Raw genomic sequence first — 57671 nt, forward strand, 5'->3', positions numbered from 1 at the left:
GCGATATTGATAAAGACCTGCTCCTGAGAAAAGTCCTCCCCGTAGCGTGAAAGACCAACATCGTGGCTGATAAGGCGCGGAGTAAAAAACATCTTCAGCCAGGCATTCACACCGGATGGAATACCATGCATCCTGGCCCAGTCATTGCCTGAGCCCCAGGGCAGTACCGTCAGGGTAAACTCACTGAGCGGAATACCAGACATCCACAATCCCTGCAGCACTTCATTCACGCTGCCGTCACCGCCACCGGCAACAAAGCAGCGCTCTCCTTTGTTCGCCAGCTCTCTGGCCAGTTCAGTGGCGTGTTTGCTGTAGCGGGTAAAATGCGTCTCATACTGCAGGCCTTTCTCCTGAAGCTGATGCGCCATTTCACGCCACTTTTGCTCTGCCTTTCCCCCTCCGGCAAGGGGATTAATAATGAAACACCAGTGCATCGCTGATCACCCGGCTGATTAACTTACCCGTAAAATGCCCGAAATTTCATGGTGTTGAAAGAGATGTTCCATCAGGAAGTGAGCCTGCTCAACTTCCGGCGACCAAACCCGCCTCCCCCTGCATACGGATCTGTTCATCCAGCCATTGGGCAAATGCCTGGTAACGCGGACGTTTTTGCAGGCCTTTGGGGCAAATCAGGTCATACCCACGGGAAGCGCTGACCGGGGCAAACGGGGCTGTCAGGTCCCCGCTTTCCAGCGCCTGTGAAATCAGTGACAACCGGCCAACTGCAATGCCCATGCTGTTTTTTGCCGCCGTCATCGCCATTTCTGAATGATTGAAAATGTACACCCGCTCGCTGACGTCCAGCCCTTTAAGCTCAGGATTATCCTGCCCGGCCAGCCAGCGCTGCCATTCACTGTTGGGCGCGTCTGCCTCAAGAGACTCTGAGCAGTGAATGAAGGTCGCGCTTTCCAGCTGCTCACAGAGGCGGCCCCCACTCTCCTGAAGCTGCTTCCAGTAATCAGGGCTGCATACCGGCACCAACTGCTCATCAAACAGCCTTTTACTGTAAAAGTCACTGTGCAGGGCATCACTGTAATAGATAGCAAGGTCCACCGGTTCATGCTGAAAATCGAGCCGGCTGGCTTTCACACGAAGCTTTACATTGAGATGAGGATAGCGCTGCTGAAACGAAGGCAAACGGGGCAGCAGCCAGCACTGGGCGAACGTCGGAGCAACGCCAAGATAAAGCTCCCCCCGCAGCTCATTAAAACGAATGTCTTCCAGCTCGGTAAATATAAGATCAAATGAAGCAGTCAGCGCATGCTGCAAACGCTCGCCTTCTGCCGTCAGCTCCAGCCGCCGGGTCATGCGTACAAACAGGGCAAAACCGAGCTGCTCTTCCAGAGATTTGATCCTGTGACTGACCGCTCCCTGGGTAATACAAAGCTCATCGGCCGCTTTAGTAAAGCTGAGTAACCTGGCCGCCACCGAGAAGGTATACATGTTTGCCAGCATGGTCTGTTTACGTTCCATTTCGCCCTCATGCATTAATCTTTTTAATCCATAGGAGGATTTTATTGGTTTGTCAGCGACCAAACAAGGGAGTTAAATAAAACCATCTTATCCATACAAGGACCTCAGACAATGAGCACTGGAATTAAAATCACTGTTATCGGCGCTGGTTCAAGCTATACCCCGGAACTGATCGAAGGCCTTATTAACCGCCGCGATGAGCTGCCGATCCGCGAGCTGTGGCTGGTCGATATTGAAGACGGCAAAGAGAAGCTGGCGATCATAGCCGACCTGACCAAACGCATGCTGGCCAAAAAAGGCCTGGAGCATATCGGGGTGCATGCCACTCTGGACCGCATCCCTGCCCTGAAAGGCGCTGATTTTGTCTGTTCACAATTCCGTGCCGGTTGTCTTGAAGGCCGTATCCGTGATGAACGCATTTCGCTTAAGTACGGTATGATTGGTCAGGAGACCAATGGCCTGGGCGGCTTTGCCAACGCCTGCCGCACTATCCCGGTTACGCTTGAGATCTGCCGTGAGATGGAAGAGCACTGCCCGGATGCCTGGCTGCTGAACTTTACCAACCCGTCGGGCATGGTGACCGAAGCGGTACTGAAGCATACTTCAGTCAAAGCCGTCGGCCTGTGTAACGTACCGGTGATCATGCAAAAAGGCATCGCAGAAATGCTGGAAGTGCCGGAGCAGGATGTGATCATGCAGGTGGCCGGTCTTAACCACTTTATCTGGGCCCGCCAGATCCTGCACGATGGTCAGGACAAGCTTCAGCACGTTATCAGCCAAATCCTGAATGGCAACGACACCCTGGTGCCACGCAACATTCCGCCATTTGACTGGCCACCGGCGCTTTTGAAAAACATGGGGATGATCCCGTGTGCTTACCTGCGCTACTACTACACCAGCCAGGACATTATGGACCAGGAACTGGCTGAAGCCGACGGTGAAGGTACCCGTGGTGAAGTAGTGAAAGCGATGGAGCAGCGCCTGTTTGATATCTACCGCAATCCGGAGCTGAATGAAAAGCCAAAAGAGCTGGAGAAACGCGGCGGTCAGTACTATTCCGAAGCGGCCTGTGAGCTGATGAGCTCTATCTACAATGACAAGCGCACCATCATGCACGTCAACACCCGCAACAATGGCGCGATTTCCGGGCTGCCTGATGACTGCGCGGTGGAAGTGAGTTCGATGATCACCAGGTCCGGTCCGCTGCCGCTGAACGTAGCACCATTTGAGACCGATACCCTGCGTCTCATCCAGCTGATGAAGGAATTTGAAACCCTGACCGTAAAAGCAGCGGTTGAAGGTGACCGGAATGCGGCCCTGCGTGCGCTGATCCTTAACCCGCTGGTGAACACCGGCACCATCCTGGAGCAGGCGCTGGAGGAAACGATTCGGGAAAACCTCGACTATATGCCACAGTTCGCGTAAAACAGAGAGAGTCACCTCAGGGTGGCTCTTTTTGTTGCAGTAAGGAAGTCTCAATGAAACTGATTATGAATGCGGATGACTTCGGCCTCACGCCGGGTGTTAACCGCGCTATTGTCCAGTCAATGGAACAGGGTGTTGTCCGCTCCACCACCCTGATGATGAACCAGCCAGGAACCCGGGATGCCATAGCGCTTATCCACTCAGGAAAAGTGCCCAATGTCGGCCTTCACCTGACGCTGACTTCAGGCTACCCGCTCTCACCTGCTGAGAGGGTACCGGACTTAATCCAGAGCAATGGCCGCTTTCTGTCTCAAAAAGAGCTGTTTGAAAAAAAAAAGCTCGATACTGAGCAGGTCTATACCGAGCTGAGGGCTCAGTATCAGGCCGCTGTCGATCAGGGTATCCGCCTTACCCATCTTGACTGTCACCACTTTGCCGCTACCTATCCGGCCACCCGGGACGCGTTTATTCAACTGGCGAAGGAAACCTGCCTGCCCTGCCGCCGGGTCGATATGTTTGTGCAAGGTAACGCGGGGCTGACATCTCCGGATGTATTTAACCTGGAGTTCTTTGATCAGGGCGTCTCATTACCATCTCTGAAACAAATTCTGGAAAAGTTACAATGTCACGATACAGTAGAACTGATGTGTCACCCCGGCTTTGCAGATGAAGCTCTGTTACAGGAACTGAGCAGCTACACCGATAAGCGCGAACTGGAGCTGGAGATCCTGACTTCGGATGAGCTCAAAGGCTGGCTGGGTGAAAACGGTATTGAGCTGATTGGGTTTGATTACTTCCGGCCGTAAACAACAAAAGCCCGCAATGAGGCTTCTTACTGTTGATAGCAGTGTGTTTTCCCGTTGGCTTCTGTCGCGTTGCGTCAAGGCAGCACAATGTTTCAAGGACGCATAAATACAGTCCCTGTAGCTCGGACCTGCCATCCCTGGCAGGAACGCCTTGAAACATTGCACTACCTCGCCGCCTTTCACTCTAATAAGTAATAAATTTCCGGAAATTAAAAGCCCCGCGAACGGGGCATTGACTCATGGTTTAAGCAGGCAGGGCTTTCATCTCCCCTGCTACCAGCTCTGCCTCAGGGCCGAGGATGACCTGGATGTTATGCTCGTTGAGCTTCACTACCCCCATCGCACCCAGCTCTTTCAGCGCTGACTCGTTCACTTTGTTCATATTACGCACCGTGAGACGCAGGCGGGTAATACAGGCATCGATGTGCTCAAGGTTATCTTTGCCACCCAGGGCTTCTGTGTACTGCGCCGCTAGGCGGGTTTTATCGCCAGATGCAGTAACCACTTCATCATCGTCACTGGCGTCTTCACGCCCCGGGGTTTTCAGGTCCAGTTTGATGATAGCTACGCGGAACACCACATAGTAAACCACCGCAAAACACAGCCCCTGAACCACCAGCATATATGGCTTGTTCGCCAGCGGCAGATTCATCGACAGGAAGAAGTCCACCAGACCACCACTGAAGGTAAAGCCAGCAGTCCACTGGAATGCTGCCGCAATCGTCATCGACAGCGCGGTAAGCGCCGCATGGATGACAAACAGAACCGGCGCCACAAACATAAATGCAAATTCGATTGGCTCTGTTACGCCGGTCACGATCGCCGTACCACCCGCAGCGAGCATGATAGAACCCACTTTGGCTTTGTTTTCAGGACGGGCGCAGTGATAAATCGCCAGCGCCGCCGCAGGAAGACCGTAACCCATAACCGGGAAGAAGCCCGCCATGTAACGACCAGTCACACCCAGCTCACCTGTGTTCGACCAGAAGTTACCGATATCGTTGATGCCCGCCAGGTCAACCCAGAATACCTGGTTAAGCGCGTGGTGCAGCCCCAGAGGAATAAGCAGGCGGTTAAAGAAGCCATACAGACCCGCCCCCGTCGCGCCAAGGTCAATAAAACTCTTACCAAAGTTGACCAGCGCAACATACACCACCGGCCAAAGCGCGATCAAAATGTACGCCACCACCAGCATAACCGCCGAAGTAATAATCGGCACAAACCGTCGCCCACCAAAGAACGCAAATACCGCAGGAAACTGGATATTGTGGAAACGGTTATACAGCTCACCGGCGATGATACCTGTGATAATACCTGTAAAGGCATTCACTACCGCGCCGTAAGCTATCTTAGTCTCAAGGCTCATATCCGCGACCGGTGTGCCAGTCAGCTGTGATACTACCGCCGGATCAGAGACCAGAGTCTGAACAATAAACATACCTATCAGGCCTGCCAGGGCAGCCGCGCCGTTGTTGTCTTTCGCCATACCAAACGCCACACCAACGGCAAACAACCAGGCCTGGTTATCCATAATGGCTTTACCGGCATTAATCAGAAATGAGGCCAGCGCATTACCGCCACCGCCCCAGCTTGGATCAAGCGCATAGCCTATACCCAACATTAAGCCCCCTGCAGGAAGAACGGCGATGGGCACCATCAAAGCCTTACCGACTTTTTGTAAATATCCTAATATGTTCACGTAACACTCCTAAGCTTTATCAGTCTTCACTCAGGAGAATACAGTTGGCCGGGTTAACAGGAATATGTGGCTTTATTAAGAAAAGTTAATCCGGTATTTGCCCCCTGTTTTATAGAACTCCAGCGTAATGAAACACCATACTTTTTATTGGTTTTCCCTCACTTTATTCCTATATTTTTTAATTAACAGACATCAATAATCACTCCCCGGACCAGGCGCCATACGCGGCCTGTCTGACTCATTAGCGAGATGCCTATGTTCAACTTTAACAGCAAAAAAACAGAGGAATTAGAGGCGAAAATCGAAGAGCTGCAGGCAATGGTTGACTCCACCAACCGCTGTTTGCCAACTATCGAGTTCGATACCAAAGGCAATATACTGACCGCCAGCCAGGAATTTCTGGATATTGCCGGATACAGCGAACAGGAAGTCGTCGGGCAACATCACTCAGTTATGTGTTTCAGCAGCTACACCAACACACCTGAGTATCGCCAGTTCTGGCAACGACTGGCATCCGGAGAGAAAATGCGCGGTACCTTTGAACGGAAAAACAAACTCGGGGAACGCATCTGGCTGGAAGCGACTTACTTCCCGATCACACTACGTGGCAAAGTCATAAAAATCCGGAAAATCGCTGCCGATGTGACTGAACAAGTGGAAAAAAACGCCACACAAAGCAGCATACTTAAAGCGCTGGATCAGTCTCAGGCCATTATCGAGTTTGAACCTGACGGCACCATCCTGACCGCTAACCAAAACTTTCTTTCTGCCGTTGGTTACACGCTGGCGCAAATACAGGGCCAGCACCACAGTATGTTCTGTGACGAAGATTTTCTGCAGGCTAATCCCAACTTCTGGCAGGAACTCGCCCGGGGTGAGTACAAGGCTGGCCAGTTCAAACGCAAAAACAGCTATGGCGAAGATCTGTGGCTTGAAGCAACCTACAACCCGATCGTCGACCCCTCCGGTAAAGTGTTTAAAGTGATCAAGTTCGCCACCGATATCACTCAGACGGTCAAACAGAACCAGGCCGTGGCCCAGGCCGCTGAAATTGCCTACAGTACTTCGGTCGAAACGGCGCAGATTGCCAAGCAGGGAGCAGCGAGCCTGAATGAATCGGTTGAGGTATCAAACAATATCTCTAAACAGGTAGAAGAAACGTCTGAGCAAATTCATGAGCTGAACGTAAAATCCCAGAGTATCGAAGCCATCGTTTCAACCATCAAAGAGATCGCGGACCAGACCAACCTTCTGGCGCTGAATGCCGCCATCGAAGCGGCCCGGGCAGGTGAACAGGGGCGCGGATTCGCGGTAGTTGCGGATGAGGTAAGGCAGCTGGCATCAAGAACGGCGCAATCAACCAATGAAATCGCAACCGTAGTAACTGAAAACAAGACGCTGACCGATGCCGTTACCCTGAGTATGAAAGAAGTCGCGGAGATCACTTCGGTTGGGGTGGACAAGATCGCCGAAGTGTCGAAAGTGATGGATGAAATCGAAGCGGGAGCTGAAAACGTCTCTCAGACGGTAATGAATCTTTCCCACTAAAGGAGACGATAAAATGAGAGCCCGCATGGTGCGGGCTCTCTTCTATACTATGGACGGTTACCCACTTTTACAGTGCCGTTACCATTAAACCACAGCGCCTCTTTGCGGCGGCGGCCAAGCAGGATTGGGCCATCATCGAAAAACAGGAAGTTCTTCCAGTTGCGTTTAAACACCGACCATTTGGTCTCAATGACGTTGTACTTCTCGTAGCAGAAGTAGACGGTCACGTCGTCCTGCCAGTTCATGTGCTCCTGCACTTCGGCCGGCAGATCGTCTTCGTCTGATTCCCACTCCGGCATCCACTCTACTTCGTGCAGCCAGTTACTGGTCTGCATTGGCCAGTCTGATGAACTCAGACGGTCTGCATCCGGGCTTTGAGGGCTGATGTTCTCTTTCCAGAACTGAGCCGAACGGGCCTGGGTCATTGGCTTGATCTGTTCCAGATCAGCCTCTGCAACAGGCATGGACTGATGAGTAAAAATCCATTTTCTTGAATAGTCGTCCAGCGACATGTAAGACATTGCGTCTCCTTTATTCTTATACTTCGCGCCAGTCCGGATTAACCAGCGCGGTCAGATTGTGGTCCCGCCATTCACCGTTGATCAGCAGGTAGTCTTTGGCGAAGCCCTCTTTCACAAAGCCCATCGACTGCAATACCCGCTCGCTGCGGATATTGTCGGGAATGTAAGAAGCCATAATGCGATGCATGTTCTGCTCGGTAAACATGTAGTTCACCGCCAGGTTCAGGGCGCGCTTCATGATACCGCGTCCCTGAAAGTCTTTGTGCATCGAGTAGCCCACGTTACAGGCATGAAACGGGTGGCGGACCAGGTTACTGAATGAAATCGTGCCGACCATTTTATCGCAACTGGTGTCGATAATGATCAGGTAGTAACCCAGCGCCAGTTTCTGCAGCTCATGCAGCTTAATAAGCCGCTGTGCCCAATGGCCTACTTCATAAAATGAATGCTCACGCTTTGGCTCCCAGGGCGTCAGGTGCTCGCGGTTCTGAAGAAAATACTCACAGATACGATCCGCATCACCCGGATGCGAGCTGCGAACCTGCAGCTCACCCGCCTGTAAATCAACCGTGTACTGGCTCATGGATTAATCGCCTTTTCTTATCCCGTAATCTCGCAGTTTATTGGCGATCGATGTGTGGGATACATTGAGTCTTTTAGCCAGCTTACGGCTGGACGGGAAAGACTGGTAGAGATGACTTAAGATCTGCGCTTCGTACTCTTTCATGATCTCATCGAGTGAGCCATCCAGATTCAGCGCAGCCGGATTGGCAACGTTATCCAGCTCAGGCAGTTCAAAGTGTTCTGGTTTCAGCAGTTCACCGTTCAACTGGGTCATAGCCCGCAACACCATATTATCGAGCTGACGGATATTACCCGGCCACTGATACTGGGAAAGCTTCTCCAGCATGCCTTCATCGAGAACCGGCTTGCGCACACCGAGCTGCTGGGCGTATTTGGCCACAAACAGTTCAAGCAATGGCGCAACGTCGCTGCTGCGCTCACGCAGTGGTGGAATGTGCAGGTTAAGCACATTCAGGCGATAATAGAGGTCTTCGCGGAAACGGCCGCTCTCGGTCAGCTCAGCCAGCTTCTGCTTGGTGGCCGCGATCACACGGACGTCAACGTGCATTTCTTTCTCTTCCCCCACCCGGCGGAACGTGCCGTCCTGGAGGAAGCGCAGCAGTTTGATCTGCAGGTGCGGACTCATTTCCCCAATTTCATCGAGGAACACGGTGCCACCGTCAGCCTGTTCGAAGATACCAACGTGGCCTTTTTCATTGTTGAAGGTGCCCGGCGCATGACCAAACAACTCGGTCTCCGCCACATCATCGGGCATAGACGCACAACTCAGCACCAGAAACGGCGAACTGGCCCGCTCGCTGCGGTTATGACAGGCGCGTGCCAGCATCTCTTTACCGGTGCCGGTTTCGCCTTCGATCAGCAGTGGCTGACTCATCATCGCCAGTTTCTTGGCCTGACTGAGCAGGGATTTGTGTTTGGCCGAAGCGCCGACAAAGTGCTCGAAGCCCAGCGCATTCTGATCGGACAGATACTGCTGCACCGGAGCGTGGCTCTGGGTAGATTTCAGCGTGACCACCGCACTCGCCAGTACGGTTTCGTTGTTCTCACCGCTGATGTAAACCGGCATCACTTCAAGCGCATAGTCCAGTCCGTGCACCACCACGTTGTCGCGGTAGCGGGCTTTACTTTCATCGAGCCATTTAACAAAGCTCAGCTGAGGAATGAAGTGTGAAATGGGTTCACCGAGGATCGACTGACCGTTCGGCGACAGCAGATCACTCGCGGCGTGGTTGGCCACATCTATGGTGCCTTTAAGGCTGACCGACAGTACAGGGTCCGGCAGGTTTGCCAGCAGCGCCATCAGCTCTGTGCTGTGACGCTCACTTGGCATAAACTGAATTTTGCGCACGTCTGTAACGCCCGGGATAAGACGGATTTGCACCATCAGGTCCCGGAAGGTGTCGAACTCAATTTCAGGGCAGTTAAGGTAAATAATACCCCGGCGATCGATCTCAATACCGCGCAGGTCGATCTGTTTGGACGCCAGAATATCCAGCAGTTCGCGGGTCAGGCCCAGCCGGTCTTCGCATAAAACTTCTAAACGCACAGTGTGGTCCATTCAGGTGTCAGAAAAAGTTGACACTAAGTCTGAGACAAGCCGGGTTACCAGTCAAGAAATCCGGCTTTAAATCAATGCCGTGTGCACATTTATCCGTCGTTTTTCGGCAGTTTGAGCTGTTGTAAAATCGAGCGGCGTATCTCACCCAGCTTTATCTGATTGTCTTTCTGCCACGGAACCGGCCGCAGAAGTTGCAGTGCTTTAAGGCCAAGCCTCGCTGTCAGCAGGCCAACACCCAGCCCCTGGGCCGCGCGGGTAGAAAGCTTACCGGCCAGATCCATCGACAACAGATCCATGCCGGCGTCCGCCACCAGTTCACTCGCCCCGGCTGCCGCCATGTTGACGAACACCAGCTTAAGCAGACGGATACGGGACCAGTAACCCAGTTCTACTCCGTACAGGCGGGCAAGATCGTTGACCAGTTTCAGGTTGCGCCAGGCCACCAGCAGCATGTCGGCCACCGCCAGCGGACTGACTGCTACCAGCAGTGCCGACTCACCGGCCGATTTGGCGATCATCTGCTTGCTCTTCTTATCCAGGCTCTGAAGTACAAAGCTGTCGTACATATCCAGTACGTCGTGATCACTGTGGGTAGCGTCAATCGCGTTGACCCAGCGTTCATAGCCGGTGTGCTCTTCTGTTATTCCGCTCTGCTTCGCCAGATTCTGGCAAAACGGCCGCGCTTTACCGATCTGATCCGACTCCATCAGCGCCAGTGCCTGCTCCTGGGTCGAGAAGCGCCGCTTGAGCTTTTTCAGCCGCCAGAACTCACGTCCTAACGCTGCCACACCCATTCCGGCAAGACCACCAATAAAGCCGCCCCAACCCAGGCTGAGCCAGTCCCCGGCCTGAAAAGCGGTAATGATGTTATCCACTGCCTGCCAGCCAAGCAGGCCAAAGAAACTACCGCCGATGGCCGCGGCCCACAGGCCAGAGCGACCTTTGGGTTTCACTGACTGCTCTACCACGTTTTCAATCGGATTCTCTTCTTCGGCAACCGACGGGACAAAGGTCTGCTTTTCGCCAAACTGCATCTGACTGGTCAGCTCCGGAGAGTCCGCTTCGTCTTTCAGCGGCTGGTCAAAGACCTGTTTGGTTTTGAAATCACTCATGACAGCTTGTCTCCGATCAGAAATTGCAGCGCCTTATCCAGCCGGATATGACTGCACGGGGTATTGGTCTCGTGAGGCAATGGAATAAAGCTCTGGAAATCAAAACCATTACTTTGCCAGTATTGCGCCGATGGCAGGCGGGACGGTACCTCACCCGGGAACAGCGTCATCGGCTGTCCGGTTTCGGTGATGCCCTGAATGGCCGCCTGATTGCCGGAAGAAGACGCCACATAGCCCGCTTCGGTCGCTTTGATGGAGGCAATGCTCAGGCAGTTCATTTCTATGTTTTCATACGCGGCGTGCTGCCACGCCGGGTGGATCATCTGTTTAAGCAGAGAAACCAGATTGTGGTGCTGATCCGGCGTAACATGGTCGGCCTTGGTCGCGGCAAACAATACTTTGTCGATTTTGGCCGAGAACAGCCGGTTAAACAGGTTGCTGCGACCATATTTAAAACTCTTCAGCAACTGCTCTATCGCGCCCTGCATATCCGCAAAGGAATCCGCGCCCGCATTAAGTGGTGACAAACAGTCCACCAGCACGATCTGACGGTCAAACGTCGAGAAGTGTTCGCGGTAAAAACGCTTCACTACCTTGCTTTTGTACTCTTCAAAACGGGCGCTCAGCATAGCGTAGTGGCTGTGCTTACCCACCTCTTCCACCGTATCCGGCAACGGGAAAAACTGCAGCACCGGCGCGCCTTCGAGCTCACCAGGCAGGACAAAGCGCCCGGGCTGTACCCAGTGCAGTCCTGCGTCTTTACACTGGTGCAGATAATCAGTGTAAAGCGCAGAAATTCCGGCGAGCAGGCTTTCACAGGCTTCCGCTTTAGGATCAAACGTTTCCAGTGCTTCAAGCCACGGTCCGGCCAGTTCTTTTCGGCGACCTTTCATCGCCTCAAACTGACTCTGACTCCACTGATCAAAGTCCATATCCAGCAGCGGCAGATCCAGAAGCCACTCTCCAGGGTAATCGACAATATCCAGATAGAGGGTCGCGGTCTGAGTGAGGTATTTCATCAGGCCACCCTGAGGGCGGTATTTGATCGCCAGACGAATTTCACTCACGTCCCGGGTCGGCTCCGGCCACTGAGGTGGCTCAGACGCCAGTGCAGCCAGCGCTTCGTCATAACCAAAGCGTGGCACTAACAGGTTGGTCTGAGGCTCACGCTTGGCCCCGATAAGACGCCCCTCACCACAGGCCCGCAGCATAGGCAGGCTGTCATGAGTCGAGGTGTAGAGCAGCTGATTCACTAAAGAGGAGATAAACGCCGTCTTCCCCGCCCGGGAAAGCCCGGTCACCGCCAGCTTCAGATGACGGTCCATCCCCCGGTTAACAAAATCACTGACTTCCTGGGTTATTTTATGCATTTAGTTCTCCGAAAAGGGGTCTGGGCTCTGGGCTCTGGGCTCTGGGCTCTGGGCTCTGGGCTCTGGGCTCTGGGCTCTGGGCTCTGGGCTCTGGGCTCTGGGCTCTGGGCTCTGGGCTCTGGGCTCTGCAAGCACGGTTTCATGCTCAGGCCTTACTGTCACACGATAGCTTCAGCTGCCCACATCACGTATTGCGAACTCCCCCAAGGCCCAGAACCTAGTGCCTAGCGCCTTCTAACAACATCTGCTCCATAGTGTGCAAAATCAACCCTTAACACCAGATGAACAGGATCAAAAAAGGCGCAGCATAATACTGCGCCTGGTACTTTAAAGCCGGATTAATCATCCATCTCGGCGATTTTCACCTTCCAGGTGTCCGGGCCGATCTGGTGGGCGTTGGCACCGCGGGAATCTACCGCTACGGTCACTGGCATATCCTCGACTTCAAATTCGTAGATTGCTTCCATGCCCAGTTCTTCAAACGCCACTACGCGTGCTTTCTTGATCGCTTTCGCTACCAGGTAAGCTGCGCCGCCGACGGCCATCAGGTAGACCGACTTGTGCTTCTTGATTGATTCAATCGTCGCTGCGCCACGCTCAGCTTTACCAATCATGCCCATGATGCCGGTCTCTTCGAGCATCATGTCGGTAAACTTGTCCATACGGGTAGACGTTGTCGGACCTGCCGGGCCTACTACTTCATCGCCCACTGCATCTACCGGGCCAACGTAGTAGATAAACTTGCCTTTCAGGTCCACGCCTTCTGGCAGACCTTCGCCATTGTTGAGCATTTCCTGAATACGTTTATGCGCGGCATCACGGCCGGTCAGGATCTTGCCTGACAGCAGCAGGGTTTCACCGGTTTTCCAGCTCTGCGCTTCTTCCGGCGTTACAGTATCGAGATTCACGCGGCGGGTGCTATCGCCGGCTTCCCAGGTGATCTCCGGCCAGTCTTCCAGCTTCGGTGGTGTCAGCTCTGCCGGACCATTGCCGTCCAGGGTGAAGTGAACGTGACGGGTCGCCGCACAGTTCGGGATCATGCATACCGGCTTGGAAGCCGCGTGAGTTGGCGCGGTCTTGATCTTCACGTCCACCACTGTGGTCATGCCGCCAAGGCCCTGAGCACCAATGCCGAGGCGATTGACGCGATTATATACATCCAGGCGCAGCTCTTCTTCAGCGTTTTGCGGGCCGCGCTCCTGCAGCTCGTGAATGTCGATGTGCTCCATCAGGGCTTCTTTGGCCAGTACCGCAGCTTTTTCTGCGGTGCCGCCGATACCAATACCCAGCATACCCGGAGGACACCAGCCCGCGCCCATCAGGGGAACGGTTTTCTCTACCCAGTCTGCGATATCGTCAGACGGGTTGAGCATCACCATCTTGGTTTTGTTTTCAGAGCCGCCGCCTTTGGCCGCGATCTGCACTTCTACTTTATCGCCCGGCACCATTTCGACGTGCACGACCGCCGGTGTGTTGTCGCGGGTGTTTTTACGCGCACCGGCCGGGTCTTCAAGCACAGATGCACGCAGCGGATTATCCGGATTGGTGTATGCCTGTCTTACGCCTTCATCAATCATCTGCTGAACGGTCAGGTCACTTTCCCACTGAACCTGCATACCGATTTTCACAAAACAGGTCACGATGCCAGTGTCCTGACAAATCGGACGGTGGCCTTCTGCCGACATTCTGGAGTTGATCAGGATCTGCGCGATGGCATCTTTCGCCGCCTGGCTTTGCTCTTTCTCATACGCTTTGTTCAGTGCCTGCACAAAATCGAGGGGATGATAATAAGAGATGTACTGAAGGGCATCAGCAACACTGCTGATGAGGTCTTGCTTACGAATGACGGTCATACGTGCCTCTGTATTATTTCTGCTTCCATGTGTAAGGAAACTGTTTCACATTTCAGGATTCACAGCTTGTCAGGCTCTGCGGAACAGGCTGAATAACAACCATTTTCCGGCGTCGCCCTTTTTGTTTCAAATTATGATACTCTTGCTCGCCATCATGCGCTATGCACGCATTACCCTCTTCGTCACAAATTAAGCAAATGAACGACATCGCAGTGCAAAAAATTTCTCATATTCCAATCGATTACCAACCTGATCTGGCCAGTCGCCTGTTCTCCGCCATCGAGGCTGAGCCATGGTCTATGCTGCTTCGCTCAGCATCGCCGCAGCACCCGGATAACCGTTTTGACGTTCTGGTAGCCCATCCGCTGGCCACTCTGGTGACCGTTGGGGAGCAGACCTGCATTCACCATGAGGGCGAAACGCATACCACAAACCAGGATCCATTCGCCGTGCTCAATGAGTGGCAACAGCAACTGCTTCCCGGGCTGGAACAAATCGGCGAACTGCCTTTTATTGGTGGTGCGCTGGGCTATTTCAGCTACGACCTGGGACGTCGTGTGGAAACCCTGCCAGAAATAGCTAAGCGAGATATTGACGCGCCGGACATGGCCGTTGGCCTGTATGAGTGGGCACTGGTGGTGGATCACAAAGAACGCACTGCCTGCGTGGCAGGTGTTAACGCTAAGGAACACTATCAATGGCTTGTCAGCCAGAGAGCCCCTGAGCGTAAAGCGTTTTCCCTGACCGGTGAGTGGCAGTCCAACATGGACAAAACCAGTTACACCCGCCGTTTTAACCAGGTTCAGGAGTACCTCAAGTCCGGTGACTGTTACCAGATCAACCTGGCCCAGCGCTTCAGCGCCGGATACCGGGGCAGTGAATGGCTGGCTTATGAGAAACTGGAACAGGCAAACGGCGCACCGTTTTCTGCGTTTATCCGCACTGAAAACAACGTCATTCTGAGCGTCTCACCGGAGCGATTCCTGGAGCTTCGTGGGCGTGATGTCGAAACCAAGCCAATTAAAGGTACCCGTCCGAGAGATCTGTCCAACCCTGAGCGCGATGCGGCCCTGGCCCGCGACCTGACTAACACAGAGAAAGATCAGGCCGAAAACCTGATGATCGTCGATCTGCTGCGCAACGATATTGGCCGGGTCGCCACGCCAGGCAGCGTGCATGTGCCGCACCTGTTTGAAGTGGAAAGCTTTCCTGCGGTACACCACCTGGTAAGTACCATCCGGGCCAAACTGGATGCGCAGTACAACGCCACCGACCTGCTGCGGGCCTGTTTCCCAGGTGGTTCAATCACCGGCGCGCCAAAAGTACGGGCGATGGAAATCATCGAAGAGCTGGAACCTCACCGCCGCAGCGCCTATTGCGGCAGCATCGGCTATATCAGCCGCTGCGGTCAGATGGACTCCAGCATCACTATCCGCACCCTGATCACTGACAACCAGCGTATCTGTGCCTGGGCGGGCGGCGGTCTGGTAGCCGACAGCGAAGCCGGTGCTGAGTATCAGGAAACCCTGGATAAACTGAGCCGGATACTTCCGGTCCTGAACTCATAATTCATATTGTTGATATAAGATCACAAAAGGAGCGCAATGCTCCTTTTTTGTGCGTTCAATCCACCCTCCTGCCCTCATTAGTGAACAGCATGTTCTATAGTTAACTGACAACATTAAGAAAAGAGCACTTCCCGCCCGGAGAAGCAAATCGCCAGGCAGTCAGTTGAACAGAACAGGGTCCGTTATGAAAGACATGCTGGTGGTAGAAGACAACCCCTCCATCGCCCGGGTTATCGAACAAATTGGCACATCCGTTGGTTACAAAGTCACGGTCGCGCACTCACTGAAAGAAGTAAAACAGGTCCTGGCGAAAAAACGCGACTTTTTTATTGCCACCATCGACTACTGTCTGCCTGATGCTTACGAAGGCCAGGCGATTGGCTACATACTCAATCATGACATCCCGTCGATCGTGGTCACCGGACGGATCAACAACAAACTCCACTCAGAGCTGCTTAACCTGCCTATCGTCGACTATATCACCAAAGAGAACGCCCAAACCTACCACTATCTGCAGCGGGTACTGCTGGGCCAGTTGCACAACCACAAAATTGGCGTCGCGGTGGTGGATGACTCATTGTCGGTACGCAGCTATGTGGCCAACCTGCTGGAGCGGCGTAATTTCACTGTCCACCCTACCAGCGACGGAAAGAAAGCACTGCGGATGGTCAAAGATCACCCGGAAATCAAACTGGTGATCACTGACTACGATATGCCGGGTATGTCAGGGATTGAGCTCACTCAGTCCCTGCGGCGTTTTTTCTCAGACAGGGAGCTAATCGTTATTGGCTACTCGGCACTGGAACATCCATATCAGTCTGCCCGCTTTATCAAGAGTGGTGCCGATGACTACATGCACAAGCCGTTTTGCCCGGAAGAATTCTATTGCCGGATTTTCCGCAATATCGAGAACCTTCAGCTGATAGAGCTCCTGAGACGCGACTCCACCCACGATATGCTCACCCAGTTGCCGGTTCGAAAGGAGCTGATAAAAAGAATCGACAAACGTCTCGAACAGGGAGAGGCCGGCCAGAGTTACTGCGCCCTGGTCGTTTTTCATATCGACAATATGGAGTCAGTCAATCAGCAGCACGGATTTGAAGCCGCAGACAAGATGCTCATCCATTTCGCCCATCTGCTGGAAACAGAGTTTGGCCAGTATGACCCGGCCCGGCTCCACGCCAGCGAATTTGCCGTCCTGCTCAGCTGCGAAGGAACCGGGGAAGTACGTCGGCGTATAAGCCGTCTGCTCGAAGCAGCACACAAAAGCCCCGCCGATACCGGAAACAATGCTTTGCCGCTCCAGGTGAGTATGGGCTGGATAGAAGTCTGCGATCAGAAAAACGCTGAAGCATGCCTGAACGAAGCTCACCGGAAACTGCCCGCCCCGGTCAATGCCTGACTGTTATCCGGGCGTGAGCCATCATCTATAAACAGCAGAAATACTTCACCAGCCCTTCTGACCAGCTTCGGGACATTATTTTTGAGGGACACCGATGATTATCAGCGGTCACTGAGTACTAACGAGATGCCGGCAAACACACATTCACCAGGCTTATTTGTCAGCCCCACACTAATCACCGGCATTTGACAGAAAGTGGGTTTTACCCGTCACAGGCCAGTTTGCTAATCTTAACTAAAAGGGCAAATAACCCCCACCCATCAAATGAGCACAATCAATATCCTGCAGATATACAAACAAGGACTAATATGGATAAACAGAGCTTTTTACGCCACTTTCTTCTGCAAAAAACAGTAGCTGCACAGGAGCCGGAACTGGTCAGACAGCATGAAAACCGGACCTTTCGTCCCGCCGCCGTCCTTATCGGTCTAGTCGAGAGACCGCAGGGACTTCAGGTGATCCTGACAAAACGGGCTTCACATCTGAAGCATCACCCGGGCCAGGTGAGCTTTCCGGGAGGTAAGCTTGAAAAAGAAGATGACTCACTTTATGCCGCCGCCATCAGGGAGGCCTGGGAAGAGATAGGTCTTTGTTCTGACAAGATACGGCCATTGGGCCAGCTGCCGCCACTCAACACAGTAAGTCAGTTTGAAGTCACGCCGGTACTGGGGCTGATTGACCCGGACTACGCCCTCACTCTGGATCACAACGAAGTGGAAAGTGCATTTGAAGTACCGGTCGGATTTTTACTTAACCCTTTGAATATCCACTCGTTGCATTTCCCATACAAAAATGTGTTGCATAACGTTTTTGCCGTGCCATATGGCAAACATTTAATCTGGGGAGTTACAGCTCAAATCATCCACGCTTTGCAACTACAAATTACCAACCAAATCCACGCAAACGATTAACAATAAAATGTTATCGCATTGTGGATTTCACGATATTCAAAGAGATTCACAAAAAGTTTAGAGCCCTTACTGTAAAAGGCCCACAACCACCTCACAGCCATGTAACACATCATTTACAGCATTAGATAATCTAATGCGTGGCACTAATTTCACTTATGTGTGGCACGTGATTTTCGTGATATATATCCCGTTTATGCTGATTAATCTTCGATGCGGTAGTATTTATTGATCCTGATCCTGACTTTCCTATCAAAAACAGAGAGAATACCGCCTGAAATTCCTGTTCCCAATAAATTTCACGAGTAATTAACTATGCAATCAACAATTGTTACGGATCGCGCCTCAGCATCCAAATCAGGCTGGACCTACAAAGACTTTACCTGGGCTCTTTCACTGTTTGGTACTGCAGTTGGTGCCGGCGTGCTTTTCCTTCCAATTAAAGCGGGTGCTGGCGGCTTCTGGCCACTGGTAATGCTTGCGCTTCTTGCAGCACCAATGACCTGGTTCGCTCACAAAGGCCTTGCCCGTTTCGTTCTGTCTGCTTCTAAAAACGACGCTGACATCACCGACACTGTAGAAGAGCACTTCGGTAAGACTGGTGCTAACATCATCACTTTTGCTTACTTCTTTGCCATCTACCCTATCGTTCTTATTTACGGTGTAGGTATCACCAACACAGTTGACTCTTTCATGGTTAACCAGCTGGGCTTTGCTTCAATGCCACGCTGGCTGCTGTCTGGTGTACTTATCACTGCAATGACTGCAGGTGTAGTATTCGGTAAAGAGCTGATGCTGAAAGCGACCTCTGCGATGGTTTACCCTCTGGTATTCATCCTGCTGGCTCTGTCTTTCTACCTGATCCCTGACTGGAACACTTCTATGATGGAAGTTGCCCCAGACTGGAGCACAATGCCTTCTGTTATCTGGCTGGCAATCCCAATCATCGTATTCTCGTTCAACCACAGCCCAATCATCAGCCAGTTCACCAAAGAGCAGCGTCTGAAGTACGGTGAAAACGCAGTTAAGAAAACTGACATGATCACCGGCGGCGCATCTATGATGCTGATGGGCTTCGTTATGTTCTTCGTATTCTCTGTTGTACTGTCTCTGTCTCCTGAGCAGCTGGCAATGGCACAAGAGCAAAACATCAGCGTTCTGTCTTACCTGGCGAACGTACACGAGTCTCCGCTAATCTCGATTCTTGGTCCTGTAGTTGCTTTCGCAGCAATCACTTCAAGCTACTTCGGTCACTTCCTGGGTGCACACGAAGGTCTGGTTGGCCTGATCAAGTCACGCTCTTCTTCTCCTGTTAAGAGCATCGAGAAAATGTCTCTGATCTTCATCGTGGTAACCACCTGGATTGTTGCGATTGTTAACCCATCAATCCTGGGCATGATCGAGACCATGGGTGCACCAATGATTGCTGCAATCCTGTTCCTGATGCCTGTATTTGCTATGCAGAAAGTACCTGCAATGGCTAAGTACAAAACTTCAGCGTTTGTACAGGTTTTCACAGCAATTTGTGGCCTTGCGTCAATTAGTTCTGTAATCTACGGCGCTCTGTAAGTTCGTAATCTTACGAATTCACTTCTGACTAAGCCCCCGACTCCCCGGGGGCTTGCTACCAGGTAAAAAAAATAAATATGATCAGCGTATTTGACATCTATAAAATCGGGATTGGGCCTTCGAGCTCACACACGGTAGGGCCAATGAAGGCCGGTGAATCTTTCGTTCAGGACCTAATGGAAAAAGGCCGCCTGAATGACGTGAATCACATTAAAGTGGATGTTTATGGATCCCTTTCTTTAACCGGGAAAGGCCACCATACGGATATTGCCATTATTCTTGGCTTAGCTGGTAACTTACCTGAAAGCGTGGATATCGACGGTATCCCTGCTTTCATCGATAACGTAAAAGCAAATAAAGTTCTGCCACTGGCTCACGGTAAGCAGGATGCCGCTTTTGACTACGATGTTGACCTGACTTTCCACACCGATAACCTGGAACTGCACGAAAACGGCATGCAGATCCACGCATTCTCCGGTGAAGAGCTGGTTCACACCAAAACTTACTACTCTATCGGCGGCGGTTTCATCGTTGACGAAGAGAACTTCGGCAAAGAGTCTGACGACGAAGTAATCGTTCCTTACGAGTTCAACTCGGCTAAAGAGCTGGTTGACCTGTGTAACGACAACGCTCTGTCTATCAGCGCGCTGGTAATGGCTAACGAAAAAGTAGTCAAAGACACCAACAAGATCGAAGAAGAATTTAAGGCTATCTGGGATACCATGACTGCCTGTATCGACCGTGGCCTCAGCACGGAAGGTGTTCTTCCTGGTCCTCTGCGCGTTCCACGCCGTGCTGCTGCCCTGCACCAGCAACTGAAAACCGGTGAGCGCCTGAGCAACGACCCAATGACGGTTGTTGACTGGGTAAACATGTACGCATTCGCGGTTAACGAAGAAAACGCAGCCGGTGGCCGCGTAGTGACTGCACCAACCAACGGCGCATGTGGCATCATCCCTGCTGTTCTGGCGTACTACGATAAGTTCATCTCTCCTGTTTCAGAGAAAGAGTACACCCGCTACTTCGCCGCTTCCGGCGCAGTTGGTGGTCTGTACAAGCAAAACGCTTCTATCTCTGGCGCAGAAGTTGGTTGTCAGGGTGAAGTGGGCGTTGCCTGTTCTATGGCGGCAGCAGGTCTTGCAGAACTGATGGGCGGCAGCCCTGAGCAGGTTTGTATGGCGGCTGAAATCGCGATGGAACACAACCTGGGTCTGACCTGTGACCCGGTAGCAGGCCAGGTTCAGGTACCATGTATCGAACGTAATGGTATTGCTGCTGTTAAAGCGATCAACGCAACCCGCATGGCAATGCGCCGCGCATCTGCACCACGTGTATCTCTGGATAAGGTTATCGAAACCATGCTGGAGACAGGTAAAGACATGAATGCCAAGTACCGGGAAACTTCCCAGGGTGGTCTGGCAATCAAGGTTATCTGCTAATACACTTAAAGGGCATGGAATTCCATGCCCTTTTTTATTAGTCAGTAAAAGTCAGTCCGTTATGATCGCGCTTAAAAAACCAAAATTAAAACACTTCTCAGCGCTGATGGAGCTCAACGTCACCAAAGAGCAAAAACAGTTTGTTGAGACATTTGAACACCTCTATGAGCACCGTTCAAAAGAAGATGTCATTTATGCCATCACAAAAGATGGCACCATGCTGGGCTTCTTTGCGCTCGACTTCGGCCTCAGCAAAAAATACACCTTTGCCTCCAACAACGAAATCGAGATTAAAAACCTGTTTATCGACCAGAGTCATCAGGGCCAGGGCGTAGCCAAAGCCGCGCTGAAACGGCTGGAGTTATATATATACTCTGCCTATCCTGATGTCCGCTCTGTCTGCATGCTGGTGGACAAACGGAACGAGGGTGCCCTGCGCTGCTGCCTGTCGGCAGGGTTTGAGGACACTAAGAAGTCATTTTATGATGACGATTCAAACAAGATCATGGTGCTCAGAAAAAGCATCAGTGCTCCATAACAAAACCGGGCTCAACGAGCCCGGTTTTTCTTTCCTGTACCTGTTACACCGTAAAGAACTGACGCGAGAAGAAACCCATGGTGATCAGCGTACAGCCCAGACCAAACAAACACAGCAGCGGCGTTTTGATCCTTGGGTAGCGCTCCACCAGCAGAGCTATCGCCAGATATGTCGGATACAGGCCGAAGAGATAACGCGGCATGGCGTTCACCCCGGATGAAAACGGCAGATAGAGGTTGATAAACATAAACACCGCTTCAGCATAACGGCGTTGGGCCACCAGCCAGGCATTGAGTGCAAAACCCGCCAGCGCCATCAGGGTCAGGTAGAGCTTCACCCCACCCTTTTCAAAGCCATACTCAATCCAGTTAAGCGGGTGAGTCAGGGTCCGCCCCCAGGCTATCTGTATATGACCAAAGGCAAGCGCATCACCGGTCAGCCAGTAGAGATAAAGCATGTAACAGAAAAAGCCCAGCGGGATCACCCACACTGCAGCCCAGGCTTTAAGTACGCCAGTCTGCAGGGTTTTGACTCCCTGCCAGCGGTAGTGCTCAAACGCGATGATCACCACAGAAAATACCAGCATCACACCCAGATTACGTGTGACTGCGGCAATCATGCCAAACAGGGCCACCCACAGCCACTGCTGACGCGCAGCAAACAAAAATGCAGCCGCCACCAGAGCGATAAACAACGGCTCCGAGTAGCCAGCCATGCCATAAACCGTGAACGGAGAAAAGCACACCAGCCAAATCATGGTAAGGCGGGTATCCTCTTTCAGGCCGGCCTGTTTAAGGGCCAAAAGAAGTACCGGCACGCTAAGGGCAAAAGTGATGTTAGAAACCAGTATCAGCGCCAGTTTGGCGTCGCCGGTCAAAAGGTTCATCACCGTTCCCAGCAGTGGCGTTACTGGCATAAATGCCCAGCTAGCCGCATTGTGTCCACTCAGCCAACGCGGTACCGGATCGTAGCCGTGTTCCATGATCCGGGTTGACCAGATACAGTCAAACCGGCACGCCGCATCGGTCAGTGACACTTCGGCAGGGTCAATCAGACCCATCTGCCCGGACATCACATAGCCGATAAAATAAAGCACTACCCGGCTCAGCAACACCGCCAAAATCAGGGTCCGCCACTCCTGATGGCTCAGGGTCAGCTTATCGTTCATGACTGCACTCCGCTTTTACTTTCCTGGCTTTTTCTTTGCTGGCTGATTATTTCCGGACTAATGTTTGTCAGGCCAGCGCTTTTCAGACCGACACGCTGCAGGCCAAAGCTTTTCACCAGCAGCGGCATATCCGGGGTCAGCTCAAGGTAGTGAAGAGGCGTGTCCGGACCGGAAAGATCAAGTTCGACCACCAGCCGGTCTTTTTGGGTGACTGCGGTCTGGGGGCGACCATCAAGAGTCACGATGGGTAACGGAGTCTTGTCTGACTGAACCCCGGCAAGTTCAAACACCATCCGCTGTTTACCACCACCATTTGAGACCGAGAAATAGACTCCTCCTGTGCTGTCCAGTGGCCTGCCCTGCTCAGTTGCGGAGCCCCACCCTTTACGGGAAAGTGCGGACAAACGTTCCCGGGTATCAAGCATTCCTTCTTCAGGCAGCTCAAAACGGTCATCATTCCCGCCCCAGTAGAGAGTTTTCTTTTCGAGGTAATAAGTCTGATATGAAAAGGAAACATCCGGACTCGCAGCAAGGCTGAGTACCCACAGGTAGAACCCGGACAGCGATACCAGCAGGAGGATCAGGCTTCCCCGGAGCACCCTGCTATCATAGTTTGATTTGAAATACATGGTTTTGTGCTTACATTAGAAACGGCTAAACGGGTAGTTACAATCACTATCCGGTTCACAATTGTGAGACACATCAACAATGATTTGTCATGGAACTGTAAATTTATGTTACCGCCACGCCCGCCGCTGCCCGTCCATGGTTCCCGGACGGATAAAGGCGTTTCTGTTCCGGCTCATATTTCCGCACCGCGAAACGTGCCCGTATCACACAAACATTTAACAAGTAAGCAATATTCCATCATATCAACTAAAATTCAGCTGTCAGCCTGGAAAAAAAATAACGATTATTATGACTTTATCTATTACTTCTAAACTGCTGGTCACCCTGGTCGCCGTATTTACCCTGGTCCTCACCACCTCAACCGGCTACCAGTACTACCAGCAACGGGAACTGCTCAATTCTGTGCTCAGTGAACAACTGCACGACAAAGCCAGCAACTATTTCGACAGCCTCAACATGATGATGCTGACCGGCACTATGACCCAGAAAAATACTCTGCGGGACAAAGCGCTGGCTCAGGATGGCATTGAGCAGGTCCGGGTGATCCGGGCACAAAAAGTCAATCAGCTATACGGACCAGGCGGTGATGACCAGAAAGCACTGGACAATATCGACCAGCGGGCACTGGACGGGGAAACGATCATAGAGCCATTTTCAGGCAACTGGGGGAAAGGCCTGGTGGTCGCCCTGCCAATGAAAGCCAGCGAGAACTATCGCGGCACCAATTGCATTGCCTGCCACATGGCAGAAGAAGGTGAAGTGCTGGGAGTGATCCGTATGGAATACGACCTTACCAAACTCAACCGTATGGTCAGCCACCGCACCATCATCGCTGTTGCCATCATGACGGCCATCGCCGGTATCGGTTTTGTTCTGGCGCTGATGATGATCCGCCGCATCATCGTTAAACCGATGAAAATCACCTCCCGCTTTATGGAGCAGGTCGCGAGTAACAAAGACCTGACCCTGCGCCTGCCTGTTGAACGTAAAGATGAAGTGGGACGGCTGACCAAAGACATCAATTCACTGCTCGATGCCGTATCAGACGGGATGAACCAGGTTCAGAAAACGTCGCATGCGCTGGCTATGGCAGCGGGTGAGCTGACCGAAGTCGCACTGAAAACCGACCAGGCGACCAACAAACAGCTGGAAGAAACCTCGGATGTGAAAAACAGCATGCAGGAGCTTCAGCAACAGCAATCCCATATTGAGCAGGCTACCAACGATGCCTCTGAGCTGATCACTCATACCACCCATACCGCTGACAGCGGAGCGCAACTCGCCCATACCGCCAGCGATGATATCCGCGGTCTGGTCAGTGACATCGACGACGTGAAACACAATATCAGTGAGCTCAATGATCAGACAGAACAGGTCAACAGTATTCTGGCCGTGATTAAAGGCATCGCGGAACAAACTAACCTGCTGGCGCTGAATGCGGCCATCGAAGCCGCCCGGGCCGGCGAGCAGGGACGTGGCTTTGCCGTAGTCGCTGATGAAGTCCGCAATCTGGCCAGCAGTACCCAGGATGCCACGGGCAATATTGAGGCTATCATTGAGAAACTGCAGCAAGGCAGCCAGCAGTCACTCCAGGCCGTAGACACCGTCTGCCTTGAGGCTCACGAACGGTCTCAGTCCATCGAAACGCTGTCTCAGACTCTGGCAAGTGTCGTGGACGAAATGAACCAGGCAAACCGGCACGCTGGCAGCATCCGCGAACAGGTTCAGATGCAGACCCGGGTGAACGACTCCATCAGTGAGCGAATCAACACCATCACATCACATGCAGACCAGACCTCCTACTCTGCGGGTAAAACCCGTGAGATCTGTATATATCTTGAACACCTTTCCGAACAACTTGAGTCATTACTCAATCAATTTACCCTCACAGGCGATAATAAAGGTTGAAGCGAATGATTTGACAGGTAAACTGTCAGGTTCAAACTATTTAACCCGGCTCTCTGGGCCGGGTTGATTTTGTGACTTCAACGGAGAATTAGCACAACATGACTTACGCGCCTGTAAAAGACGTACTAAGCGGTAAGCTCGCGGTAGACAGTGAAGTAACTGTCCGCGGCTGGATCCGCTCACGTCGTGATTCCAAAGCCGGAATCTCTTTCCTTGCCATTTATGACGGCTCTTGTTTCGACCCGATTCAGGCCGTGGTCCCTAATAATCTGAATAATTACCAGGAAGAAGTTCTGAAACTGACCACTGGTTGTTCAGTTGAAGTCACCGGTACTGTGGTTGCATCGCCAGCCAAAGGTCAGGATTTCGAACTGGCTGCAACTGATGTGAAAGTTGTGGGCTGGGTTGAAGATGCAGATACTTACCCGATGGCGAAGACCCGCCACTCTATCGAGTACCTGCGTGAAGTGGCTCACCTGCGTCCGCGTACCAACGTAATCGGTGCGGTAGCACGTGTGCGTAACTGTCTGTCTCAGGCAATCCACCGCTTCTACCACGAGCAGGGTTACATCTGGGTATCTGCGCCGCTGATCACTGCCTCTGACTGTGAAGGCGCCGGTGAAATGTTCCGCGTTTCTACCCTGGACATGCAGAACCTGCCACGCACTGACAAAGGCGATGTGGACTACAACGAAGATTTCTTCGGTAAGGAAACCTTCCTGACTGTATCTGGCCAGCTGAACGCAGAAGCGTATGCGTGTGCCCTGAGCAAGGTTTACACCTTCGGCCCGACTTTCCGTGCTGAAAACTCAAACACCAGCCGTCACCTGGCGGAGTTCTGGATGGTTGAGCCGGAAGTAGCATTCGCGGACCTGAATGACGTGGCTGGTCTGGCAGAAGAAATGCTGAAGTACGTGTTCAAAGCGGTTCTGGAAGAGCGCCGTGATGACCTTGAGTTCTTCGCCCAGCGCATCGACAAAACCGTTATCGAGCGTCTGGAGCAGTTTGTAAGCTCTGACTTTGCTCAGGTTGATTACACCGATGCTATCCAGATCCTGCTGGATTCAGGCAAAGAGTTCGAGTTCCCTGTTGAGTGGGGCATCGACATGTCTTCTGAGCACGAGCGCTACCTGGCAGAAGAGCACTTCAAAGCGCCGGTAATCGTGAAGAACTACCCGAAAGACATCAAAGCTTTCTACATGCGCATGAACGAAGATGGCAAGACTGTTGCTGCAATGGACGTTCTGGCACCGGGCATTGGTGAAATCATCGGTGGTTCTCAGCGTGAAGAGCGCCTGGACATCCTGGACGCCCGTATGCGCGAAATGGGTATCGACCCTGAGCACATGAACTGGTACCGTGATCTGCGCCGCTACGGCACCGTGCCACACGCTGGTTTCGGTCTGGGCTTCGAGCGTCTGGTTTCTTACGTGACCGGTATGGCGAACGTACGTGACGTGATCCCGTTCCCACGTACTCCTCGCAGTGCAAACTTCTAAAGCGCACGCTGTGTGATAAAAAACCGCCATTCGGCGGTTTTTTTATGCCTGAAAAACAGGATAAATCGCTGTTTTCGCACCATACTTATAGTACGAGCTAAGGAGGCATCACATGAAAGACTTCAAACTTGACGATCTGGCATACAAAGGTGAATACGAAGAAGTTCATAACTGGGACTTCAATGGTCAGCCCTACTACTGGCACCCTGACTGGATGCATGTTGCAGAAGACGCGATGGGGATCTTTCCTAAAGCTCCAATAGATGTACCTGAAGGAGAGAAAGCCACTCAGGAACACGCAGAAGCTGCCATCATCAAACACCTTAGTGACAAAGACAAATAAGCCATACATACCAGCCCGGGAGTTACCCCGGGCTTTGTTTGTCTGTAACTCCGGCGGGTTGCTGAAACTGAGCTCATCAGCGAAGAAAAAACCTGTCGCTCCGGTCTTATGAGTTATAAAATCTGGCTTAACAATAAATACAACTGATAATTATTATGAGCTCAACTATGAAACCGTATAACGCATCCCTGACGTTCAGCCTCTATCTGCTGGCTGGCGTGCTTTTTGCGACATACGGCGGCCGGGTCTGCCCTATGCTGGAATCCCTGACGGTCGCTGAAGTTTTTATTCACGTATCGGTGACCTTCACCGGGTTGTTTGCCGTAAGGCACTTCCTGCTGCGTAATCACCATTTGCTGCAAAGCTTTAACCACGCCAGGCTGGATACGCTCGCATTTTTCATCGCCAGCCTGCCACTTGCCCTGTTCTACAATACCCGGTACCAGTTCCCCATCGACAGTAATATGAAAGTCGTGTTCGGTATGGCCCTGTTTGGCTTTTTTACCGGTATCCTGCTTCAGCTGACCGCAAAATCCGACCAGTTTGACGAGCTTCTTAAACAACCCCAAATACTGACCCGCCTGAGCGGTGAGCGTCAGTCACTGGTGAAACAGATGATCCAGCTGGTTGTATTTCTGGTCGCAACCCTGATAGTCATGCTCTCACTCATTGCATATAAAGACCTTATCTGGCTGGAGCACAACCCGGACAAAGTACTGGATGGTACGGGCAATATCAGCATCATCAAAGAGTTTGCGTATATCGCAGTGGTGCTTGGCGCCTATACCGTTGCCATACTGACCCTGTGGAGCAAACTGATGAAACAGGTCCTGCTCAGCCAGGAAGTGTCTCTGGTAAAAGTAAGCAATGGAGACATTGATACCCGGCTGCCGGTATTTGAACACAATGAACTGGGCTCAATGGCTGCCCTGACCAACCAGATGATCGACAGCCTGCAGGCGAGTCAGAACGAAATCAGTACAACCCGGGATGTGGCGATTAACAGCCTGGCCGCGCTGGCAGAATCACGCGACAACGAAACCGGTGCCCATATTCTGCGCACCCAGGAATATGTACGTGCCCTAGCCTGCCATCTCGCCGGAAAACCTGAACATCAGGAGCTGCTCACCCCGGCCTATATCGACCTGCTGTATAAATCCGCACCATTGCACGATGTAGGTAAAGTCGGCATCCCCGATGCCGTCCTGCTCAAACCGGGGAAACTGACCAGTGATGAGTTTGAAGTGATGAAGTCTCACCCTCAGATAGGTGCTGACGCACTGTCTATCGCGGAAAAGCAAATGGGCAGCAGTTCGTTTCTGCGGCTTGCGAAAGAGATCTCCCTTACCCACCATGAAAAATGGGATGGCAGTGGCTATCCAAATGGCCTGAGCGGAGAAGCGATCCCCCTCTCTGGCAGGCTGATGGCACTGGCCGACGTGTACGATGCGCTTATTTCAAAACGGGTATATAAACCAGCGTTCAGTCACGATGAAGCGCGCCAGATCATCCAGGAAGGCAGGGAGCATCACTTCGACCCGCAGGTAGTCGAGGCGTTTCTTGCCACAGAAAAAGAGTTCATTGCCATCGCTGCACGCTACAGAGACGCGCATGAGGAGCCGGTCTCCCCGGCTGAGCTGCAACCGCAAACCTGACGCGACCTATGTCAGAAAACCACGATTTGTTGTCATTTTTCGACCCGTTTCGTGGTTTTCAGCCGGGATTTCATGACCTTTATCAATTTATCTCTTCCAAACAAACTAAATGTGTAGTTTTCTTCTATTTGCTGTTGTGTCAGCAACAATGCAAAGGTATAACTGATCCTGAATTTAACTTAACCTGATCAACATGGATGCCGATTAATATGTTTGAAAAAGTCATTGCCGCGCCTGCGGACCCTATTCTTGGCCTGACGGAAGAGTTTAAAAAAGATACCCGCGCAGAAAAAATCAACCTGGGTGTTGGTATCTACAAAAACGAACAGGGCCAGACCCCGGTTTTAGCAACAGTAAAGAAAGCTGAAGCTGCCCTTCTGGAAACCCAGACCACCAAGTCTTACCTGACCATTGAAGGTACCGCAGAATACGGCCTGGCAGTACAAAAACTGCTGTTCGGCGCTGACTCAGACATCGTTGCAAACCAGCGAGCCAAGACCGCTCAGGCACCTGGTGGCACCGGCGCACTGCGCGTGGCAGGCGAGTTCATCAAACGTCACCTGGACAGCGGCTGCATCTGGCTGAGTAACCCTACCTGGGCGAACCACAACGGTGTGTTCACTGCGGCAGGTCTTGAAACCAAACAGTACAGCTACTACAACGCAGAAGCCAAAGAGAAAGACTTTGATGCGATGCTGACCAGCCTGCAGGAAGCCAAAGCGGGTGACATCGTTCTGCTGCATGGCTGCTGTCACAACCCAACCGGTATCGACCCGACGGCTGATGAGTGGGAAACCCTGGCTAAGCTGTGTGCAGACAAAGGCCTGCTGCCTCTGTTTGACTTTGCATATCAGGGCTTTGCCAAAGGCGTGGAAGAAGATGCAGCCGGCCTGCGTACTTTCGCCAAATACAACGACGAAATCCTGGTTGCCAGCTCGTTCTCGAAAAACTTCGGTCTGTACAACGAGCGTGTCGGCGCCTTTACCCTGGTAGCCAAAGACACTGACGTTGCCACCACCGCATTCTCTCAGGTTAAGAGCATCATCCGTTCAGTGTACTCTAACCCGCCGGCACACGGCTCAGCAGTAGTGACCTACATTCTGAACCACGCTGAACTTCGCGCAGAGTGGGAACTGGAAGTAGCAGAGATGCGTGACCGTATTCAGGAAATGCGCGAGCTGTTCGTTGCCACCCTGAAAGCAGAAGGCGTTGAAGCAGACTTCAGCTTTATCGAGCGCCAGAACGGCATGTTCTCTTTCTCCGGCCTGACCAAAGACCAGGTTAACCGCCTGAAAGACGAGTTCGCTATCTACATTGTTGGCTCCGGCCGTATCAGTGTGGCAGGCATGACCAAAGCTAACATGGGCCCGCTGTGTAAAGGTATCGCTGCGGTTCTTTAAGTCAGTCTCATGATTGCAAAGCCAGCGCTGGAATGCGCTGGCTTTTTTGTTTTAAGGCTCTGGGTACTGGGTACTGGGTACTGGGTACTGGGTAGAAGATTGTGAGCCCTACCCCACTATCCTTGCAACTTCTGCAATTCCATCTCAGTTTTATGCTTATATATTTATCAATTGACGCATTTATGTTGATAAATTCAATAATTGATTTCAATCACACTTTCAACATTTAGCTATGGTAAAGTTCCGGGCATAAGAAATCGAAATTGCTTTAAATTTGAGAAAGTTATGGCCAACAAATCCTATCCGGATGACTACAATCTGATCTCCGTCACCGATCCTTCCAGTATCATTACCTCTGCTAACCCGGACTTTTGCGACGTTGCCGGTTATCAGCAGGAGGAGCTGCTGGGTAAACCCCATAACGTGGTCCGCCACCCGGATATGCCCAAAGCGGCGTTCGGACAGCTGTGGCAGTACCTGAAAGCAGGTGACAGCTGGATGGGATTGGTGAAAAACCGCTGCAAAAACGCAAGCGACCATTACTGGGTTTCAGCGTTTGTAACCCCGATTATCGGAAAAGATGGCGGGATCACTGAGCACCAGTCAGTACGCTCAAAACCAACTCAGGCACAGATCGACCGGGCAGAAACCCTCTATAAAGCAATGCGCGAAGGCAAGTCGCTGCCTTTTGCCGCACGGTTTAAAAAATCCTGGTCCGGCTGGCAACTTGCCCTGTTTACCCTGATATCTGCAGCGGGTGTGGCCGCTATGACCACCACCGCACCGTTCTGGCTCAGCGCCGTTATCACCCTTGCCGGCCTGGCAGGTCTCGGAATTTCTGCCGCCCAGCATAAACGCCTCGGACAGGTTCAGGCTCTGGCGAAAGCCTCGTATGACAATGAGCTTATGGAATACCCTTATACGGGAACCCGGGACGATTACTCCTGCCTGGAGCTGGCGCTGATGATGCGCAAAGCCCAGCTAAGAGCCGTCTCAGCACGCACCGCCGAAACCGCTGGTGCGCTGCTGGTTTCTGCTGAAGATGAGTTTGCCAACACCCAGACCATAGACCAGCAGCTCACCCAGCAATGCAGTGAGACCGAACAGGTGGCAACTGCAGTCACCGAACTGACCCACTCTATTCAGGAGGTCTCTGACAGCGCCATTAACGCCTCCAAAGCCACCGACGAAGCCAACCGGGAATCTGTCAATGGCATGGCAATGATCGAAACCACCATGACTGCAGTCAGCGGCCTGGCTCAGGAGCTGGATCACTCAAAAGAGGTCGTGGATAAGCTCGCCAAAGACAGTGAGAAGATTGAGCAGATCCTGGACGTGATTGGCGCGGTATCTGAGCAAACCAACCTGCTGGCGCTGAACGCGGCAATCGAGGCCGCCCGTGCAGGCGAAGCAGGGCGTGGTTTCGCCGTGGTGGCCGATGAAGTGCGCAACCTGGCCTCACAAACCCGCTCTTCGACCGATGAGATCCATCAGATGATCAGCGAGCTTCAGGCAACGGCAAACGAGGCCGTCACCCTGATGTCCCGCGGCAGCCAGCTTTCCGGTGAATGTAATGAGCGGGCTCAGGAAACCGGAGAAGTACTGGGCCGTATTACCCGGATGCTGGATAACGTTACCGACAGCAGCCACCAAATAGCGGGCGCGGTCAGCCAACAGGCGGAAGTGACTCAGGAAATCAGTCGTAATGTGGTGAACATTCAGCAACTGGCAGGCGATACCAGCGACAGCGCAAACTCTTCTGTCACCCGTACCAGTGAGCTGGTTGAGCGGCTGGAATCCATGCAAAGGCTCATCGCCCAGTTTAAGAAATAACGTAAACCGCGCCCGGCGCGGTTTTTTTTCGTCTCTGCATTGGTTACGATGGAGCAAATTCGTCAGACAGGCCAATTATGCAAGCCGAAATACTGGAAATTCAAAGCTTTCTTTCATCCTTCCCCCCTTTTGATCAACTGCCAGAGGAAACCGTGGCAGAGATCAGCCGGCAGGTCGAAATCTCCTACTACCGTGCCGACACGCCCATCATTCACTTTGGTGACCATATCCATGACCTGTACATAGTTCGAAGCGGTGTCGTCGAGGTTTACCGGCGTAAAGGCGAGCTGTACAACCGGCTCGATGAAGGTGACCTGTTTGGCCAAATGGGCCTTCTGACCAACAACAAAGTACGCTTTCCGGTGAAAGCCATTGAAGACAGCCTGGTTTACTGCATTCCCGAGGAGCTGTTCCAGAAGCTGTATGACGAGTTCGACAGTTTTGCTGACTTTGTGGAAGTGGAAGACTCCACCCGTCTTCGTCAGGCTATTTCCACCAAACAGGAAGCCAATGACCTGACCACCTCCAAGGTGCGAACCCTGATCACCCGCGAGCCGGTTTTGATCAGCCAGACGGAAACCATCCAGGAAGCGGCGATTAAAATGGCCGATGAGAACGTATCCGCGTTGCTGGTTGTCGATCAGGAAAGACTGGATGATGAAGATGACAACGGCCTGCTGGGCATTATTACTGACCGGGACCTGTGTACCCGCGTTCTGGCGGCAGGTCTGTCTCCTGAAGACCCGGTCTCGGATGTGATGACACTGGAAGTGGTCTGCCTGGACCACAACGCCTACGTGTATGAAGCCATGCTGACCATGCTGCGTTACAACGTGCACCACCTTCCGGTACTGAAACAACAGCAGCCACTGGGGATCATCGAAGTGCAGGACATCGTCCGCTACGAGTCCCAGAACTCACTGCTGCTGGTGAGCAGCATTTTCCAGCAGCAGACCGTGGCAGAGCTGGAAACCCTGTCTGAACAGGTCAAGGACAGCTTTGTACGTCTGGTCAACGAAGACGCCAACAGCCACATGGTCGGCAGCGCGATGTCCGTGATCGGCCGGAGTTTCAAACAGCGTATTATCGAACTGGCCGAAGAAGAGCTTGGCCCGCCGCCAGTCCCGTACTGTTTCCTCGCTCTTGGCTCTATGGGCCGGGATGAACAGCTGATGGTGACAGACCAGGACAACGCCATCATTCTCGATAACGGCTATAACCCGGACAAGCACGGCGATTACTTTGCCGAACTGGCAAAATTTGTCTGTGACGGTCTGGCGCGCTGTGGCTACACCTATTGTACCGGCGATATTATGGCGACCAACCCGATGTGGCGAATGACCCGCTCTGAATGGGAAGAGTGCTTTGGTGACTGGATCGATAATCCGAACCCGAAAGCCCTGCTGAACGCGTCGATCTTCTTTGACCTCGATGGTGTGTATGGCCGCCTGAAATGGGCCGAGCAGCTCAACAGCTTCATCGTGCGCCGCGCCAAGCGCAATAACCGTTTCCTGGCCTGTCTTGCGCGTAACGCCCTCAACCGTACTCCACCGCTGGGCTTTTTCAAAAGCTTTGTAATGGAGAAAGACGGCCGCCACAAGAACTCGATTAACCTCAAGCGCCGGGGCACCGCGCCGCTGGCAGATCTGATCCGGGTACACGCTCTTGCCGTCGGATCACGGGCACAGAACTCGTTTGAACGCCTTGATGATATTCAGGACGCTGGCATACTGCCTCATGGCCGGGCACAGGACCTGCGTGACGCGATGGAATTTATCTCCATGGTGCGTATCCGTCATCAGGCGATAGACGTGGAGAACAACATTGAGCCGGACAACAACGTTGAGCCGGACAATCTGTCTGACTTTGAGCGCCGCAATCTCAAAGATGCATTCCAGATCCTGAGTAACAGCCAGAACTTCCTCAAGTTCCGCTACCAGGCAAACACGTTTAAGTAAGGCGGACCGGAATTATGCTACGTAAATTAACTGAAAAACCAACGCCAGACTGGCCCCAGGTGTTTGCCCAACGGCTCGAATCGGCCAAAGATGACCGGCTGAAAAGCTTCTATCAGCAGGGTGTCGCTGCCAGGGAAACACCACTGAGCGAGGTACCGTTCGTGGCGCTGGACTTTGAAACCACCGGCCTGGATGCGGAAAAAGATGACATCGTCAGTATTGGCCTGGTGCCGTTTAACCTCAACCGTATTTACTGCCGCCAGGCCCGCCACTGGATTGTGAATCCTCAGTCGCCGCTGCAGGACGAATCGGTGGTGATCCACGGTATCACCCATTCCGATATTCTTAACGCACCGGATCTGGACCGGATCATTGATGAAGTGCTGGCCTCGCTGGCCGGAAAGATTGTGGTGGTTCACTACCGCAACATCGAGCGCAACTTCATGGATAAGGCGCTGCTCGCCCGCTGGGGTGAAGGTATCGTGTTTCCCGTGGTCGATACCATGGAGCTGGAAAACCGCATTCAGCAAAAACAAACCGGTGGCTGGCTGAACCGGCTGAAAGGCAAACGCATGCCAAGCATGCGCCTGGGCACAACCCGCGAACGCTACGGCCTTCCGGCCTACCCGCCCCATCACGCGCTGACCGATGCACTGGCAACTGCCGAGCTGCTTCAGGCGCAGATCCAACACCACTTCAGCCCGGACACACCAATCAGCCATATCTGGCTCTGATACCGGCCTGAATCACCAGGCAAAAATCGGATACAAAAAAAGGAGGCTCAGCCTCCTTTATTTAACCCGGGTGACTTATCAGTAGTCACGCTCGGTACGCATACCCATCACCAGGCTGACACACATCGCCAGCAGGATGAAGGTAAATGGTAATGCGGTGGATATAGCCCCCGCCTGCAGCGCCTGAATCGCCTGGGTTCCGCCAACCCAGAGCAGCGCAGCCGCAATCGCACCTTCCATAAAGGCCCAGAATACGCGCTGAACTACCGGCGCATCCACTTTACCACCAGCAGTAATGCTGTCGATAACCAGGGAGCCCGAGTCTGAAGAGGTGATAAAGAACACCAGTACCAGCAGCACTGCAATAACAGACAGTGCTTTACTGAACGGCAACGCTTCAAACATCTCAAACATCGCCAGTGGCACTTCACGCAGACCATTTGCGCCCAACACGCCAACTTTATCAACTACCTGCTCAATAGCAATGCCACCAAATACCGACATCCACACCAGGGTAACCGCCGTTGGAACCAGCAGAACCGCTACGATAAACTCACGAACAGTACGGCCTTTAGAAACACGGGCGATAAACATACCAACAAATGGTGACCATGAAATCCACCAGGCCCAGTAGAACACTGTCCAGCCCTGGAACCAGGCTTCGTCTTCACGGCCATGCGGATTACTTAGCGGGATAATGTTCTCCAGATACGCCGTCAGGGTTGTCGGGATGGAGCCCATAGCCACAGCCAGGCTCACAACAGCGACAAACACCAGCAGTAGCAACGCAAGAATCATGTTGACGTTACTGATCACCTTAACGCCACCATCGATACCACGCAGTACCGATACTACTGCCAGCATGGTTACGATGAAGATCACCACGATCTGCAGACCCATACCGCCATCGATACCAAACACATGATTAATACCGCTTGCTGCCTGCTGCGCACCCAGACCAAGTGATGTCGCCAGACCAAACAGGGTAGCCAGTACTGCCAGGATATCCACGACGTGACCAGCCCACCCCCATGCGCGATCACCCAGCAGCGGGTAGAAGATCGAACGCATCGACAGCGGCATACCTTTGTTATAAGTGAAGAACGCCAGAGACAGGGCAACCACACCGTAAATCGCCCACGGGTGCAGACCCCAGTGGAACATAGTAGCGCCCAGCGCAAGACGCGCGGCTTCCGGGGTATTTGGCGTCACATTCAGCGGCGTTTCATACCAGCCGGTATAGTAAGCCACCGGCTCGGCCACACTCCAGAACATCAGACCGATACCCATACCAGCAGCAAACAGCATTGCCAGCCAGGAAAGGAAGCTGTAGTCCGCGATGGCTTCACGGCCACCCAGGCGAATGCGGCCATAAGGGGAGACAATCAGCGCAAGGCAGAAAATAACAAAAATATTACCCGCCCAGATAAACAGACCGTCAAACGACTTGATGATCTGGAACTTGATGCCATCCAGCGCACCTTTTGCCACTTCCGGGTCAACCACCAGGGCTGCAATCAAAAACAGGGTGATCAGACCGGCACTGATACCGAATACCGGGTTATGGACATCAAAGCCCCACTTCTGTACGTTGTCCTGACCTACGGTATAGTCAGTACTGTCTATACTGTATTTATCAATTCCTTTAGTCATTAATCCTCTCAGCTTTGCGAATCAGAGGTGAAATGGTATGTGCAGTAATATTTAGTGAACATACTATTTCACCACTTAAATTTTGCCTCATACTACACAATGTACTCCACACCGGCCAGACTCCTGATTGATAATTGAGCACAAATTCCAATAAATACCTTTTGGACGGACAAATTATCACCACAAAAGATAATTTTATTAATTCGCACACTAAACAAAACACCGCCAACGCAAGCCCGGGACAAGCTGGCAAGGCCAGCATTTTATGAAACAGACAGAGATAAACGCCTACCCAAATCGCATCCGGGGAGAAAAACGTTTTGAAACCTTTGAGGTTTAAGGTAACTTAGGCCCACCTTGGGTTTTCGGGTAGTTAACATTGGACAAGCACGAAGAAGTTCTCTTATCTCTGCGCCAGATCATTCGCGCAATCGACCTGCACTCTAAAAAGCTCAGCAAAGAATCCGGCCTTACCGGCCCGCAGCTGATGCTGATGCGCTCCATTCAGGAGCTGGGTGAAGTCACCATACGCAACCTGGCCAACCATACCAATATGAGCCAGGCGACCGCGACGGCTATCCTGGACAGACTGGAGAGAAACGGCCTGGCGCAGCGCGTGCGCAGCCAGACCGACAAACGCAAAGTACACGCCTATCTGACCGAGGCTGGCCAGAAAGCACTGGCTCAGGCGCCACTGCCGCTGCAGGACACCTTCGTCCGCCGGTTTCAGCAGCTCGAAGAGTGGGAACAGAGCCTGCTGCTCTCTTCCGTACAACGCATTTCCAGCATGATGAACGCCGAAAATATGGAAGTCTCCCCGGTTCTTGAACTGGGCAGTCTGACCAAACCAGAGAGCCAGGCATAAGAGCCGGTGACCAATACAACAAGGGCCTGAATCACTCAGGCCCTTTTTCATTACTAATCCACAAATCTGGCTTTTTCCCGGAACGTCTCGTGCAGCTTCAGTTCAAAGCGCTTTAACTGACTTCGGCTGAACAACCACTGCCCTTTTTCCCCGATCGTAATCGCAATCTCAGACACAGGTTTACCGGCCAGGATCTGTTTAGCTATCTGAGCGGCGGTTCTGCCCTGCTCGACACCAAACAGCACCAGCCCACCGACGGTCATATCACTGCCTACAGTAAAGTCCCAGAAACAAAACAAAGGCACTTTGACATGCTCTGACGTCCAGCGAATGACTTTTTCAGCCGGAACGTGCTTACCCTCAACATCGGTCAGCGTATGGTACAAACCAACGTATACCGCCTGATAACCCTGCTCCTCCAGGGTGAGTACGGTTTGCTGCCATTTCTCCCAGGAATTGATCAGCTTAAGATGGACATTGATACTGGCAAGTTTTATTTGGTTTCGGCCTTTAAACACCTCTTCCAGCGTCACCTGAGCAGTTGTCCCCCCATCATAAAGCACAAGTACCTTATTCGCTTTGAGCATCTTGTTCATCTCAAAGATGTTACGCTTCACCAGAGGACGCTCCAGCACACCAGTAATATTACCGCCGTAATAAACGCCATAATTGCGGGGATTATTGTTCACTCCAAGAAAAACGACCGGTGTCGTCTCTTTCATAAAGCGCTGACTCAGGTAACGAAGCGCATTGTCGTCACCCATGATGACCAGGTCGGGACGGATTTTGAGGTAATACTGCCAGGCACGCTCAGCGGACTGGGCATACTCATGCGGTGGGATCCGTTTGGTATCCATCTCAAACGTCAGTACTTCATACTCACCATTGAACACCTCGTGGATACCGGCCAGGTAATCCCGGTCCCATGAATAGCCAGAGTGATAACTCTCAATTACCAGTACTTTCTGCATAGCAAACACAGGCAGCGAAAACAGGGTCAGCAGCACAGCAGAAATCAGTCTCTGCCAGATACCACAACGTATTGTGTTCATTCTCTCTCCCCTCACGGCCATTACAGCAGGCCGGGATGCCTGACTGATATTACTAATAATAGTCACCACACCGGGGTTGTGCACCAAACGGGCACAAACAAAAAGAGCCGAGCGAAAACATAAGGTTACATCAACACAATAAAAAAAAAGGCCCCGGATAACAATCCGGGGCCAGATATCCTGCTGTTTCCTGCACTTTATCGTCAGGGGGATACTCAGTATCACACAGCTTTATAGATAACTTTATTGCCTGACAGCTGCTCTTTTACAACAAGGTTTTCTTCAAGAAGTTTCTTCAGAGCGCCGGTAGCCCAGGAAGCGGCTTTGGCATCTTCCTGACCCGCTGCAAGGCCGATGCCTTTCGGGTTAATACCTTCTGCGTTAGTAGCAACGATATCCAGTACCTGTTGCTGTTTAGGCGTCAATGCTACATCTGCTTTTTTCGCTGCAACTACTTTCTCTGCTGCTGGTTTTGCTGCTGCTTTCGGCGCAACAGTCTTCTCAGCAACTGGCTTGGCAGTTTTGGTGTCAGCCACGTTCGCGGCTGCAGCTTTAATGCGTTTTTGCAGTTTCATCTGCACCTTACGCTTATGTGCAAGTCTCATCGAGTATTTCTCCGTTTCACTGCATTCGGCGCAGTGGTCAAAATTTGAAGCGCGTTTTATACCAAAATTGAAGGCAGATTTGTAGTCTCCGGGGAGATTTCGGGTAAAAAATGGGGTTTTGATGCGCGTCAGGCTATTATTTAACCAGACCCGCAGTCACAGGGCAGCAAACATGCAAACGCTTCAACTCAGTAATATCCCCTTTCGCTTTTCCTCACCGGCGGGAAAGCTGATCCTTATCCTGCTGGCACTGATTTCTGTCTTTCTGATTTTCACGGCCCCGGGTCTCTTTCAGGCACTGATGTCTGTGGGCGCAATACTGGCGATTGCAGCAGCGACCTGGTTTATGATAGAGCAGGCCCGGGTAGGCTATACCCTGACTCAGACGCATTTCCAGCAGCACCTGTACAGAGGTGGTTGGGTACTGCGCTGGCATGATGTTCAGCAAATTGGCGTCTGTAGCTGCAATACCGATGGCTGGCATCAACCCCTGCCCTGGATCGGCATCCGGCTTAAAGACTACCGTCCATACCTGGAGAGTATCTGCCCCCGGGTTGCCACCCAAATCCTGCTTGAGCAGCGTGCCCTGCTCTACCTTGGCTGCAAACAGGCCGGAAATGCCCAATCGTTTGAAGACATAGTTCTGGACAGTCACAACTATATTGATAATCAGGGAAAGGTTTACACCGGATTACTGGCGATGCTGGCTAACCGCATGCGCCACCAGCGGGCGTTTTTTGGTTATGACCTGTTTATTGCTGCGTCAGATCTGGACAGGGATATTGATGAGTTTGTCGGGCTGACAAGGCGCTACCTGGCAGCAGCGCCTGATTATGACTGGGCCGAAAGTCCGGATCAGTAAAGTGGCATCTCGTCCGCTACAAACGGGTTGCTGGCGCGTTCACGGCCAAAGGTGGATTCAGGACCGTGGCCAGGTACAAACGTCACCTCATTGCCCAGCGGCCACAGCTTGGTTTTGATTGAGCTGATCAGGGTATTGAAATCCCCTTTAGGAAAGTCTGTACGGCCGACACTGCCGTTAAACAGCACGTCACCAACAAACGCCACCTGCGCTTCTTCACTGAAAAAGACTACGTGACCTGGTGTATGACCCGGTGTATGCAGCACTGACAGGGTTTGCTCACCAATAGTGACAACGTCACCATCTTCCAGCCACTGATCCGGTTCAAACGCTTCAGTCAGCGGGAAACCAAACATCTGACTCTGACCTTCCAGGCCCTGAAGCCAGAAGTTATCATCTTTGTGCGGACCAACAACACGGCCACTCACTTCACGAGCCAGCGCCTCGGTACCACCGACGTGATCAAGATGACCGTGAGTCAGCAGGATTTGCTCTACCTCAACACCCAGCTCTTTGATCAGCGCTGCCAGTTGCTTAACGTCGCCGCCCGGGTCGATGACTGCCCCTTTCATGGTTTGATCACACCACAGGATTGAACAGTTTTGAGAAAAAGACGTGACCGGCACGATTTGATATTTAAGAGCCATGAAAATACTCGTTGTTGCAGTTCAGAATGGCAAAACTATGACAGCTGCCACGGGGTTTGACAAGTATTCAAACCCTTACTGACATCAGCAACTTATTTACCACGCGCGGGTTGGCCCGGTATCAATATGAACAAAGTCACTGCCCGGGTAATAACCAACCCCACCGGCTTTCAGCGATATCGCTGCTCTGCGCACATCCGCCAGTTTGACCCCATCAATACGCAGGTCAATGGCCTGGCCCAGCATGTGATAGCTTTTCTTTGCCACCCCGGAAGATTTGCCCCGCAGCATTTCATTGGTTGCCGGAGAGCGGTAGCCGGAAATGATCTGCACTTCGTTTTCTGTACCAAGTACAGACTGAATGGCGCATATCTTATCCAGCAGCAGACGGTCCATGGTATGTACTTCATTACGGCGGAAATCACGCAGGATATGGTCAATTCTTGCCAGTTCTTTGCTGATATAACGGGAACCGTCAAAGTAACGGGTTTCCAGGGTTTCACCAGTGTGGAGGTTGCTCAGTAGCAAAATGCGGGGCTTTTGCGCCAGGGTTGCCAGAGCCTGGCCTGGGAACAGTGCACTGGCCGCTGCGCCGGTGGCGGCCAGCTGAAGAAAATGCCTGCGTGTAAGTTGCGAATTCACCATAGTCTGTCGTACTTCTTGTCCGGGTCTGCGTTTACTCGTGCATTTTTGAATGCAAAAACGGGACCCTACCGACAAAAAAGCGACCGGTCAATCCGCAATAAGCGGCAAACCAAGGTGATTTAACAGATTAACTATTGAGCAGAAAGCAAATTATTCAGATCGACAATTTTCGTCATTTTTGCGTCAAAATTTGAACTCTTACTCAAATGATCATAACGGTAGATATCGGGGCGGAAATGTATTTCCCCCCCTTCGAGCCATACCGTCTGGTAAATGATGTGCACCGGGATGCGGTTCTTCAGGGTGATCGCCAGTGTATCTTCCGTCGTCAGGCTGGCTTCATCAACCGGTTGCGCCGCTGAACGCTCCAGTAACAGTTTTGCCAGTATTTCGGCGTCCTGAACCCGGATACAGCCGGAGCTGAATGCCCGCCGCTCACGGGTAAACAGTTTTTTGGCCGGAGTATCGTGTAAAAAGATCGCACTTTTGTTTGGGGTATTGAACTTATACAGACCAAGTGCGTTATAAGGGCCGGACTGCTGACGCATCCGGTACGGGAAACTGGCCGGAGTCATCGCGGTCCAGTCAAGCTCTTCCGCCTTTATTACTTCTTTGCTGCGCCAGTTATCTACGATCTCATAGTGATGCTCACTCAGGTACTCCTGGCTGTTGAAAGCTTTGGGCAAAATATCGTTAACCATGATCTTATGCGGTACATTCCAGCTAGGATTAAGGATCACCGAATCCATCCGGGTATCAATCAACGGTGTCTTACGCGATGGTCTTCCGACAATCACTTTTGAGGCGAACTCGGTCTCCCCTTCGTTCCAGTACCACAACTGATACTGGGGAACATTCACCAGCACCAGGCGATCACGCTGCACCGGCCAAATCCGCATACGCTGGGCATTGAGCGCAATCAGACGCATGCGCTCTTCTACCGGACGGTTAAGCCAGTAAATGGTATTGGGACCAATCACGCCATCTGCTTTCAAACCATGACGACGCTGAAACTCAGTTACCGCTTTCTGGGTATATTTATCGTACCAGCCGTTGGATGAATTGATGGAAGAGGTATCAATGCCAACCAGCTGAAGCTTAAGTACCAGTTCCGGCTTATGAGTGAGTTTATCCCCTCTTTTTACAAGCGTACGGCTTTGGCGGTACTTGGCCATAAACACATTCACGTAGTCACTGAGCGCCTCTGCCGCTGCCATGTGCGCCGCATAGCCCGGGATTTCAGTATCGAGCTGAGCAATAAATCCAGGCAGGGTATCACTGTCTACGGCAAATCCCAGCCGTGACAGCGACTCTGCGTGCGGAGGTGGCAGATACTGCGGCAGGCGTCCGCCAAAGAACCAGCCTTTACCATATTCTGCTGCCTGGTCTGCATAACTCATGTAGCTGAGCAGGGTGTCAGTCGCCAGAATGTCGTATTCCTGCCAGCGATTCTGATAACGCGCCTCTTTCAGCTCCAGCAAACGCTGATAGAACAGATCCCCGACATCCGCCAGTACAACAAACTCCAGCCGGTGTTCAAAAGCCTTTATCGCATCATACTGATACCACACAGGCTGAAACTGGTTATGGGCATAAATCTCAGCCACCTGTTCATGATTGGCAAGAACCGTATCGGCCGGAATATGGCCCGATACCCAAAACAGAGCCTGATGCTTGTTGTAAGCAAATCCAAAAGAAGAAAAGCACAGCAATACCGTTACTAACAGATACCGGACTCTCATCGCTGCACTCCTTGCGTGGATATATAAGAAAGGAACCGTCCGCCAGATTGACAGCAGACTTTAATAGTATGGCAAAAAATCCACTAACTTTTTGATGATTCCCTGACAAAAACAGTAATCAATAGTTATGACAATGAAATGGCGCAGGAAATAGCAGGACATACCAGATGACCGCCAGCTTGCTCCTTACATCCCGGTCGCTATCTAAGCCCGAACATCCGCCTGACGCAGGAGTCTATGCCGGAAAACTGCTGCAGAAAAAACGTCAAAAACCCCGGTTTTGACGTCTGTTCCCCCGGGCAGAAGTGTGACCACAACCACAAAATCCGCACCATCGGTTCATAGTCAACATTTTGCGCGCCAAATCACACCCCGATCCTGATCACGCTTTTGCGGATTTTTACCCGTTTCTGAGTTGATATGCCTCGCAGTTTTTTCGTCAAAATCAATATTCCTGTTTTAACGGAGTTTGTATCCGCTTGTTTTTATAGACTTTTGAACGCAATCGAAAATCCGGGTTTTGAGCAGGATCACATTCCGGCTTGTTTAATTTCGCGCTTAAAAATAACTAACGATATGTTGAAGCGGTCGATGAGATTTTTTGAAGGTATGTAAGATGTTTAAGCGCAACTTTGTCACTGTTTCACTGCTTGCTGGCCTGGCGGGCTGTTCTTCTCAGCTCACCTCTGAGCAGCAGATTGTTGACCAGATTGCTGATAACCTAGATATGCACTATACGGTTCTGACCAACCATGGTGCCAATGACGGTCTGGCCTGTCAGGCACTCGAAGCCGAATGGGCTTCGTGTAACAAAGTCAACCTGACCATGACTAACCAGGGCGATGCCATTACTTCCAAAGACTGGGCAATCTACTTTCACAGTATTCGCCTGATCCTGGATGTGAACAGCGACCAGTTCAAAGTCACCCGGGTTACCGGTGATTTGCATAAACTGGAGCCAACTGAAAAGTTTGACGGCTTTGATGCAGGTGAAGTGGTTGAACTGCCGCTGATCGGCGAGTACTGGCAGCTGTTTGAGACCGACTTTATGCTGGGCGCCTTTGTCGCTTCACCCGGCAGCGAACCTAAACTGATTGCTTCGCTTAACACCGAAGACGTCAGCTCATTTGTATCCGGTCTTGAGGGTGACAACCTGAAACGTACCCCGGGTGACAACAATGTGTTCGCGACTGCGCTTAGCCGTTATGAGAAAAACGCAGATCTGGCCCCTGCCGATGTTTCCACTGCCCTTCTGCCTACCCCGCTTGAAGTAACCGCAGGTGAAGGCAGGGTCAGCATTGAGCAGGGTCTGGCTCTGCCTGCCGATCTGTTTGATACAGAGCAGCTCGCTGCATTAAACCAGCGTGCCGATCTTATTGGCATTGACCTCAGTGGCGTGCTGCCTGTCAGCATCGCGATTGTTCCCGCTGAGTTCGGTACCGATCTGGCCAAATCCGGTGCCTACCAGCTTTCGGTAGCTGAGTCCGGCATCACCATCCGTGCTTTCGATACAGCCGGTGCCTTCTACGCCATGCAGTCTGTCTTTGGCCTGACAGACAGCATGAACGCAGAATCACTGCCTGTTGTCACCATTAAGGATGCTCCGCGCTTTGACTACCGCGGCGTAATGGTGGACGTGGCACGTAACTTCCACTCCAAATCCGCGATTCTGGCCACCCTTGACCAGATGGCGGCTTACAAAATGAACAAGCTCCACCTGCACCTGACTGACGATGAGGGCTGGCGACTGGAAATTCCTGGCCTGCCTGAACTGACCGACGTAGGTTCAAACCGCTGTTTTGACCTGGAAGAGCAGAGCTGCCTTCTGCCTCAGCTGGGCTCGGGCCCAACCAGCGATAACTTCGGCTCGGGTTACTTCAGCAAAGCCGACTACGTTGAGGTCCTTCGCTACGCAAAAGCGCGCCATATCGAGGTGATCCCTGAAATCGATATGCCGGCACACGCCCGCTCTGCAGTCGTTTCGATGGAAGCCCGCTACCAGCGCCTGCTCAAAGAAGGGAATGAAGCGGCAGCCAGCGAATACCGCCTGATGGACCCGCAGGACACCTCCAACGTGACCACAGTGCAGTTCTACGACAAGCACAGCTTTATCAACCCATGTATGGAATCCTCCACCCGCTTTGTGGACAAGGTGATTTCAGAAGTGGCGGCCATGCACAATGAAGCCGGCATGCCACTATCCACCTGGCATTTCGGCGGTGACGAAGCGAAAAACATTAAACTGGGTGCTGGTTTCCAGGATGTAAACGCACAAGAGAAAGTGAGCTGGAAAGGTGACCTTGACCTGTCAAAACAGGATAAGCCATTTGCCAAATCCCCTCAGTGCCAGACACTGATCGATAACGGCACCGTGAGCGACTTTGGTCATCTGCCAAGCTACTTTGCTGAGCAGGTTTCGAAAATCGTTGCTGATAAAGGCATCCCGTCTTTCCAGGCGTGGCAGGATGGCCTGAAGTACAGCGAAGGCGGCCCGGCAGCGTTTGCCACTGAAAATACCCGGGTTAACTTCTGGGATACGCTTTACTGGGGCGGCACCGCTTCTGTGTATGAGTGGGCGAAAAAAGGTTACGACGTGATTGTTTCCAACCCGGATTACGTCTACATGGATATGCCTTATGAAGCCGACCCGAAAGAGCGCGGCTATTACTGGGCAACCCGCGCGACAGACACCCGTAAGATGTTCAGCTTTGCGCCGGAAAACATGCCACAAAATGCCGAGACCTCACTCGACCGTGACGGCAACGGCTTTACCGGTAAAGGCGAAGTGGAAGGCAAACCTTTCTACGGCCTGTCTGCCCAGCTTTGGTCTGAAACCGTACGTAATGACGAGCAGTATGAGTACATGGTCTTCCCGCGTGTACTGGCCGCAGCAGAGCGCGCCTGGCACCGCGCTGAATGGGAAAACGACTACAAAGCGGGAACTGAATACTCACAGCAGACCAGCCTGGTCGACAAACAGGCTCTGAGCCGTGACTGGAACCGCTTTGCCAACCTGCTCGGTCAGCGTGAACTGGCAAAACTGGAAAAAGCAGGCATCGATTACCGTCTGCCGGTACCGGGCGCGGCGATCAACGACGGCAAACTGGCGATGAACGTTCAGTTCCCGGGTGTGGCGCTGCAATACTCACTGGACGGTGAAAACTGGCTCAGCTACAGCGATGACAACCGCCCTTCGGTTGAAGGTACGGTCTGGATCCGCTCTGTATCGGCCAGCGGTGAGAAAGCCAGCCGGGTGACTCAGGTTAACTAACCCCTCAGGTGCAATCCCGTCACAACCGGCGGGATTAGCTTAAAAAAAAGCGCCTTCAGTTGAAGGCGCTTTTCTTATGTTCGTCCTGGCAGTAACCGGTTAAATATCCAGCTGATGCTTACCGTGAGATACCTTGGCTTTCAGATAGCCTTCATTGCCGTCTTTGATGTGCGCAGCAGTGTGCACTACCTCGGTAATCTCAATACCCAGCTCAGTCAGCTCATTAATCTTTTTCGGGTTATTGGTGATAAGGCGAATTTTTGTCACACCCAACGCCTTCAGCATCTGTGAAGCTTCGGTAAAATCACGCAGATCATCGCCAAAACCCAGGTGGTTATTGGCTTCGTAGGTGTTCATCCCTTCGCTTTGCAGACGGTAAGCATCGATCTTATTGTACAGACCGATACCACGTCCTTCCTGACGAAGGTAAAGAATGATGCCGCCGTGCTGGCCCATCTTTTCGATGGTTTCATCCAGCTGCTCACCGCAGTCACAGCGCGAAGAGTGAAAAACGTCTCCGGTCAGACACTCAGAGTGCATGCGTACCAGGGGTACGGTCTGATTTTTATCCGCCTGTTTGAAGATTACCGCAACGTGTTCTTTGTCCGACTGCAGGCCGCTGAACGACAGAATTTCTGCATCAATATTGCTTTTGGACCCGACTTTTAAACCTACTCTGGCACGTACTTCTGCCATATCGCTTCCCACTCTTACTTTCTGTAACCGCAGATCATGCGACCTGCCGCTTTTGATGACTTCTGATTATCCGCTTATATTGGGCCGCTGAACAGCAAAATCAAGTTATTGCTTATAAAACATCAGATGAAGTGATGTGTTGGAACAGGGCCTGGGCGGAAAATGATAGTAGCAGTGACGTTATAATATAACAACACTGTAATTGGTAAGGTCAAAACGCAAAAAGCCCGGAGAAACCGGGCCGAAACGGGAGATAACGGAAAGGATTAGCGGCTGTTTTTCTTCTGCCAGATCACCAGTTGCACCCACATCTGCTCCAGCTCAGTAAGCTCTTCCTGAGTCAGCAATGCAATTGTATCGTCCACGCTGGCACTCTGGCCCGTGGTCGCAATTCTGGCGTGAAAATCTTTTTTAAGTTGTGATATGACCGGTTCCACTGCTTATCACCGTTATCCGTTCTGCTGATAATTTAGTCTGACTGCTGTTTTTAGTATTATTTTCAAACAGATCTTATCATTATTGATCGTCAGCACCCGGTTTGGAACAACAAAACTGAACCGCGATCACATTTTTAAACTGAAAATTTGAGCTAATTCTAAAAGTTCATTTCTTCTGGTCGATAACCTCTCCCTTATGTCCCGCTTCTCCTTGCCGTGCCTTTAAGCTTCATCGTCACATACAGGCTCAGCATAACAAAAATAATCAGCGGCAATATCCAGAGCAGCGCCGACTGAGGACTCATCTCCGGCCGGTACAAAACAAACTCTCCATAGCGGCTCACCAGCTCTGATTTGATCTCGTCATCACTTTTGCCCTGATTAACCTGCTGATAAACCTTCAAACGCAGGTCCATAGCCACCGGTGAATTAGACTCAAGCAGGTTCTGGTTCTGACACTGAGGACAACGTAACTCTCTTGAAAGGCCCAATGCACGTGCTTCAAGCGCAGGCGAACTGAACTCAAAGCGGGCAAGTTGTTCAGCGACCTGTCTGTCAGGTGCGACAAACAGGTCACCAGCCATACCGAAACCACTTATCAGGCACATGGCCAGAAACAACGCAATTCTCCGGCTCATTGGTTCATCTCCTCGATAAGGGGCATAAACTTCTGCTGCCATACTTCAGGCGTCAGCTCACCCAAAAAGCGCTGCCGTATCACTCCTTTGCTGTCCACCAGCAGGGTTTCCGGCGTTCCGACCACCCCCAGTTCATATCCAAGCTTCGTCTCTTTATCAAACAACGTCCTGATATAAGGGTTGCCGTTCCGCTCAAGATATTGAGCTGCAGAGAAAATATCATCCCGGTAATTCACTCCCAGGATCGCTATATCCAGCCCCGCCAGCTGAGTCAGGTAATCATGTTCAGCAAAACAGATCCCACACCAGGAAGCCCAGACATTGACAAGCGTCCAGTTATGCTCAGAAAACAGCCGCTGATCAATCATCATCTCAGGAGCAGTCAGCTCCGGCAGGCTGAACTCCGGAAATGGCTGACCGACCAGTGCCTGATTGGTCTTATCCTCCGGCTGATAAAGCGCGCTGAACAGAACCAGTACGCCTCCCCCAAGCACCAGGCACAGCAGCAGTAGCTTAACCATCCTGCGCATAGTCACTCCTCCGCCGTTCACTGAAACGAATAACGATACCCGCCACTGGCGCAAAGGACATCAGCAGTGCACCCAGCCAGATCCAGCCGGTCATCGCCCGAAACTGGATCCGTACCGCCCAGGTTTGTGGCGCCAACTTGTCGCCCAGAGTCAGATAGAAATCCCCTGACCAGCCAGAGCGGATCGCGACCTCGCTCATCACTACTTCCCGGGACATATAGTGACGCTTTTCTGCCGTTAACAGAATGTCCGGCTTGTTTTCATTGACCAGTGCGAGTCTGACTCTCTCTGCGGTGTAGTTTGGCGCGATGTAGTATTCGCTCCCCTGCCAGATCAGCTGATGCCCGGCAAAACTGCCCTGATGCTCTGGCGATATGATCAGGCTTTTCTCATACGAAAGTGCACTGTTGCCGTACGCCCCAAGGCAGGCGACAACAAAACCAGCATGAGCCAGGAACCGGATGCCGGCTCCCTTCGGTGAATGCCGGAGCATCTTCAGCTGACACAATAGTGTCACGGCAGCGAGAGCCATCATCAGGCTGTCAGCCAATGAAAGATTCAGCAGCGCGCCTGCCGGAATACCTGCCAGTGCCGCGAGCGAGACCACTTTAGACCATGACCTGACATGAAATCTCCGGACAGAAAAGTCCGTGTAGTGCAGCATACTCAGCAGCCCAAGTGCCGCAGCACTGAGGGGGGAAATAAGTTGATTGAAATAAGGTGCGCCGACAGAAATTGAGCCAAAGCCAAACAGATTAAGCAGCATCGGATAGAAGGTCCCCAGCCCGGTGATAAAAGCCGCCAGTACGGCAAGGCCAGCCGCCACCAGCAGGTACACAGCCGGAGACCAAAGGCCGTTCAGGGGGCGTTCATCGATTTCATCACTGCGCCATACCAGCAGGCCTGAGGCACTGAACAGCAGCAGGCTCAAAATACCCAGTAAAAGCAGTCCTTTGGTCGGATCGAGCGCAAAAGCATGCACTGAGGTCAAAATACCAGAGCGGATCAGAAATGTACCCAGAATACTCAGACAAAAAGTGCCAATCGCCAGGCTGTAACTCCAGAGCTTGAGCTGCGATAATCGCTCACTGACGACAAGGGTATGGATCAGTGCCAGTGAACTCAGCCAGGGCAGCAGGGAGGCATTTTCAACCGGGTCCCAGAACCACCAGCCTCCCCAGCCCAGCTCCTTGTATGCCCACCAGGAACCGATAACAATGCCCAGCGTCAGCCAGGCCCATGCCCAAAGATTCCAGCGGCGGCAAAGTGCAAACCAGTTTTGCGGAATTTCAGGCATCAGCAGTGCTGCAAACGCCAGTGCAAAGATGGCGGCAAAACCCACGTAACCGAAATAGAGCATAGGCGGATGGATGACCAGGCCGATGTCCTGGAGCATAGGATTTAAGTCATGCCCGTCTGCAGGCACCATAGTCACGGTGTCAAATGGATTGGATGCAAACAGGATAAAAACGGCAAATACCAGCGTCATTGCCTGCATGACCAGCAAAAAACGATAACCATATCCGGCACTCAGACGGCGGGCGCTCTGATACACCCATACCGCCCACCCATTAATGGTCACCAGCCAGAACAGCAATGAACCTTCATGCCCGCCCCATACCGCAGCAATACGGAAAAACAGCGGCAGGTTCGAGTTTGAGTGATTCACCACATACTGCAGCGAAAAGTCGTGGACAACAAAGGCGAGCCCGAGCACTCCGATAGCAACCAGACTCGCCAGAAAGCCGAGGCCGGAAAAAAACGGGACAAAGCTCACCGCTTTGCACCGCTGCGGCCTGACCATATAACCGATAGTCAGCGATATCCCCATCAGGGAAGATACCGCGACCATCACCACAGCAAATACTCCAATGCTGGCTAACATAACTTCCTTTTCTTAATCCGTCAGGATCACACCAGCGTCATCTGACCGGCATACAGAATAAACGTCCTCAGCATCAGCACGCCGATAAGACTCATACAGGTTACCAGCAATATGTACGCAGGACTGTGACGCACCGCTGCCGGTGAAACGGCATTAAGCACCAGAGGAGACAACATGCCAAACAGCACCACGCCCCACCAGAACCAGCTTGCCCAAAACGTACCGGTCAGGGCATTCCATGCTGAGGCTTCTGCCTGGCCGCCGGTTAAGATAAGGCCGGAGAAAAACGCCACCAAAACAAACAGCTCAAACAACACAACAGGGCGCTCAAATCCGTGTACCCAGCTGACACTGGCACTTTTTGGAGACTCTTTGAAACCCAGGATGCCAAACAGCAGACACGAAGCAGCGCCGGATGACAGGCTGGAGAACAGGAAGAGTATCGGCAGCACCGGATTGTTCAGCATCGGATAGGTTTTCAGTGCAGACAACAGAAAACCTGTGTACGCGGCCAGGATCACCGCCATCACACCAAGGCTTATTTCTATTGCATTTTCAAAGCGTTTAAACGCTTTAAGCCAGCCGTCGATAAATGCCAGTTTTCCATCAAGGAAACGGACAATCACCGGGTGAAAGATGATCCCTATCCAGACAAACAACACTATCAGATAGAGCTGAAACAGGATCACACCCATCGACATGATAGAAGTCGGGTTATAGAAAATCATGATCTTCCAAAATGACAAAGGTTTGGTCAGGTGGAAAATCAGGATAAGCAGGCCTGCAACAATGCCAAACGGAGCAATCCATGCGGTAGCCTTAATGATTCCATTATCAGCCGGGTCTCCCTCAATCACTTTTCGTTTCAGATAAATGGCGATCATCACCGCACCGGCAGACATCCCGGCCAGGAAGAGATAAATCGCAATGATCCAGTCCCACACTAAGGAGTCAAACTGGAACGCAGCTTGCCAGGTACTCATGACTTCACCTCCCCTTTCTCATGCGGCACTTTGTACAGTTTTGGTTTGGTACCAAGGTGGACTTTATCCCGGTAGACGGTATGGCTGTTTATCACCTCATTGACTTTACTTGATGGGTCATTAAGGTCACCAAATGTCAGTGCTTTCGTCGGACAAGACTCAACACAGGCAGGCAGTTTGCCCTGCGCCAGGTTGGTATCCCGGCAGAAATTACACTTATCCGCTGACTTGTTCTCAGGATGGAAGAAGCGCACCTGATAAGGACAGGCTGCCAGACAATAGCCACAGCCCACACACTTCTCTTTATGGACATCAACAATGCCGGTCTCTTCATCTTTATAGGCCGCGCCCGTCGGGCAGACGTACACACAGGGCGGGTTGTCACAATGCTGACAGGAAATCCGATCGAATTTGTAATCCACATCCGGAAATTCACCCTGCGGTTCACTTCGGGTAATGGTCAGGCGGGATACGCCTTCGGGAACATTATTCACTTCCCGGCAAGCATCCATACAGGCGGTACAACCTATACATTTGGTTTCGTCGTAGACCATGCCATACTTTTTCATTTCCTGCTGCGCCGCCTCAGCAAATGAACGGGAACTGACCATCACTGTGCCGGCCAGGCCAGATGTAACAATCAGGGCACCGGCACCGGTCAGAAAGTTTCTTCTGGAGCAACTCATACTATTGTTCCTCCTGCTTTGCTTTCAGATCCGTAATATCGGAATGACAGTCGACACACATTTTGATCCTGGCTTTGCGCTGTTTCTCCAGCACACCTTTCTCCTTACCATGAACTACATGGCAATTCGAACAGGTCAGATTCTGTGCGTGCACATCGTGTGTCCAGCTGTCATCGCGCAACTCCTGTGGCTGGTGACAATCGGTACACATAGCATTGGCAGAGAGGATTTGAGAATGGCTGTAAAGAGATTTACCGCTGCCTGGCTCAGATTGTGCTGAGAAATACTTAATCACCACAGGAGCGCCTTCACGATGGTCAGGCCCTATGCTGTTATGACATTCCGTACAATTAACTTCACGGCCCAGAATGACTTGCGCATCCTCCCCGTGAGAACCGAACAATGTTTGCTTCGCATCCTTATGACATTGGGTACATTTATAGTCGGGATCACGAATCAGCGACACCTCGTGCCGCGCTGTGTCTGCTTCTGCACCAGAGTCAGAGGCATCTGCAGCAACATTGATTGAAAATCCACAGGCACAAAGCAAAAGCAGCAGCCTGAGCATTGTGGCTATGGTCAATTTAATATTGCCCATGTTTATCCTTTCCTTTTAACCAAAAATGGCAAATAACCGACCTCAGAACTATTAATAACAATCCTGACTGAGAGTAATTCTTATTTTGGATAAGCCACAACGCCTACCAGTCAAGTATATTATTTAACCAGCAAAGCTTCTCATGTTTGTTGCTGAACAGTGAGCGGGCTCACCTTTCTTTTTCAAAACTAACATCCTGTTTTAGCAGCAATATTTACCTACCCCTTTAGGGGTATATAGGAGGTAATGTGGCATGGATCACCCACAGGAATTGATCTGAAACAATGTTTAATAATTGTGCAAATCAAAGCGCTTTTTTTATGTCTAGAATTACTCTTGTTCTCCAATTTTTATTTTGGCTGCCAGCCTCACAACGCCTGGTCATAACAAAACAAATATGGAGAAATCACTGTGAACAAACACTGGATACGTCATTCAGTTGTCGCCATGATTTTAGGCACCACCTGCTTTTTAAGTGGCGCCAGCCTGGCTGCATCTGAAAACAAGCAACTGGTTGACCCGCGTAACGACGCTTATCAGGAAAATCATCCCGATCAGTATGAATCGTGGAAAGCAACGGAAGAGAGCAAAAAGCTCGAGGATGGTCTGGCTGAAGATCCTAACATGGTCATCATGTGGGCAGGTTACGGCTTTGCCAAAGATTACAATAAGGCCAGAGGACACTTCTACGCTGTCGATGATGTGCGCAATACCCTGCGTACCGGCGGCCCAACCGATGAAAATTCCGGCCCTATGCCTATGGCCTGCTGGAGCTGTAAGAGCCCGGATGTCGCCCGCGTGATTGATGAACGTGGTGAAGACGGTTACTTCAGTGGCAAGTGGGCACGCCTCGGACACGAAATTGTCAACCCTATCGGCTGCGCTGACTGTCACGACACCCGCAGCGAGAAGTTCAAAAACGGCGAGCCGGAGCTGAAACTGACCCGTCCTTATGTTGAGCGGGCATTCAAAGCGATCGGTAAAGACTTTGATCAGCAATCCCGTCTCGACCAGCAGGCATCTGTCTGTGCTCAGTGTCACGTTGAGTACTACTTCACCGGCCCAACCAAGGCCGTGAAATTCCCGTGGGATATGGGCACCACCGTCGACGACATGGAACGGTACTTCGACGCACTGAACTTCAAAGACTGGACGCATAAAGTCTCCAAAGCACCGATGCTGAAAGCCCAGCACCCGGGTTATGAAACCTGGCGTGATGGTATTCATGGCAAGAACGGCGTCGTCTGTGTCGACTGCCACATGCCGAAAGTGAAGAAAGAAGACGGCACCGTGTATACCGACCACAAAGTCGGGAATCCGTTTGACCGCTTTGAAGATACCTGTGCCAACTGTCATACCCAGTCCAAAGAGATGCTGCAGGGCGTGGTTTCCTCACGCAAAGCTCAGGTGCTAAACATGAAGCTGACCGCAGAGAAACAGATCGTGGCCGCTCACTTTGAAGCGGGCGCTGCGTGGAAAGCCGGTGCAACCGAAGCCGAAATGGCCGATATTCTTCAGGATATCCGACATGCACAGTGGCGCTGGGATTACGCCATCGCTTCTCACGGTGTTCACATGCACGCACCTGAAGTCGCACTGGAAATTCTGGGTACTGCGGTGGACCGCGCTGCAGAAGCACGTACCAAACTGGTTCGCCTGCTGGCGACCAAAGGGATCACAGACCCTGTCGCTATTCCGGACATCTCGACCAAGGCCGCAGCCCAAAAAGCCCTGGGGATGCCAATGGACAAGATGAATGCTGAGAAGAAACACTTCCTGGACACTGTTGTTCCGGAGTGGAACAAAAAAGGCGATGAACGGGAAAGCAAATACTGATTTACCGTGTGCAATTATCTGCCTGCAATAAACCAAAAAGCCAGCAAATCGCTGGCTTTTTTATGAGTTCTGACTTAATTGTCGAGAAATGCCTGACTCAGGATGCGGAACACCTCCTGACTTGGCTGCCAGCCCTTTTCAAGCGGTTCAAATCCCTTATCGAACTCTGCGAACTCTTCATCATCCAGATGATAAGCTTCACTTTCCTCAAATGCCCAGTGACGGCCTTCCAGTGCTTCCGGCCTGAGAGCATTGACAAGCAGAGCACACGGATAACGCCCCTCAAATACACTGACCTGATACTCCTTACAACTGCGAAAACCGCTGCCACAATAGTTATTCGGATCACCCCATATCACGATAGCCGGATACCCAAGCTGCACCGCCTGCTCCGTTGCGTGGCGGACAAGCGCTTTGCCAATCCCGCGGCGCTGACAATCCGGACGAACACTGAGCGGTCCAAAGGTCAGGGTATCCAGCCGGTTACCCTTCTCATCCACCAGCCAGGATTTGGTGAACATGATATTGCCCACTACCTCATCATCCCTGACTGCGACCAGATTAAGCTCTGGTACAAAGTCCGGATGCTGGCGAAGCTTATGCGCCAGAAAGTGCTCATTACAACCCGGTTCATGCTGGTTCCAGAACGCCAGCCTGGTCAGTTCCTCGGTGCTTCGCTGCTCGCCAGGTTGTTCGTTTCGGATCGTAATAGGCATAGTTGTTCCTTATTCAGAGTAAAAGTGCAGCCGCTCAGCCAACAGGTCAACGAACGCTTTGCGGTCTACATCGAGTAAAACTGTCGCATTGGCCGGATGGCCACTCAGTTCATACAGATCCACCACTGTCATTCCTGTGGTGTACTCTCCCTGAGTCTCAATCCCTACTGCACAGTCTTTGGAGGTGAAGATTTCCGGTGCCAGCAGCCAGGCAATGGTACAGGGGTCATGCAGCGGCGCACCTTCGAATCCCCATTTAGGGTCACGGTGATAAATCATAAAGAAGTCGAGCAGGTCTGCGACTTTACCCGCTACCAGGTTATCGACAGAGCGGATCCGCTCAATATCCTCATCCATTATCTGCGCTTTATGGGTAACATCCAGCCCAGCCATCGTGATGGGAATACCCGAGCGGAACACGATATCTGCCGCTTCCGGGTCAACAAAGATATTGAACTCAGCGGCAGGCGTCCAGTTACCAAAATCGGCAGCGCCTCCCATGAGAACGATACGTCCGATTTTGTTCGTCAGCTCCCGGTGGGTTGCCAGTAACAGAGCAATGTTCGTCAGTGGGCCGGTTGGCACCAGAGTGACCGGTTTATCACTTTCGCGCAGGATCTTAGCCATCAGCTCTACTGCGCTCTTCTCAACCGGAGCGAAACCCGGCTCCGGAAGCTCAGGGCCATCCAGGCCGCTCTCTCCATGTACGTTCTCAGCTATGACTAACTCGCGCTTAAGTGGTTTTTTAGCTCCACCAGCAACAGGAATATCTTCTCTGCCTAACAGAGTCAGGATCCTCAGTGCATTGCGCAGGGTTTTATCCGGAGTCTGGTTCCCGGCACTGGTGGTCACCGCCCTGATGTCGAGCTCCGGGCTGGCACAGGCCAGTACCAGAGCGATTGCGTCGTCGTGGCCAGGGTCACAGTCCATTATGATAGGGGTAGTCATTATAATCTCTCGTTATTTCACGTTATCAACCTCATCACTCTAATCTTAACCATCTGTTTTTACTGTGAATAAGCTCGCTATATCGGGGGCTCCTGACGACCAGATTGTGACACCCGTCATGTTGAATCTGAAATATTCTGAGGGCGGTTGATTTTTCACGATATAAAACCGCTCGAACTCAAGATAGCAAAATATTACTCTGGATATTTTTATCAGGCGTGGTTTTATACTTTTCCCTTTTTCAGTTCATCCAGCATATAACGCTGGATGGCTGAGGTGATATATAAATCCAGAATGTATAAGATTCGCCGCACTTTAGTTTTTCATAGAGCAGTATTACGGTGAAAACATCCATTTTGCACACCTCTGACGGTGTAACTCAGAAAACCTCTTCCTGGTCAAAACACGATACCCACTGGGTACTGAGTCTGTTTGGTACTGCCGTTGGTGCCGGTATCCTGTTCCTGCCAATTAACCTTGGGATTGGAGGCTTCTGGCCGCTGGTACTGATGGCCCTGCTCGCTTATCCGATGACATTTCTGGCCCACCGCGGTCTGGCCCGCTTTGTTCTGTCTTCTCAAAACCCGAAGTCGGACTTTACCGATGTTGTTGAAGAGCACTTTGGTGCAAGCGCCGGTCGACTTATCTCCCTGCTCTATTTTCTGTCTATCTTCCCGATCCTGCTGATCTATGGCGTAGGTCTGACCAATACCGTAGACAGCTTTCTGGTTAACCAGGCCGGAATGGTCTCACCACCAAGAGCCCTGCTTTCAGGTTCACTGGTATTCGGTATGATCGCCATTATGCTGGGTGGTGAAAAATTGATGCTGCGCGCGTTTGCTGTGATGGTCTATCCGCTGGTCGCTATCCTGGCCTTTCTGTCGGTCTACCTGATCCCGGACTGGCAAATGCCTGCACTGAGCATGCCAGAGGCGGCAGAGTTTGGTAAAACCGTATGGCTGGCTGTACCTGTAGTGATCTTCTCTTTCAGTCACGCAGCGGCGATCTCCAGCTTTGCCAACGTTCAGCGCCGCCATTACAAAGACCAGGCTGGCAGCAAGTCTGAACACATTCTTAAACGCACCAGCCTGATGCTGATCGCTTTTGTACTGCTGTTTGTGTTTTCCTGCGTACTGGCCCTGAGTCCGGCACAACTGGCTGAAGCGAAAGCACTGAATGTGTCAGTACTCTCTTACCTTGCCAATGTGACCAATAATCCGTTTATTGCGACTCTTGGCCCGCTGGTTGCCTTTATCGCCATCACCTCGTCTTTCCTGGGCCACTTTCTCGGCGCCCGCGAAAGCTTCAATGGCCTGATAACCAAGCACAGCAGGCTGAGTAACGGCCAGGCCGATAAACTGGGCATTGCGGTTATGTTCCTGTCTATCTGGCTGGCCGCTATCCTTAACCCAAGTATTCTGGGTATGATGGAAGCCCTGTCCGGCCCGGTGATCGCTATGATACTGTTCATCATGCCAATGGTCGCGGTATACAAAGTTGATGCACTCAAAGCCCACCGTGGCTCACTGACCACCTGGTTTGTGCTTGCCACCGGCAGTATCGCTATTTCTGCACTGCTGTTCGGTCTGTTCGCGTAATCATAAAAAACGCCCTCTGCACCAATGTGCTAAGGGCGTTGTTATTTTCACACCGCTACACGCTCACTTTGTATTTCAGATCCCGCGCTTCATCGCCGGTCATTCCCCGAAATCCCCAGCAATGAGCGGGCTGTTCTTTGATGGTGATTTCAATATCCGTCGATGAGATCCCCAGCTTTCGCTCTATCTCCTTAAACAACAGCTTAATCAACGCTTTCTTGGTATTGACCTGACGCCCTTCCATCATGTTGATTTCAATTACTGTATAAGCATCAC

At 52.0% G+C, this 57671-nt stretch carries 50 protein-coding genes (2 of these 50 cut by a window edge); 22 read left to right on the forward strand and 28 right to left on the reverse strand.

Annotated elements, in window-relative coordinates; genetic code table 11:
• Positions 1-434: the start of a diacylglycerol/lipid kinase family protein gene (locus tag ACVB80_RS03960; RefSeq protein ID WP_481079974.1), read on the reverse strand. Its footprint begins 478 nt before the window's first position; the window shows 434 of its 912 coding nt (coding positions 1-434); it begins with the start codon at positions 432-434; its stop codon lies beyond the left edge, outside the window.
• An 88-nt stretch (positions 435-522) separates the two neighbouring features.
• Entirely contained in the window at positions 523-1473 is a 951-nt protein-coding gene (locus ACVB80_RS03965; protein ID WP_481079975.1) for a LysR substrate-binding domain-containing protein, read from the reverse strand.
• A gap of 111 nt (positions 1474-1584) precedes the next feature.
• Between ACVB80_RS03965 and ACVB80_RS03970 the strand changes: the two genes are divergently transcribed.
• Complete coding sequence (locus tag ACVB80_RS03970; protein ID WP_481079976.1) at positions 1585-2898, forward strand: 6-phospho-beta-glucosidase; 1314 nt, start codon at positions 1585-1587, stop codon at positions 2896-2898.
• A gap of 53 nt (positions 2899-2951) precedes the next feature.
• Positions 2952-3704, forward strand: a complete 753-nt coding sequence (locus tag ACVB80_RS03975) for a carbohydrate deacetylase (RefSeq protein ID WP_481079977.1) — start codon at positions 2952-2954, stop codon at positions 3702-3704.
• A 244-nt stretch (positions 3705-3948) separates the two neighbouring features.
• On the opposite strand, the gene nagE is transcribed toward ACVB80_RS03975, so the two are convergent.
• The gene (gene nagE / locus ACVB80_RS03980) at positions 3949-5403 is read right to left on the reverse strand and encodes an N-acetylglucosamine-specific PTS transporter subunit IIBC (RefSeq protein ID WP_481079978.1); all 1455 of its coding nucleotides are present in this window, start codon (positions 5401-5403) and stop codon (positions 3949-3951) included.
• Positions 5404-5658: 255 nt separating this feature from the next.
• Here nagE and ACVB80_RS03985 point away from each other — a divergent pair, with 255 nt between their 5' ends.
• Complete coding sequence (locus ACVB80_RS03985; protein ID WP_481079979.1) at positions 5659-6951, forward strand: methyl-accepting chemotaxis protein; 1293 nt, start codon at positions 5659-5661, stop codon at positions 6949-6951.
• A gap of 47 nt (positions 6952-6998) precedes the next feature.
• On the opposite strand, the gene ACVB80_RS03990 is transcribed toward ACVB80_RS03985, so the two are convergent.
• The 6 genes from ACVB80_RS03990 to ACVB80_RS04015 all read right to left on the reverse strand — a co-directional run bounded on the left by ACVB80_RS03990 (position 6999) and on the right by ACVB80_RS04015 (position 13950).
• Positions 6999-7472, reverse strand: a complete 474-nt coding sequence (locus ACVB80_RS03990) for a DUF2947 domain-containing protein (RefSeq protein ID WP_481079980.1) — start codon at positions 7470-7472, stop codon at positions 6999-7001.
• A 16-nt stretch (positions 7473-7488) separates the two neighbouring features.
• Positions 7489-8055 carry a ribosomal protein S5-alanine N-acetyltransferase gene (gene rimJ, locus ACVB80_RS03995; RefSeq protein WP_481079981.1) on the reverse strand — a complete coding sequence of 189 codons (567 nt, stop codon included), beginning with the start codon at positions 8053-8055 and terminating at the stop codon, positions 7489-7491.
• 3 nt (positions 8056-8058) lie between these two features.
• Positions 8059-9603, reverse strand: a complete 1545-nt coding sequence (gene tyrR, locus ACVB80_RS04000) for a transcriptional regulator TyrR (RefSeq protein ID WP_481079982.1) — start codon at positions 9601-9603, stop codon at positions 8059-8061.
• Between the two features lie 101 nt (positions 9604-9704).
• Positions 9705-10727 carry a YcjF family protein gene (locus tag ACVB80_RS04005; RefSeq protein WP_481079983.1) on the reverse strand — a complete coding sequence of 341 codons (1023 nt, stop codon included), beginning with the start codon at positions 10725-10727 and terminating at the stop codon, positions 9705-9707.
• Positions 10724-12097, reverse strand: a complete 1374-nt coding sequence (locus tag ACVB80_RS04010) for a YcjX family GTP-binding protein (RefSeq protein ID WP_481079984.1) — start codon at positions 12095-12097, stop codon at positions 10724-10726. The genes ACVB80_RS04005 and ACVB80_RS04010 overlap by 4 nt, the downstream gene beginning before the upstream one ends.
• A gap of 338 nt (positions 12098-12435) precedes the next feature.
• Positions 12436-13950, reverse strand: a complete 1515-nt coding sequence (locus ACVB80_RS04015) for a fumarate hydratase (protein WP_481079985.1) — start codon at positions 13948-13950, stop codon at positions 12436-12438.
• 197 nt (positions 13951-14147) lie between these two features.
• Here ACVB80_RS04015 and pabB point away from each other — a divergent pair, with 197 nt between their 5' ends.
• From pabB to ACVB80_RS04045, 6 genes are all read left to right on the forward strand, one after another.
• Positions 14148-15518: an aminodeoxychorismate synthase component I gene (gene pabB, locus ACVB80_RS04020; protein WP_481079986.1), complete on the forward strand. Its 1371-nt coding sequence runs from the start codon at positions 14148-14150 to the stop codon at positions 15516-15518.
• A gap of 184 nt (positions 15519-15702) precedes the next feature.
• The gene (locus ACVB80_RS04025) at positions 15703-16920 is read left to right on the forward strand and encodes a GGDEF domain-containing response regulator (protein WP_481079987.1); all 1218 of its coding nucleotides are present in this window, start codon (positions 15703-15705) and stop codon (positions 16918-16920) included.
• 308 nt (positions 16921-17228) lie between these two features.
• Positions 17229-17831, forward strand: a complete 603-nt coding sequence (locus ACVB80_RS04030) for a CoA pyrophosphatase (protein WP_481079988.1) — start codon at positions 17229-17231, stop codon at positions 17829-17831.
• 312 nt (positions 17832-18143) lie between these two features.
• On the forward strand, positions 18144-19397 hold the full coding sequence (locus ACVB80_RS04035) for an aromatic amino acid transport family protein (RefSeq protein ID WP_481079989.1): 1254 nt from the start codon (positions 18144-18146) through the stop codon (positions 19395-19397).
• 77 nt (positions 19398-19474) lie between these two features.
• Positions 19475-20836, forward strand: a complete 1362-nt coding sequence (locus tag ACVB80_RS04040) for an L-serine ammonia-lyase (RefSeq protein ID WP_481079990.1) — start codon at positions 19475-19477, stop codon at positions 20834-20836.
• A 61-nt stretch (positions 20837-20897) separates the two neighbouring features.
• On the forward strand, positions 20898-21374 hold the full coding sequence (locus ACVB80_RS04045; RefSeq protein WP_481079991.1) for a GNAT family N-acetyltransferase: 477 nt from the start codon (positions 20898-20900) through the stop codon (positions 21372-21374).
• 43 nt (positions 21375-21417) lie between these two features.
• On the opposite strand, the gene ACVB80_RS04050 is transcribed toward ACVB80_RS04045, so the two are convergent.
• On the reverse strand, positions 21418-22542 hold the full coding sequence (locus ACVB80_RS04050; protein ID WP_481079992.1) for a hypothetical protein: 1125 nt from the start codon (positions 22540-22542) through the stop codon (positions 21418-21420).
• Positions 22539-23171 (reverse strand): hypothetical protein, encoded by a 633-nt coding sequence (locus ACVB80_RS04055; protein WP_481079993.1) that lies wholly within the window; start codon positions 23169-23171, stop codon positions 22539-22541. Before ACVB80_RS04055 ends, ACVB80_RS04050 begins: the two co-directional genes overlap by 4 nt.
• Positions 23172-23460: 289 nt before the next feature.
• Between ACVB80_RS04055 and ACVB80_RS04060 the strand changes: the two genes are divergently transcribed.
• From ACVB80_RS04060 to ACVB80_RS04095, 8 genes are all read left to right on the forward strand, one after another.
• Positions 23461-25080 (forward strand): methyl-accepting chemotaxis protein, encoded by a 1620-nt coding sequence (locus ACVB80_RS04060; protein ID WP_481079994.1) that lies wholly within the window; start codon positions 23461-23463, stop codon positions 25078-25080.
• Positions 25081-25178: 98 nt separating this feature from the next.
• Positions 25179-26579, forward strand: coding sequence for an asparagine--tRNA ligase (asnS, locus tag ACVB80_RS04065; RefSeq protein ID WP_481079995.1), 1401 nt, complete (start codon positions 25179-25181; stop codon positions 26577-26579).
• A gap of 112 nt (positions 26580-26691) precedes the next feature.
• Positions 26692-26922 carry a hypothetical protein gene (locus ACVB80_RS04070; protein WP_481079996.1) on the forward strand — a complete coding sequence of 77 codons (231 nt, stop codon included), beginning with the start codon at positions 26692-26694 and terminating at the stop codon, positions 26920-26922.
• A 167-nt stretch (positions 26923-27089) separates the two neighbouring features.
• Positions 27090-28577, forward strand: coding sequence for an HD-GYP domain-containing protein (locus tag ACVB80_RS04075; protein ID WP_481079997.1), 1488 nt, complete (start codon positions 27090-27092; stop codon positions 28575-28577).
• Positions 28578-28786: 209 nt separating this feature from the next.
• Positions 28787-29977: an amino acid aminotransferase gene (locus tag ACVB80_RS04080; protein ID WP_481079998.1), complete on the forward strand. Its 1191-nt coding sequence runs from the start codon at positions 28787-28789 to the stop codon at positions 29975-29977.
• A 285-nt stretch (positions 29978-30262) separates the two neighbouring features.
• Positions 30263-31810 carry a methyl-accepting chemotaxis protein gene (locus tag ACVB80_RS04085; protein ID WP_481079999.1) on the forward strand — a complete coding sequence of 516 codons (1548 nt, stop codon included), beginning with the start codon at positions 30263-30265 and terminating at the stop codon, positions 31808-31810.
• Between the two features lie 77 nt (positions 31811-31887).
• A complete protein-coding gene (locus tag ACVB80_RS04090) occupies positions 31888-33768 on the forward strand; it encodes a DUF294 nucleotidyltransferase-like domain-containing protein (RefSeq protein ID WP_481080000.1) in 1881 nt (626 codons plus the stop codon).
• 14 nt (positions 33769-33782) lie between these two features.
• Positions 33783-34502, forward strand: coding sequence for a 3'-5' exonuclease (locus ACVB80_RS04095; RefSeq protein WP_481080001.1), 720 nt, complete (start codon positions 33783-33785; stop codon positions 34500-34502).
• 78 nt (positions 34503-34580) lie between these two features.
• Here ACVB80_RS04095 and ACVB80_RS04100 read toward each other — a convergent pair whose 3' ends face one another.
• Entirely contained in the window at positions 34581-36155 is a 1575-nt protein-coding gene (locus ACVB80_RS04100; RefSeq protein WP_481080002.1) for a BCCT family transporter, read from the reverse strand.
• A gap of 379 nt (positions 36156-36534) precedes the next feature.
• On the opposite strand from ACVB80_RS04100, the gene ACVB80_RS04105 reads away from it, so the two are divergent.
• The gene (locus tag ACVB80_RS04105; RefSeq protein ID WP_481080003.1) at positions 36535-37020 is read left to right on the forward strand and encodes a MarR family winged helix-turn-helix transcriptional regulator; all 486 of its coding nucleotides are present in this window, start codon (positions 36535-36537) and stop codon (positions 37018-37020) included.
• Positions 37021-37073: 53 nt separating this feature from the next.
• Here the strand turns inward: ACVB80_RS04105 and ACVB80_RS04110 are convergent, their stop codons facing one another.
• Together ACVB80_RS04110 and ACVB80_RS04115 are read right to left on the reverse strand one after the other, a co-directional pair.
• Complete coding sequence (locus tag ACVB80_RS04110; RefSeq protein ID WP_481080004.1) at positions 37074-38072, reverse strand: ABC transporter substrate-binding protein; 999 nt, start codon at positions 38070-38072, stop codon at positions 37074-37076.
• Positions 38073-38293: 221 nt separating this feature from the next.
• A complete protein-coding gene (locus ACVB80_RS04115; RefSeq protein WP_481080005.1) occupies positions 38294-38677 on the reverse strand; it encodes a MarR family transcriptional regulator in 384 nt (127 codons plus the stop codon).
• A 172-nt stretch (positions 38678-38849) separates the two neighbouring features.
• Here ACVB80_RS04115 and ACVB80_RS04120 point away from each other — a divergent pair, with 172 nt between their 5' ends.
• Positions 38850-39539: a DUF2982 domain-containing protein gene (locus tag ACVB80_RS04120; RefSeq protein WP_481080006.1), complete on the forward strand. Its 690-nt coding sequence runs from the start codon at positions 38850-38852 to the stop codon at positions 39537-39539.
• Here the strand turns inward: ACVB80_RS04120 and ACVB80_RS04125 are convergent.
• From ACVB80_RS04125 to ACVB80_RS04135, 3 genes are all read right to left on the reverse strand, one after another.
• The gene (locus ACVB80_RS04125; RefSeq protein WP_481080007.1) at positions 39533-40186 is read right to left on the reverse strand and encodes an MBL fold metallo-hydrolase; all 654 of its coding nucleotides are present in this window, start codon (positions 40184-40186) and stop codon (positions 39533-39535) included. The two genes, ACVB80_RS04120 and ACVB80_RS04125, sit on opposite strands and share 7 nt — an antisense overlap.
• Positions 40187-40282: 96 nt before the next feature.
• Positions 40283-40831: a peptidoglycan L,D-endopeptidase MepK gene (mepK, locus tag ACVB80_RS04130; RefSeq protein ID WP_481080008.1), complete on the reverse strand. Its 549-nt coding sequence runs from the start codon at positions 40829-40831 to the stop codon at positions 40283-40285.
• Between the two features lie 131 nt (positions 40832-40962).
• The gene (locus ACVB80_RS04135; RefSeq protein WP_481080009.1) at positions 40963-42573 is read right to left on the reverse strand and encodes a L,D-transpeptidase family protein; all 1611 of its coding nucleotides are present in this window, start codon (positions 42571-42573) and stop codon (positions 40963-40965) included.
• A 616-nt stretch (positions 42574-43189) separates the two neighbouring features.
• Here ACVB80_RS04135 and ACVB80_RS04140 point away from each other — a divergent pair.
• On the forward strand, positions 43190-45844 hold the full coding sequence (locus ACVB80_RS04140; protein WP_481080010.1) for a beta-N-acetylhexosaminidase: 2655 nt from the start codon (positions 43190-43192) through the stop codon (positions 45842-45844).
• A 99-nt stretch (positions 45845-45943) separates the two neighbouring features.
• Here the strand turns inward: ACVB80_RS04140 and ACVB80_RS04145 are convergent, their stop codons facing one another.
• From ACVB80_RS04145 to nrfB, 8 genes are all read right to left on the reverse strand, one after another.
• Positions 45944-46540, reverse strand: a complete 597-nt coding sequence (locus ACVB80_RS04145; RefSeq protein WP_481080011.1) for a GTP cyclohydrolase II — start codon at positions 46538-46540, stop codon at positions 45944-45946.
• A 266-nt stretch (positions 46541-46806) separates the two neighbouring features.
• A complete protein-coding gene (locus tag ACVB80_RS04150) occupies positions 46807-46977 on the reverse strand; it encodes a hypothetical protein (protein ID WP_481080012.1) in 171 nt (56 codons plus the stop codon).
• Positions 46978-47171: 194 nt separating this feature from the next.
• Positions 47172-47615, reverse strand: coding sequence for a cytochrome c-type biogenesis protein (locus tag ACVB80_RS04155; RefSeq protein ID WP_481080013.1), 444 nt, complete (start codon positions 47613-47615; stop codon positions 47172-47174).
• On the reverse strand, positions 47612-48145 hold the full coding sequence (locus ACVB80_RS04160; protein WP_481080014.1) for a DsbE family thiol:disulfide interchange protein: 534 nt from the start codon (positions 48143-48145) through the stop codon (positions 47612-47614). The genes ACVB80_RS04155 and ACVB80_RS04160 overlap by 4 nt, the downstream gene beginning before the upstream one ends.
• Positions 48129-50030, reverse strand: a complete 1902-nt coding sequence (locus ACVB80_RS04165) for a heme lyase CcmF/NrfE family subunit (protein WP_481080015.1) — start codon at positions 50028-50030, stop codon at positions 48129-48131. The genes ACVB80_RS04160 and ACVB80_RS04165 overlap by 17 nt, the downstream gene beginning before the upstream one ends.
• A 26-nt stretch (positions 50031-50056) precedes the next feature.
• Positions 50057-51013: a cytochrome c nitrite reductase subunit NrfD gene (gene nrfD / locus ACVB80_RS04170; protein ID WP_481080016.1), complete on the reverse strand. Its 957-nt coding sequence runs from the start codon at positions 51011-51013 to the stop codon at positions 50057-50059.
• Positions 51010-51699: a cytochrome c nitrite reductase Fe-S protein gene (gene nrfC / locus ACVB80_RS04175; protein ID WP_481080017.1), complete on the reverse strand. Its 690-nt coding sequence runs from the start codon at positions 51697-51699 to the stop codon at positions 51010-51012. Before nrfC ends, nrfD begins: the two co-directional genes overlap by 4 nt.
• Before the next feature lies 1 nt (position 51700).
• Positions 51701-52297, reverse strand: a complete 597-nt coding sequence (gene nrfB, locus ACVB80_RS04180) for a cytochrome c nitrite reductase pentaheme subunit (protein WP_481080018.1) — start codon at positions 52295-52297, stop codon at positions 51701-51703.
• 411 nt (positions 52298-52708) lie between these two features.
• Between nrfB and nrfA the strand changes: the two genes are divergently transcribed.
• Positions 52709-54133: an ammonia-forming nitrite reductase cytochrome c552 subunit gene (nrfA, locus tag ACVB80_RS04185; protein ID WP_481080019.1), complete on the forward strand. Its 1425-nt coding sequence runs from the start codon at positions 52709-52711 to the stop codon at positions 54131-54133.
• A 74-nt stretch (positions 54134-54207) separates the two neighbouring features.
• Here the strand turns inward: nrfA and ACVB80_RS04190 are convergent, their stop codons facing one another.
• Together ACVB80_RS04190 and rihA are read right to left on the reverse strand one after the other, a co-directional pair.
• A complete protein-coding gene (locus tag ACVB80_RS04190) occupies positions 54208-54849 on the reverse strand; it encodes a GNAT family N-acetyltransferase (protein ID WP_481080020.1) in 642 nt (213 codons plus the stop codon).
• 9 nt (positions 54850-54858) lie between these two features.
• Positions 54859-55797, reverse strand: coding sequence for a pyrimidine-specific ribonucleoside hydrolase RihA (rihA, locus tag ACVB80_RS04195; RefSeq protein ID WP_481080021.1), 939 nt, complete (start codon positions 55795-55797; stop codon positions 54859-54861).
• 341 nt (positions 55798-56138) lie between these two features.
• Here rihA and ACVB80_RS04200 point away from each other — a divergent pair, with 341 nt between their 5' ends.
• Positions 56139-57395 (forward strand): SLC5/6 family protein, encoded by a 1257-nt coding sequence (locus ACVB80_RS04200; protein WP_481080022.1) that lies wholly within the window; start codon positions 56139-56141, stop codon positions 57393-57395.
• A 55-nt stretch (positions 57396-57450) separates the two neighbouring features.
• Here ACVB80_RS04200 and ACVB80_RS04205 read toward each other — a convergent pair whose 3' ends face one another.
• Positions 57451-57671 carry the 3' portion of a tautomerase family protein gene (locus tag ACVB80_RS04205; RefSeq protein ID WP_481080023.1) on the reverse strand. Its footprint extends 166 nt past the window's final position, so 221 of the gene's 387 nt are visible here — the last part of the coding sequence; the start codon falls outside the window, past its right edge; the stop codon is at positions 57451-57453.

The organism is Vibrio sp. 9-16B-A1 (genome assembly GCF_056726165.1).

Excerpts from the sequence above, each read along its gene's own strand:
- ACVB80_RS04035 (WP_481079989.1), top strand. The coding sequence starts at position 18,144 with ATGCAATCAACAATTGTTACGGATCGCGCCTCAGCATCCAAATCAGGC.
- mepK (WP_481080008.1), bottom strand. The coding sequence starts at position 40,831 with ATGGTGAATTCGCAACTTACACGCAGGCATTTTCTTCAGCTGGCCGCC.
- asnS (WP_481079995.1), top strand. The coding sequence starts at position 25,179 with ATGACTTACGCGCCTGTAAAAGACGTACTAAGCGGTAAGCTCGCGGTA.
- ACVB80_RS03965 (WP_481079975.1), bottom strand. The coding sequence starts at position 1,473 with ATGGAACGTAAACAGACCATGCTGGCAAACATGTATACCTTCTCGGTG.
- ACVB80_RS04045 (WP_481079991.1), top strand. The coding sequence starts at position 20,898 with ATGATCGCGCTTAAAAAACCAAAATTAAAACACTTCTCAGCGCTGATG.
- ACVB80_RS04015 (WP_481079985.1), bottom strand. The coding sequence starts at position 13,950 with ATGACCGTCATTCGTAAGCAAGACCTCATCAGCAGTGTTGCTGATGCC.
- ACVB80_RS04095 (WP_481080001.1), top strand. The coding sequence starts at position 33,783 with ATGCTACGTAAATTAACTGAAAAACCAACGCCAGACTGGCCCCAGGTG.
- nrfC (WP_481080017.1), bottom strand. The coding sequence starts at position 51,699 with ATGAGTTGCTCCAGAAGAAACTTTCTGACCGGTGCCGGTGCCCTGATT.
- ACVB80_RS04120 (WP_481080006.1), top strand. The coding sequence starts at position 38,850 with ATGCAAACGCTTCAACTCAGTAATATCCCCTTTCGCTTTTCCTCACCG.
- ACVB80_RS04165 (WP_481080015.1), bottom strand. The coding sequence starts at position 50,030 with ATGTTAGCCAGCATTGGAGTATTTGCTGTGGTGATGGTCGCGGTATCT.
- ACVB80_RS04080 (WP_481079998.1), top strand. The coding sequence starts at position 28,787 with ATGTTTGAAAAAGTCATTGCCGCGCCTGCGGACCCTATTCTTGGCCTG.
- pabB (WP_481079986.1), top strand. The coding sequence starts at position 14,148 with ATGAACGACATCGCAGTGCAAAAAATTTCTCATATTCCAATCGATTAC.
- ACVB80_RS04110 (WP_481080004.1), bottom strand. The coding sequence starts at position 38,072 with ATGAACACAATACGTTGTGGTATCTGGCAGAGACTGATTTCTGCTGTG.
- ACVB80_RS04050 (WP_481079992.1), bottom strand. The coding sequence starts at position 22,542 with ATGAACGATAAGCTGACCCTGAGCCATCAGGAGTGGCGGACCCTGATT.
- ACVB80_RS04190 (WP_481080020.1), bottom strand. The coding sequence starts at position 54,849 with ATGCCTATTACGATCCGAAACGAACAACCTGGCGAGCAGCGAAGCACC.
- ACVB80_RS03985 (WP_481079979.1), top strand. The coding sequence starts at position 5,659 with ATGTTCAACTTTAACAGCAAAAAAACAGAGGAATTAGAGGCGAAAATC.
- ACVB80_RS03975 (WP_481079977.1), top strand. The coding sequence starts at position 2,952 with ATGAAACTGATTATGAATGCGGATGACTTCGGCCTCACGCCGGGTGTT.
- ACVB80_RS04085 (WP_481079999.1), top strand. The coding sequence starts at position 30,263 with ATGGCCAACAAATCCTATCCGGATGACTACAATCTGATCTCCGTCACC.
- ACVB80_RS04060 (WP_481079994.1), top strand. The coding sequence starts at position 23,461 with ATGACTTTATCTATTACTTCTAAACTGCTGGTCACCCTGGTCGCCGTA.
- rimJ (WP_481079981.1), bottom strand. The coding sequence starts at position 8,055 with ATGAGCCAGTACACGGTTGATTTACAGGCGGGTGAGCTGCAGGTTCGC.
- ACVB80_RS04160 (WP_481080014.1), bottom strand. The coding sequence starts at position 48,145 with ATGCGCAGGATGGTTAAGCTACTGCTGCTGTGCCTGGTGCTTGGGGGA.
- ACVB80_RS03970 (WP_481079976.1), top strand. The coding sequence starts at position 1,585 with ATGAGCACTGGAATTAAAATCACTGTTATCGGCGCTGGTTCAAGCTAT.
- ACVB80_RS04055 (WP_481079993.1), bottom strand. The coding sequence starts at position 23,171 with ATGTATTTCAAATCAAACTATGATAGCAGGGTGCTCCGGGGAAGCCTG.
- ACVB80_RS04030 (WP_481079988.1), top strand. The coding sequence starts at position 17,229 with ATGGATAAACAGAGCTTTTTACGCCACTTTCTTCTGCAAAAAACAGTA.
- ACVB80_RS04010 (WP_481079984.1), bottom strand. The coding sequence starts at position 12,097 with ATGCATAAAATAACCCAGGAAGTCAGTGATTTTGTTAACCGGGGGATG.
- nrfB (WP_481080018.1), bottom strand. The coding sequence starts at position 52,297 with ATGGGCAATATTAAATTGACCATAGCCACAATGCTCAGGCTGCTGCTT.
- ACVB80_RS03990 (WP_481079980.1), bottom strand. The coding sequence starts at position 7,472 with ATGTCTTACATGTCGCTGGACGACTATTCAAGAAAATGGATTTTTACT.
- ACVB80_RS04075 (WP_481079997.1), top strand. The coding sequence starts at position 27,090 with ATGAAACCGTATAACGCATCCCTGACGTTCAGCCTCTATCTGCTGGCT.
- ACVB80_RS04090 (WP_481080000.1), top strand. The coding sequence starts at position 31,888 with ATGCAAGCCGAAATACTGGAAATTCAAAGCTTTCTTTCATCCTTCCCC.
- ACVB80_RS04145 (WP_481080011.1), bottom strand. The coding sequence starts at position 46,540 with ATGGCAGAAGTACGTGCCAGAGTAGGTTTAAAAGTCGGGTCCAAAAGC.
- ACVB80_RS04135 (WP_481080009.1), bottom strand. The coding sequence starts at position 42,573 with ATGAGAGTCCGGTATCTGTTAGTAACGGTATTGCTGTGCTTTTCTTCT.
- rihA (WP_481080021.1), bottom strand. The coding sequence starts at position 55,797 with ATGACTACCCCTATCATAATGGACTGTGACCCTGGCCACGACGACGCA.
- nrfD (WP_481080016.1), bottom strand. The coding sequence starts at position 51,013 with ATGAGTACCTGGCAAGCTGCGTTCCAGTTTGACTCCTTAGTGTGGGAC.
- ACVB80_RS04140 (WP_481080010.1), top strand. The coding sequence starts at position 43,190 with ATGTTTAAGCGCAACTTTGTCACTGTTTCACTGCTTGCTGGCCTGGCG.
- ACVB80_RS04005 (WP_481079983.1), bottom strand. The coding sequence starts at position 10,727 with ATGAGTGATTTCAAAACCAAACAGGTCTTTGACCAGCCGCTGAAAGAC.
- ACVB80_RS04040 (WP_481079990.1), top strand. The coding sequence starts at position 19,475 with ATGATCAGCGTATTTGACATCTATAAAATCGGGATTGGGCCTTCGAGC.
- ACVB80_RS04115 (WP_481080005.1), bottom strand. The coding sequence starts at position 38,677 with ATGAGACTTGCACATAAGCGTAAGGTGCAGATGAAACTGCAAAAACGC.
- ACVB80_RS04070 (WP_481079996.1), top strand. The coding sequence starts at position 26,692 with ATGAAAGACTTCAAACTTGACGATCTGGCATACAAAGGTGAATACGAA.
- ACVB80_RS04155 (WP_481080013.1), bottom strand. The coding sequence starts at position 47,615 with ATGAGCCGGAGAATTGCGTTGTTTCTGGCCATGTGCCTGATAAGTGGT.
- ACVB80_RS04025 (WP_481079987.1), top strand. The coding sequence starts at position 15,703 with ATGAAAGACATGCTGGTGGTAGAAGACAACCCCTCCATCGCCCGGGTT.
- ACVB80_RS04100 (WP_481080002.1), bottom strand. The coding sequence starts at position 36,155 with ATGACTAAAGGAATTGATAAATACAGTATAGACAGTACTGACTATACC.
- ACVB80_RS04125 (WP_481080007.1), bottom strand. The coding sequence starts at position 40,186 with ATGGCTCTTAAATATCAAATCGTGCCGGTCACGTCTTTTTCTCAAAAC.